General features: G+C 70.9%; 56 protein-coding genes and 4 pseudogenes (1 of these 60 only partly in view). 31 read left to right on the top strand and 29 right to left on the bottom strand.

All coding sequences use genetic code 11. From position 1 onward, the window contains the following. The 3 genes in view from IH26_RS0127575 to IH26_RS0127565 are tightly spaced (at most 30 nt apart) and all read left to right on the top strand, a layout consistent with a single transcriptional unit that may run on beyond the window. Positions 1-799: the 3' portion of an ABC transporter permease gene (locus tag IH26_RS0127575; RefSeq protein WP_030439148.1), read on the top strand. Its footprint begins 50 nt before the window's first position; only the last 799 of its 849 coding nucleotides appear in the window; its start codon lies off the left edge, out of view; the stop codon is at positions 797-799. A gap of 30 nt (positions 800-829) precedes the next feature. Further along, positions 830-2,092 (top strand): sensor histidine kinase, encoded by a 1,263-nt coding sequence (locus tag IH26_RS0127570; protein ID WP_030439147.1) that lies wholly within the window; start codon positions 830-832, stop codon positions 2,090-2,092. Then, positions 2,089-2,751 (top strand): response regulator, encoded by a 663-nt coding sequence (locus tag IH26_RS0127565; protein WP_030439146.1) that lies wholly within the window; start codon positions 2,089-2,091, stop codon positions 2,749-2,751. The genes IH26_RS0127570 and IH26_RS0127565 overlap by 4 nt, the downstream gene beginning before the upstream one ends. A gap of 309 nt (positions 2,752-3,060) precedes the next feature. Here IH26_RS0127565 and IH26_RS0127555 read toward each other — a convergent pair whose 3' ends face one another. The 5 genes from IH26_RS0127555 to IH26_RS0127535 form a co-directional block, all read right to left on the bottom strand. Then, the gene (locus IH26_RS0127555; protein WP_030439145.1) at positions 3,061-3,957 is read right to left on the bottom strand and encodes an NAD(+)/NADH kinase; all 897 of its coding nucleotides are present in this window, start codon (positions 3,955-3,957) and stop codon (positions 3,061-3,063) included. Positions 3,958-3,959: 2 nt separating this feature from the next. Continuing rightward, entirely contained in the window at positions 3,960-6,698 is a 2,739-nt protein-coding gene (locus IH26_RS0127550) for an ATP-binding protein (protein WP_245665555.1), read from the bottom strand. Next, on the bottom strand, positions 6,665-6,868 hold the full coding sequence (locus IH26_RS0127545) for a hypothetical protein (RefSeq protein ID WP_030439143.1): 204 nt from the start codon (positions 6,866-6,868) through the stop codon (positions 6,665-6,667). Before IH26_RS0127545 ends, IH26_RS0127550 begins: the two co-directional genes overlap by 34 nt. A gap of 118 nt (positions 6,869-6,986) precedes the next feature. Continuing rightward, on the bottom strand, positions 6,987-7,847 hold the full coding sequence (locus IH26_RS0127540; protein WP_034216049.1) for an SCO6745 family protein: 861 nt from the start codon (positions 7,845-7,847) through the stop codon (positions 6,987-6,989). Positions 7,848-7,885: 38 nt separating this feature from the next. Next, positions 7,886-9,118 (bottom strand): carbohydrate-binding protein, encoded by a 1,233-nt coding sequence (locus tag IH26_RS0127535; protein WP_245665553.1) that lies wholly within the window; start codon positions 9,116-9,118, stop codon positions 7,886-7,888. Between the two features lie 116 nt (positions 9,119-9,234). Here IH26_RS0127535 and IH26_RS0127530 point away from each other — a divergent pair, with 116 nt between their 5' ends. Next, positions 9,235-9,522, top strand: coding sequence for a hypothetical protein (locus tag IH26_RS0127530; RefSeq protein ID WP_030439140.1), 288 nt, complete (start codon positions 9,235-9,237; stop codon positions 9,520-9,522). 42 nt (positions 9,523-9,564) lie between these two features. On the opposite strand, the gene IH26_RS0127525 is transcribed toward IH26_RS0127530, so the two are convergent. Both IH26_RS0127525 and IH26_RS0127520 read right to left on the bottom strand, forming a co-directional pair. After that, positions 9,565-10,446, bottom strand: coding sequence for an alpha/beta fold hydrolase (locus IH26_RS0127525; RefSeq protein ID WP_030439139.1), 882 nt, complete (start codon positions 10,444-10,446; stop codon positions 9,565-9,567). A 124-nt stretch (positions 10,447-10,570) separates the two neighbouring features. Further along, the gene (locus IH26_RS0127520; protein WP_030439138.1) at positions 10,571-11,041 is read right to left on the bottom strand and encodes a winged helix-turn-helix transcriptional regulator; all 471 of its coding nucleotides are present in this window, start codon (positions 11,039-11,041) and stop codon (positions 10,571-10,573) included. Between the two features lie 94 nt (positions 11,042-11,135). On the opposite strand from IH26_RS0127520, the gene IH26_RS0127515 reads away from it, so the two are divergent. The 7 genes from IH26_RS0127515 to IH26_RS0127485 all read left to right on the top strand — a co-directional run bounded on the left by IH26_RS0127515 (position 11,136) and on the right by IH26_RS0127485 (position 16,107). Continuing rightward, on the top strand, positions 11,136-12,530 hold the full coding sequence (locus IH26_RS0127515; protein ID WP_034216047.1) for an MFS transporter: 1,395 nt from the start codon (positions 11,136-11,138) through the stop codon (positions 12,528-12,530). Positions 12,531-12,733: 203 nt separating this feature from the next. After that, on the top strand, positions 12,734-13,036 hold the full coding sequence (locus tag IH26_RS62270; RefSeq protein ID WP_211268761.1) for a hypothetical protein: 303 nt from the start codon (positions 12,734-12,736) through the stop codon (positions 13,034-13,036). Positions 13,037-13,111: 75 nt separating this feature from the next. Continuing rightward, the gene (locus IH26_RS63990) at positions 13,112-13,246 is read left to right on the top strand and encodes a hypothetical protein (RefSeq protein WP_281179790.1); all 135 of its coding nucleotides are present in this window, start codon (positions 13,112-13,114) and stop codon (positions 13,244-13,246) included. 27 nt (positions 13,247-13,273) lie between these two features. Further along, positions 13,274-13,444, top strand: coding sequence for an SbtR family transcriptional regulator (locus IH26_RS60090; RefSeq protein WP_157437433.1), 171 nt, complete (start codon positions 13,274-13,276; stop codon positions 13,442-13,444). A gap of 198 nt (positions 13,445-13,642) precedes the next feature. After that, on the top strand, positions 13,643-14,434 hold the full coding sequence (locus tag IH26_RS0127495) for a pectate lyase (protein WP_030439136.1): 792 nt from the start codon (positions 13,643-13,645) through the stop codon (positions 14,432-14,434). A 113-nt stretch (positions 14,435-14,547) separates the two neighbouring features. Then, positions 14,548-15,741, top strand: coding sequence for a right-handed parallel beta-helix repeat-containing protein (locus IH26_RS0127490; protein ID WP_030439135.1), 1,194 nt, complete (start codon positions 14,548-14,550; stop codon positions 15,739-15,741). A 30-nt stretch (positions 15,742-15,771) separates the two neighbouring features. After that, positions 15,772-16,107 carry an antibiotic biosynthesis monooxygenase family protein gene (locus tag IH26_RS0127485; RefSeq protein WP_030439134.1) on the top strand — a complete coding sequence of 112 codons (336 nt, stop codon included), beginning with the start codon at positions 15,772-15,774 and terminating at the stop codon, positions 16,105-16,107. Between the two features lie 14 nt (positions 16,108-16,121). Here the strand turns inward: IH26_RS0127485 and IH26_RS0127480 are convergent, their stop codons facing one another. The 7 genes from IH26_RS0127480 to IH26_RS0127450 all read right to left on the bottom strand — a co-directional run bounded on the left by IH26_RS0127480 (position 16,122) and on the right by IH26_RS0127450 (position 23,945). Further along, complete coding sequence (locus IH26_RS0127480) at positions 16,122-17,123, bottom strand: NAD(P)H-dependent glycerol-3-phosphate dehydrogenase (protein ID WP_030439133.1); 1,002 nt, start codon at positions 17,121-17,123, stop codon at positions 16,122-16,124. A 255-nt stretch (positions 17,124-17,378) separates the two neighbouring features. Continuing rightward, positions 17,379-18,371: an ABC transporter ATP-binding protein gene (locus tag IH26_RS0127475; RefSeq protein ID WP_034216046.1), complete on the bottom strand. Its 993-nt coding sequence runs from the start codon at positions 18,369-18,371 to the stop codon at positions 17,379-17,381. After that, complete coding sequence (locus IH26_RS0127470; RefSeq protein WP_030439131.1) at positions 18,364-19,401, bottom strand: ABC transporter ATP-binding protein; 1,038 nt, start codon at positions 19,399-19,401, stop codon at positions 18,364-18,366. The genes IH26_RS0127475 and IH26_RS0127470 overlap by 8 nt, the downstream gene beginning before the upstream one ends. Further along, entirely contained in the window at positions 19,394-20,362 is a 969-nt protein-coding gene (locus IH26_RS0127465; protein WP_030439130.1) for an ABC transporter permease, read from the bottom strand. The genes IH26_RS0127470 and IH26_RS0127465 overlap by 8 nt, the downstream gene beginning before the upstream one ends. Further along, on the bottom strand, positions 20,362-21,342 hold the full coding sequence (locus IH26_RS0127460) for an ABC transporter permease (RefSeq protein WP_030439129.1): 981 nt from the start codon (positions 21,340-21,342) through the stop codon (positions 20,362-20,364). Before IH26_RS0127460 ends, IH26_RS0127465 begins: the two co-directional genes overlap by 1 nt. Continuing rightward, positions 21,330-23,030, bottom strand: a complete 1,701-nt coding sequence (locus IH26_RS0127455; protein ID WP_030439128.1) for an ABC transporter substrate-binding protein — start codon at positions 23,028-23,030, stop codon at positions 21,330-21,332. Before IH26_RS0127455 ends, IH26_RS0127460 begins: the two co-directional genes overlap by 13 nt. A 12-nt stretch (positions 23,031-23,042) precedes the next feature. Next, positions 23,043-23,945 carry a proline iminopeptidase-family hydrolase gene (locus IH26_RS0127450; protein WP_030439127.1) on the bottom strand — a complete coding sequence of 301 codons (903 nt, stop codon included), beginning with the start codon at positions 23,943-23,945 and terminating at the stop codon, positions 23,043-23,045. Between the two features lie 89 nt (positions 23,946-24,034). On the opposite strand from IH26_RS0127450, the gene IH26_RS0127445 reads away from it, so the two are divergent. From IH26_RS0127445 to IH26_RS0127435, 4 genes and pseudogenes are all read left to right on the top strand, one after another. After that, positions 24,035-24,865 carry a FadR/GntR family transcriptional regulator gene (locus tag IH26_RS0127445; protein WP_211268760.1) on the top strand — a complete coding sequence of 277 codons (831 nt, stop codon included), beginning with the start codon at positions 24,035-24,037 and terminating at the stop codon, positions 24,863-24,865. Positions 24,866-25,038: 173 nt separating this feature from the next. Further along, a pseudogene (locus IH26_RS64640) lies at positions 25,039-25,422 on the top strand (RICIN domain-containing protein); the annotation flags it as partial. A gap of 367 nt (positions 25,423-25,789) precedes the next feature. Then, positions 25,790-26,662, top strand: a complete 873-nt coding sequence (locus tag IH26_RS62260; protein WP_051808558.1) for a hypothetical protein — start codon at positions 25,790-25,792, stop codon at positions 26,660-26,662. Between the two features lie 92 nt (positions 26,663-26,754). After that, on the top strand, positions 26,755-27,093 hold the full coding sequence (locus tag IH26_RS0127435; protein ID WP_030439125.1) for a hypothetical protein: 339 nt from the start codon (positions 26,755-26,757) through the stop codon (positions 27,091-27,093). A 55-nt stretch (positions 27,094-27,148) separates the two neighbouring features. On the opposite strand, the pseudogene IH26_RS0127430 reads toward IH26_RS0127435, so the two are convergent. After that, positions 27,149-27,670 (bottom strand): annotated as a pseudogene (locus tag IH26_RS0127430) (aromatic-ring hydroxylase C-terminal domain-containing protein); the annotation flags it as partial. A gap of 15 nt (positions 27,671-27,685) precedes the next feature. Next, positions 27,686-27,828: pseudogene (locus tag IH26_RS64635) on the bottom strand (FAD-dependent monooxygenase); the annotation flags it as partial. A gap of 256 nt (positions 27,829-28,084) precedes the next feature. Between IH26_RS64635 and IH26_RS0127425 the strand changes: the two are divergent. After that, a complete protein-coding gene (locus IH26_RS0127425; RefSeq protein ID WP_030439123.1) occupies positions 28,085-28,633 on the top strand; it encodes a hypothetical protein in 549 nt (182 codons plus the stop codon). A 112-nt stretch (positions 28,634-28,745) separates the two neighbouring features. Here IH26_RS0127425 and IH26_RS60085 read toward each other — a convergent pair whose 3' ends face one another. Together IH26_RS60085 and IH26_RS0127415 are read right to left on the bottom strand one after the other, a co-directional pair. Next, complete coding sequence (locus IH26_RS60085; protein ID WP_157437431.1) at positions 28,746-29,750, bottom strand: hypothetical protein; 1,005 nt, start codon at positions 29,748-29,750, stop codon at positions 28,746-28,748. 13 nt (positions 29,751-29,763) lie between these two features. Beyond that, complete coding sequence (locus IH26_RS0127415) at positions 29,764-32,103, bottom strand: glycoside hydrolase domain-containing protein (RefSeq protein ID WP_245665596.1); 2,340 nt, start codon at positions 32,101-32,103, stop codon at positions 29,764-29,766. A 344-nt stretch (positions 32,104-32,447) separates the two neighbouring features. Here IH26_RS0127415 and IH26_RS0127410 point away from each other — a divergent pair, with 344 nt between their 5' ends. From IH26_RS0127410 to acs, 7 genes are all read left to right on the top strand, one after another. Further along, positions 32,448-33,617 (top strand): polysaccharide deacetylase family protein, encoded by a 1,170-nt coding sequence (locus IH26_RS0127410; protein ID WP_169789833.1) that lies wholly within the window; start codon positions 32,448-32,450, stop codon positions 33,615-33,617. Between the two features lie 137 nt (positions 33,618-33,754). Further along, positions 33,755-34,927, top strand: a complete 1,173-nt coding sequence (locus IH26_RS0127405) for a sensor histidine kinase (protein ID WP_030439119.1) — start codon at positions 33,755-33,757, stop codon at positions 34,925-34,927. Positions 34,928-34,943: 16 nt separating this feature from the next. After that, positions 34,944-35,654: a LytR/AlgR family response regulator transcription factor gene (locus IH26_RS0127400; protein WP_245665549.1), complete on the top strand. Its 711-nt coding sequence runs from the start codon at positions 34,944-34,946 to the stop codon at positions 35,652-35,654. Beyond that, positions 35,651-36,013 (top strand): hypothetical protein, encoded by a 363-nt coding sequence (locus IH26_RS0127395; protein WP_030439117.1) that lies wholly within the window; start codon positions 35,651-35,653, stop codon positions 36,011-36,013. The genes IH26_RS0127400 and IH26_RS0127395 overlap by 4 nt, the downstream gene beginning before the upstream one ends. Further along, a complete protein-coding gene (locus IH26_RS0127390) occupies positions 36,010-37,728 on the top strand; it encodes a sodium/solute symporter (protein ID WP_030439116.1) in 1,719 nt (572 codons plus the stop codon). Before IH26_RS0127395 ends, IH26_RS0127390 begins: the two co-directional genes overlap by 4 nt. 150 nt (positions 37,729-37,878) lie before the next feature. After that, complete coding sequence (locus IH26_RS0127385) at positions 37,879-38,508, top strand: acetate uptake transporter (protein WP_030439115.1); 630 nt, start codon at positions 37,879-37,881, stop codon at positions 38,506-38,508. A 1-nt stretch (position 38,509) separates the two neighbouring features. Then, a complete protein-coding gene (acs, locus tag IH26_RS0127380) occupies positions 38,510-40,465 on the top strand; it encodes an acetate--CoA ligase (RefSeq protein ID WP_030439114.1) in 1,956 nt (651 codons plus the stop codon). 353 nt (positions 40,466-40,818) lie between these two features. Here the strand turns inward: acs and IH26_RS0127375 are convergent, their stop codons facing one another. The 4 genes from IH26_RS0127375 to IH26_RS61470 all read right to left on the bottom strand — a co-directional run bounded on the left by IH26_RS0127375 (position 40,819) and on the right by IH26_RS61470 (position 42,708). Continuing rightward, a complete protein-coding gene (locus IH26_RS0127375; protein ID WP_030439113.1) occupies positions 40,819-41,241 on the bottom strand; it encodes a PIN domain-containing protein in 423 nt (140 codons plus the stop codon). Further along, a complete protein-coding gene (locus IH26_RS0127370) occupies positions 41,238-41,459 on the bottom strand; it encodes a type II toxin-antitoxin system VapB family antitoxin (protein ID WP_030439112.1) in 222 nt (73 codons plus the stop codon). Before IH26_RS0127370 ends, IH26_RS0127375 begins: the two co-directional genes overlap by 4 nt. A 598-nt stretch (positions 41,460-42,057) precedes the next feature. Beyond that, positions 42,058-42,513 carry a SitI3 family protein gene (locus IH26_RS0127365; RefSeq protein ID WP_030439111.1) on the bottom strand — a complete coding sequence of 152 codons (456 nt, stop codon included), beginning with the start codon at positions 42,511-42,513 and terminating at the stop codon, positions 42,058-42,060. Positions 42,514-42,519: 6 nt separating this feature from the next. Further along, positions 42,520-42,708, bottom strand: coding sequence for a CdiA C-terminal domain-containing protein (locus tag IH26_RS61470; RefSeq protein ID WP_169789838.1), 189 nt, complete (start codon positions 42,706-42,708; stop codon positions 42,520-42,522). 268 nt (positions 42,709-42,976) lie between these two features. Here IH26_RS61470 and IH26_RS64630 point away from each other — a divergent pair, with 268 nt between their 5' ends. From IH26_RS64630 to IH26_RS0127335, 6 genes and pseudogenes are all read left to right on the top strand, one after another. Beyond that, on the top strand, positions 42,977-43,267 hold the full coding sequence (locus IH26_RS64630; protein ID WP_425394405.1) for a DUF6444 domain-containing protein: 291 nt from the start codon (positions 42,977-42,979) through the stop codon (positions 43,265-43,267). Between the two features lie 22 nt (positions 43,268-43,289). Further along, on the top strand, positions 43,290-43,556 hold the full coding sequence (locus IH26_RS0127355; protein WP_030439110.1) for a type II toxin-antitoxin system Phd/YefM family antitoxin: 267 nt from the start codon (positions 43,290-43,292) through the stop codon (positions 43,554-43,556). Beyond that, positions 43,546-43,968: a type II toxin-antitoxin system VapC family toxin gene (locus IH26_RS0127350; protein ID WP_030439109.1), complete on the top strand. Its 423-nt coding sequence runs from the start codon at positions 43,546-43,548 to the stop codon at positions 43,966-43,968. Before IH26_RS0127355 ends, IH26_RS0127350 begins: the two co-directional genes overlap by 11 nt. Positions 43,969-44,319: 351 nt before the next feature. Further along, positions 44,320-45,156, top strand: a pseudogene (locus IH26_RS58325) (SDR family oxidoreductase); the annotation flags it as partial. 6 nt (positions 45,157-45,162) lie between these two features. Continuing rightward, the gene (locus IH26_RS60075; RefSeq protein ID WP_281179797.1) at positions 45,163-45,543 is read left to right on the top strand and encodes a nuclear transport factor 2 family protein; all 381 of its coding nucleotides are present in this window, start codon (positions 45,163-45,165) and stop codon (positions 45,541-45,543) included. Positions 45,544-45,620: 77 nt separating this feature from the next. Next, positions 45,621-46,064, top strand: a complete 444-nt coding sequence (locus IH26_RS0127335; protein ID WP_051808556.1) for a VOC family protein — start codon at positions 45,621-45,623, stop codon at positions 46,062-46,064. A 137-nt stretch (positions 46,065-46,201) separates the two neighbouring features. Here the strand turns inward: IH26_RS0127335 and IH26_RS0127330 are convergent, their stop codons facing one another. The 4 genes from IH26_RS0127330 to IH26_RS0127315 all read right to left on the bottom strand — a co-directional run bounded on the left by IH26_RS0127330 (position 46,202) and on the right by IH26_RS0127315 (position 51,153). After that, positions 46,202-47,434, bottom strand: coding sequence for a L,D-transpeptidase (locus IH26_RS0127330; protein WP_030439107.1), 1,233 nt, complete (start codon positions 47,432-47,434; stop codon positions 46,202-46,204). A 152-nt stretch (positions 47,435-47,586) separates the two neighbouring features. Continuing rightward, positions 47,587-49,140 (bottom strand): M4 family metallopeptidase, encoded by a 1,554-nt coding sequence (locus IH26_RS0127325; protein ID WP_030439106.1) that lies wholly within the window; start codon positions 49,138-49,140, stop codon positions 47,587-47,589. A gap of 58 nt (positions 49,141-49,198) precedes the next feature. Beyond that, entirely contained in the window at positions 49,199-50,416 is a 1,218-nt protein-coding gene (locus tag IH26_RS0127320) for a cytochrome P450 (RefSeq protein ID WP_034216043.1), read from the bottom strand. Between the two features lie 89 nt (positions 50,417-50,505). After that, positions 50,506-51,153, bottom strand: coding sequence for a TetR family transcriptional regulator (locus tag IH26_RS0127315; RefSeq protein WP_030439104.1), 648 nt, complete (start codon positions 51,151-51,153; stop codon positions 50,506-50,508). Positions 51,154-51,239: 86 nt separating this feature from the next. Between IH26_RS0127315 and IH26_RS60070 the strand changes: the two genes are divergently transcribed. Both IH26_RS60070 and IH26_RS0127305 read left to right on the top strand, forming a co-directional pair. Next, positions 51,240-51,395 (top strand): LPXTG cell wall anchor domain-containing protein, encoded by a 156-nt coding sequence (locus IH26_RS60070; protein ID WP_157437430.1) that lies wholly within the window; start codon positions 51,240-51,242, stop codon positions 51,393-51,395. A gap of 4 nt (positions 51,396-51,399) precedes the next feature. Next, the gene (locus IH26_RS0127305; RefSeq protein ID WP_051808555.1) at positions 51,400-51,666 is read left to right on the top strand and encodes a DUF4190 domain-containing protein; all 267 of its coding nucleotides are present in this window, start codon (positions 51,400-51,402) and stop codon (positions 51,664-51,666) included. Here the strand turns inward: IH26_RS0127305 and IH26_RS0127300 are convergent. The 3 genes from IH26_RS0127300 to IH26_RS0127290 are packed head-to-tail and all read right to left on the bottom strand — an operon-like array spanning position 51,663 to position 54,996. Next, positions 51,663-53,171 (bottom strand): class I adenylate-forming enzyme family protein, encoded by a 1,509-nt coding sequence (locus IH26_RS0127300; protein ID WP_030439102.1) that lies wholly within the window; start codon positions 53,169-53,171, stop codon positions 51,663-51,665. The two genes, IH26_RS0127305 and IH26_RS0127300, sit on opposite strands and share 4 nt — an antisense overlap. Next, complete coding sequence (locus IH26_RS0127295; RefSeq protein WP_030439101.1) at positions 53,168-54,511, bottom strand: cytochrome P450; 1,344 nt, start codon at positions 54,509-54,511, stop codon at positions 53,168-53,170. Before IH26_RS0127295 ends, IH26_RS0127300 begins: the two co-directional genes overlap by 4 nt. 44 nt (positions 54,512-54,555) lie before the next feature. Continuing rightward, positions 54,556-54,996 carry a hypothetical protein gene (locus tag IH26_RS0127290; protein WP_030439100.1) on the bottom strand — a complete coding sequence of 147 codons (441 nt, stop codon included), beginning with the start codon at positions 54,994-54,996 and terminating at the stop codon, positions 54,556-54,558. Between the last annotated feature and the right edge of the window lie 159 nt (positions 54,997-55,155).

The raw sequence follows: 55,155 nt of genomic DNA, 5'->3' as shown, positions 1-55,155 counted from the left end.
GGTCGATCCCCGCCTCAAAGTGACCGGCCGCCGGGTACTGCGCTCGGAGTGGGCCAAGCTCTGGTCGCTCCGCTCGACCTGGATCACGCTCGGCCTCGGGCTGCTGTTCCTGCTCGCCTTCGGCACGATCGCCGCGTTCCGCTACAAGTCGATGCTCAACTCGGGCCAGCCGATGGACCCCGACTTCGCCGACGCCACGACGTACACCCTCGCGCTCTTCGGGGTGCCCTTCTCGCTGATCGCCCTCGGCGTGCTCGGCGTGCTGACCGCCTCCGGCGAGTACACCACCGGCATGATCCGGTCCACCCTCGCGGCGGTCCCGCGCCGCCTGCCGGTGCTCTGGTCCAAGGCCGCCGTGTACGGGGTGCTGGCCTTCGTCACCGCGGCGGCCGGCGCGCTGATCGGCTTCCTGATCAGCAACGGGGTGCTGTCCGGCACCGCGATCTCGATGAGCCTCTCGGACGGCGGCGTGCTGCGCGGGCTGCTCGGCGTGGGGGTCTATCTGGGTCTGGTCGGCGTCATCGGCGTCGCGCTCGGCACCCTGCTGCGCTCGACCGCCGGCGGCATCTCCGCGCTGGTCGGCGCGTTCATGCTGGTGCCCTTGCTGATGTCGCTGCTGCCGAAGTCCTGGCGGACCGACATCACCCCGTACCTGCCGAGCAACGCCGGCGAGTCGATCTACAGCCTGCACCACGCGGCCGGGACGCTGAGCTCCGGCGCCGGGCTGCTGGTCCTGCTCGGCTGGACGGCGCTCGCGCTCGGCGGCGCCGCGTACCGGCTGATCCGCTCGGACGCCTGATCCGCGGGCGCCCTGCTGGAAGATGAACTCGTGAGCAGCGAGGAGAACGCGGCCGGCGTGCTGGTCGGACACCCCGTGGTGGCCCGGCTGCTGCACGCCGGCCGCCGCCTGCGGCAGTGGGACGCCGGCCACCGGTGGGCGCTGGACACGCTGGTGGTCCTGGTGATCTTCCAGTTGTTCGGCGCGGCGGACCTGTTCCGGCCCGACCATCCGGACGGGCCGATCGTGCTCACCCGGCTCCCGGCGGGGCAGATGTTCCTCCTGCAATTGGCGCTGATCGTGCCGCTCTGGTGGCGGCGCCGCGCGCCGCTCGCCGCCTGCTACGCCGTCCTGGTGGTCTTCGTGGCGCAGTGGACTGCGGGCATCATGCTCCGCGCGGATGTCGCCGTGCTGGTCGCGATCTACAGCCTGGTGCTGCACGGCCGGCTGCGCCGCCTGCCCTGGGTCGTGCCCGGGCTGGCCGTGGTGACGACCCTGGTCGTGGTGCGGCTGTCCGGCGTCGCGTCGATGTGGGACGTCCTGTTCGTCATCGGCAGCTTCGGCACCGCCGCCGTGGCGCTGGGCTTCGCGATCCGGCTCCGCCGCGCCCAGCTCGCCGCGCTGCGCGAGCGGGCCGTCCAGCTGGAGATCGAGCGGGACCAGCGCAGCCGGCTCGCGGCGGCCACCGAACGGGCCCGGGTGGCCCGCGAGATGCACGACATCCTCGGGCACAGCCTCTCGGTGATCATCACGCTGGCCGACGGCGGCGCGTACGCGTCGGACGCCGCCCCGGAACGCGCGAAGGAGGCGCTGCGGCTGATCGGGGACGCCGGCCGGGGCTCGCTCGCCGAGCTGCGCCGCATGCTGGGCGTCCTGCGCGAGCAGGCGGACGAGCCCACCCTCGCCCCGCAGCCGGGCATCGCCGACCTGGAGCCGCTGTGCCGGCGGATCCGCGCCGCCGGGCCGCAGGTCGAGTACCGGAGCACCGGCGCGGTCGACGACCTGGACCTGGGCGTCCAGCTCGCCGCCTACCGCATCGTGCAGGAGGCGCTGACCAACTCGCTCAAGCACGCCGGCCCGGACACCCGGATCCGCCTGGAGGTGGCGGTGGACGGCCCCCGGCTGCGGATCACGGTCCGCGACACCGGCCCACCGGGCGGCGAGCCTCCCGCGTCTCCGGCCGGGGAGGGCCACGGCGTGATCGGCATGCGCGAGCGCGCCGCCCTCTACGGTGGAACGGTCACCGCCGGGCCGCTGCCCGGCGGGGGCTGGTCCGTGGCCGCCGAGCTCGATCGGGAAGACCTACCCGCATGATCACCGTGCTGATCGTCGACGACCAACCGCTGCAGCGCCTCGGTTTCCGGATGCTGCTGGAGAGCAACCCGGACACCGAGGTGATCGGCGAGGCGCAGAACGGCGTCGAGGCCGTCCGCCAGGCCACCGAGCTGCGCCCGGACGTGGTGCTGATGGACGTGCGGATGCCCGGCCTGGACGGCATCGAGGCCACCCGGCGGATCGTGGCCGACGGCGGCCGGTCGCACATCCTCATGCTCACCACCTTCGACCTCGACGAGTACGTGCACGCCGCGCTGCGCGCCGGAGCCAGCGGTTTCCTGCTCAAGGACGCCCACCCGGAGGAGCTGCTGGCCGGCATCCGGGCGGTCGCCGCGGGCGACGCGGTGATCGCGCCGGCGCTGACCCGCCGCCTGCTCGACGAGTTCGCCCATCACCTCGGCGGGCGATCGGCCGCCGACCCGCGGCTGGGCACGCTGACCGAGCGGGAGCGGGAGATCCTGATCGCGATCGGCCGGGGCTGGACGAACGGCGAGATCGCGGAGCGGCTGGTCCTTTCCGAGTCGACGGTGAAGACCCACGTCGGGCGGGTGCTCGCCAAGATCGGGGCGCGGGACCGGATCCAGGCCGTCATCCTCGCCTATGACCTGGGTCTGACCCGGCCGCAGCAGCCCGGCTGAGTTCGAGCGTCTCAGTCGGCGAGCGTCTCAACACTCTCGATGGACTCGAAGATGTCCGCGTCGACCTCTTGCTGCCAGGCCGGCAGCGCTTTCCACGGCGCCACGCAGGACGGCTCGGGATCCTCGATCCGCCGAAAAATCTGGGGGCGGGAGGTCTTGGGCCGGGGCCGCCCGGCGGCCGGGGTCGGAGCCGGTGTTGCAGCCAGCGGCCCTGGCACGTCGGGGACTTGTCCGACTCGTACGGTCGAAGCTGCGGAAGAAATGCTCGGAGATTGGGCCGCGGTGGTTTGAAGTCGGCGATGGGATGGCTCAGTCGGGGTTGCGGCGTAGGGCGGCCGGGATCAGCTCCAGCAGCTGGTCTCGGCGTAGGGGGAGGTCCAGGAGGCTCAGCTTGATGCGGCTGCGGTTGGCGTGGTCGGTGGCGGAGAGGCGGACCACCTGGGCAGCGTCCGGGCGCATCGTGGTGGTCAGGCGGTCGCCGCGCTCCAGGTCGCCGGCGGGCGTGCCGTCCACCTCGACCGCGATCGGGGCGCTCTCCGCCGCTACCGTCAGCGTTACCCGGTCGCTCGCGCCCAGGACCACCGGGCGGCTGATGCCGGACATCGGGGCCACCGGGGTGACGACCATGGCGCGCGATGACGGGGACAACACGGGTCCGCCGGCCGCGTAGTTGTAGGCGGTCGAGCCGGTCGGGGTCGCCACGACGACCGCGTCTCCCCGGTAGTAGCCGTAGCGCTGGCCGTTGACGGTCAGGTCGACCGACACCGTTCCGGAGCGGCCCGCGCGGCCCAGCACCACGTCGTTGAAGCCGTACTTGACCGGCAGCTGTCCTACCTCCAGGCAGCTGTGGTGCTCGATGGTGAACTCGCCGGCCGCCACCTTCGCCAGCGCGCCGGGCAGCTCGGCCGGCGTCACCTCGACCAGGAAGCCGAGGTGGCCGTGGTTGACGCCGAGCACCGGCACCGGCCGCCCCACCGTCATCCGCAGCGCGCCGAGCATCGTGCCGTCGCCGCCCAGCGCGATGATCGCCCCCACCTCGGCGGCGAACCGCGCCTCGGGCAGCAGCTCGACGCCGTCGGGCACCCGGTCGCGGTCGGTGTCGCGGGCCAGCACCCGCAGCGACCCGGCGCGCGCGAAGGCGAGCACCGTGTCGACGGATTTGTCCACCAGCTTGGTGGGGTGCAGCACGAGGCCGATGGCGTCCATTGTCAGGGCCTGATCAGATCGAGGACCTCGGTGCGCGAGGCGACGCCCAGCTTACGCAGGATGTTGGAGACGTGCACGGCCGCCGTCTTCGGCGAGATGTAGAGCCGCCGGGCCAGCTCGGCGTTGGTCAGGCCGTCGCCGATCAGCACCGCCACCTCCCGCTCGCGCGGGGTCAGCGCGGCCGGCCCGGTCACCGCCGGCGGCGCGTCCGCCGGGGCCATGCCGAGCCGCGCGCGCACCTGGTCGAGCTGGGCCACCCGCCAGCCGCGCCACTCGGCGAGCAGCGGCCCGGCCGCCTCGACGTGGGCCGCCGCCTCCGCCCGCCGGTCGGCCGCGAGCAGGCAGCGGGCGGCGCCGACCCGGACCGTGCCGCGGATCGCCGGGCCGAGGATGTGCGCCTCCGTGATCGTCAGGTAGGCGGCCAGCGCCTCGGCGTGCCGGCCGTGTGCCTCGGCCAGCTGGGCGTCGACCAGGGTGCGGAAGGCGTCCCACACGTCGGCGTCCAGCAGCTCGGCCGCCATCCGGTCGAGCCGGGGCAGCGGCAGGCCGCCCTCCAGCGCGGCGGAGATCAGGTCGTGCGCCCGGTCGCCGCTGCGCCAGTCCTCCTCGGCCAGGGCCCGCAGCAGCTCGTCCAGGAGCGCCTCGGCGCGCGGCAGGTCGTGGCGGCGGCAGGCGAGGTGGAACGCGAGGCCCGGGATCGTGGTCGGCGGCGGGTTGTTCGGCACCGTCGCCAGGTCGGCGATGACCTGCTCGGCGCGGTCGAGCTCGCCGGCCTCCAGGTACGCGCCGGCCAGGAAGACCCCGTGGTAGTCGGCCCACCGGCCCCGCCGCCGCAGGCCGCGGTCCTGATCGCGGCCCTCCTCCAGGGTGGCGATCGCGGCGGGCAGGTCGCCGGCCCGCCACGCCAGCCGCGCCCGCCCCTGGAAGTAGGTGGCCACCGCGAGCGACTCGAAGCCGGCCCGCTCGGCGTCGACCCGCATCCGTTCCAGGGTCTCGGCGTGCTCGGCCGGCGAGCTGGGCGGCTCGCCCTGGACGAGGCTGTTGAGCGCGTGCGCGGCCAGCACCCACTCGCCCGCCTTCTCCGCCTCGGTGACCAGCGCGGACAGGATCTCCCGGCCCTCGGCGGCGCGCTGCGGGCGCTCGCTGAGCGTCGCGCCCTTCTCCAGCAGCGCGGCCAGCCGGATGGACGGCAGGTCGAACTCGTCGGCCAGGGCCAGCGCGCGGTCGGCCCAGAGCACCGCCGCCTCCGGGTCGTCGCGCAGGTACGACGACTGCGCGATCGCGGTCATCGCCCGGGCCTGGTCGGCGCCGGGCGGCAACTCGGCGATCAGGGTTTCGATGTCCTCGGTCAGCGCGCCCATCTCGTCCCAGAGCCGGGCCTCCCAGGAGACCCGGACCAGCAGGTACAGCGACTCGGCCCGGTCGGTGCTGGTGGCGGCCAGGTCACGCCACTTCCGGCCGTAGCGCAGCGCGTCGTCGAGCAGGCCGGCCAGCCAGGCCGCGCGGGCGGCGCCGTTCAGCAGCTCGGTGTCGTCGGGCGCCTCGTCGAGGCCCATCTCGGCCAGCTGCAGCGCCTGATAGGCCGACCCGATCGACAGGTAGAGCGCGGTGCCCCGGCGGGTCGCGTCGATCATGTCGTCGTACCGGCCGGCGCCGCGGGCGTGGTGCGCCACCATCGCGGGGTCGGAGGAGCCGCCGCGGAGCAGCGCATCGAGTGCGGCCTCGTGCAGCCGGCGCCGCTGCCGGGCGAGCATCTGATCGGCGATCGCCTCGCGGAGCAGGGCGTGCCGGAACGCGAACTCGTCGTCGCCCGATTCGACCAGCACGCCACGGGAGACCAAATCGCGCAGCACGGCGATCAGTTCCTCCTCGCCGGTGCCGGTCACGTCGGCGAGCAGGTCGAACGGGATGCGGTGGCCGAGTACGGCGGCCGCCTCGATCACCCGGTGGCTGACCGGCTCGAGATCTTCCACCTGGCCGCGCAGCACGTCGGCGAGGCTCCACGGCAGCGGCTGCTCGACCAGCGCCTCGGCGTCGTAGCCGGGCAGCGCGCGCAGCAGCTCCTCCAGGAAGAACGGGTTGCCGCCGGTGCGGTGGTGCAGCGCGGTCGCGGCCCGCAGCGAGGCCGGGGCGCCGGTCGCCGCCGCCAGCATCGCCGCCGTCTGCGCGGGGGTGAGGCGATCCAGCCGTACGTGGGTGACCGCGTGCCGCCGCTCCATCCGGGCCAGCAGCCCGGCCACCGGCTGCCGGGTGGTCACCTCGTCCGGCCGGTACGTGCCGATCAGCAGCCGCGGCCCGTGCTGGTCGGCGATCCGCTCGAACAGCGCCGCGCTCTCCGAATCGGCCCAGTGCAGGTCTTCGAAGACGATGACCGCGGGGGAGTCGCCGATCAGGTCGGCCACCACGGCCAGACCGGTGTGCAGCCGCTCGACCGGGCTGCGCCGCGCGTCCTCGAGGGCGGCGAGCTGCTCCTCGTCGACCTCGGGCCGGCCGTCGATCGCGTCCAGCAGCACCTCGTACGGCCGGGACAGCGAGCCGGGCTCGGCCTGCCCGACCAGCACCACCGTTTCCGCCGGCAGGGTCGCGAGCAGCTCGTGGACCAGCCGGGTCTTCCCGATGCCGGGCTCGCCCGCGATGATCGCCACCGCGGGCTCCCGCGACGAAGCGAGCCGCGCCAACCGGCGCAGCTCGCTCTCTCGCCCGATCATCACCGGGCTGGCACCGCCGCGGATGGTTCGCACGGGGCCAGACTACCGGCGGGCCGGCCGCGTACCGCCGCCACTTTCCCCGCCCTGCGGCCGCGGCGGGCCGCCCGGGCGTTGCTGAGCAGATGCTCCCGCTCGGCCTCGGCGACCAGCTCGCGGTGCCGCTCGTTCGCCAGGGTGAGCATGAGGTCCGGGTGAAGCAACATGGCCTGTCTCCTTCGTCGACCGCTGATCTACCAATCCTCGGTCGACCAGGCCTTTCGAACATCGGGAGCGGTTACCTATCTGGACCGCCGCGGGCGTACGCAGGGGCCGTAAGCATGCTTAGGCGGGGTCCTGTTTTGTGGCTTTTGCGCCACTGAGGCGGCGTAGCGGGATCGGGTTGTCGTCGGGTAGGACCGTCCAGACGCGCTCGGCCAGCGGCGCCAGCAGGTCGGCGCAGCGTTCGGTGTCGAGCCGCTCCCAGGGACTGGCCGCCAGCCGGTCGGTCAGCGCCTCGACCTCCGCATAGGCCACCCGGCCCGGGTCCGTGGCGGTACCGTCCGCGGTCAGCCAGCCGCGCTTCGCCAGCCGGGCCACCGCCGCGTCCCACTCCTCGTCGGTCCAGCCGCGGGCCGGCTGGGTCACCTCGCGCAGCCGCCCGCCGTCCACGCCGACCCGCCAGACCAGCGATTCGCAACCGTCCACCCCCGCGGTGAGCAGCGCCGCCACGTGCCCGTCGCCGCGGTGCTCGCGGAGCTGGGTGGCGGCGTGCCAGAGCCGGCCGACCGGATCCTCCGGCCAGGGCAGATCCGCGTACGCCCCGGCCAGCACCCGCCCCGGCAGGTCCACCCGCCGCGCCGCCGCCTCGAGCGCGTCGGCGGCCTCCGCCACGGCGAGCCCGTCGAGCAACTCGGTCAGCGCCGCCCGCGCGCCCGCCAGCCGGGCCTCGAGCGCGGCCGGCGGCGTGATCCGCGACCACACGCTGGGGAAGGCGCGGTCGACCATGGCCGGCGCGAAGCCGAAGAACGCGGCGGTGACCGGCCCCGGCCCGACCGGCCCGAGCGCCGCCGCCCGCCCGGCGAAGTAGCGCCGCCAGAAGCCGGTCAGCCCGGCCGCCTCGTAGGCCGCGGCGGCCGGCGGCGTGAAGTAGGTGACGGCGTGCAGGGGCTCGAACAGGGACCAGAGGCGGCGCGCGACAGTCATGGCCGTAGCCAAGTGCCGGCGCCGCCCCGGGTCAAGCGTCAGCCCCCGTACCCGGCGAAGATCTTGCTGAATTCGTACGGCTGCTGCGGGATGTTGGTGCACATGTAGAGCGCTCCGGTGCAGGCGTTCTTGTCCCGGCCCAACTCCCAGAAGCTCAGCATGCCCAGGTGCTTGCCCTGCGCGAAGCTGACCAACTGCCGGGCGTCGGCCTGGTCGAAGATGTGGCCGTCGTCGTTGGCGCCCAGCATCGGCGTCACGCCGACCATCTTCCAGACCTGAGCGTCCGTACGGCCGGAGTAGAGCGATTTCAGCTGGGCGAAGGTGGCGTTGGCCGCCGCCACGGCGAAGTCCCCGTAGTCCCCGCTGCGGTAGTAGTCCATCGCCATCACGTTGACCAGGTCCACATTGACGCCGGCGTCCCGGGCCGAGCGCACCACGTTGAGCCCGTCACTGGTCAGCCCCTCGGGCAGCACCGGCAGCGTGAACGACACCCGCAGGCCCGGGTTGGCCCGCTGCAGGCCGGCCAGCGCCTGCGAGCGCCGGGTCACCGAGGCGGTGTCCGCGGTCGCCGCGCCCTCGATGTCCAGGTCGATGTACTTCAGGGCGTACGCGCTGACCACCGCCTGGTATTCGGCCTGCAACGCGGACACGCTGCCGCACGCCTGGGCCAGTTCGATGCCGGTCGCACCGCCGAACGAGATCTTCACGTCGCCGCCGCGGGCGCGGATCGCGTCGATCTGGTCCTTGGCCCAGGCCTGCCGCGGGTCGTACGCGTTGAACCACATGGCCTTGCAGGCGGAGGCGGTGATGAACGCCAGGGTCACGTTCTTGAGGTTGCCGCTGCTCACCATGGTGGTGAGGCTGGGCGTCGGCCAGGCGCCCATGTCGACGTACGGCGCGTGCACGAGCCCGCCGGTGGCCGGCGGCTGGGTCGTCGGGGGAGTGGTGGGCGGGGTGGTCGGCTGAGTGGTCGGCGGCGTCGTGCCGTCGCACGCGCCGAGGTCCTCCCAGAGCGAGGCGGCCGCGACCGGATTCCACCCGGCCCCGACCGGCGGGGTGTGCGCGACCCGGGCCCGGTAGAGGCGCCCGTTGTAGGTCACCAGGGCGCCGACGGCGTAGGCGGTGCCCTCGGCCCAGGCGGGCGCCGAACAGGCCACCGCGGCCGCCGCCGCGCTCGGCGTGGCGGCGAAGACGGCGGGTGCGGTCACTATTCCGGCGGCGACGGTCACGGCGCCCGCGACCAACGCCACCCAGCGGTGCAGATGCTTCATCGCGACTCCTTCGGCCCAAACGATTTCATCGAGCCTGATGGATGCGCATAACAACTGTCAACAATGTTAAAAGTTTTCGTCGTCCGGCACGATCGGGGCCGCTATGCTCGGCCACTGTGACCGACCCCAACGAGGCTCGCGGACTGATGAACGTGCTGCTGTACGCGATCGACGGCGTCCCCGACCTGAGCGACGCCACGGCCGCCCGCCTGGTCGACAACATGATCGGTGGCCCGGTCTTCGCCTCCACCCCGGTCGAGGACTTCGCCGCGGCGCTGGACGCGACGATGCGATCGGGCGCGCTCCACCCGGAGGCCGCCGAGACGAGCCGGCGCTATTCCGAGGGCGAGCTGTTCGACTTCGTCACCCGGGTCTCGTCGCTGCTGGCCGCCCGCCGCCCGTAGCCGCCGAGCAATCTGACCCCAGGGCGTGGGGCGAGCGTCCGGTCAGGCGAGCGAGTTGAGCAGGTCGGCCGGCACGTCGGGCCGTTCCAGGGCGATGAAGTGGCCGGCCCCGGGCACCTCGGTGAACTGGGCTTCGGGCATCTGTCGCTGGTTGGCCTGCCGGTCCGTACGCCGGGACCAGTCTTTCTGCCCGTAGATGAGGTGGATCGGCGCGGTGACTTCGAGGTACTTCGGGCGGGCCGCAATGAGGCTGGGCAGGTTGCGGTATACGCCGCGGGCGACCGTCGCATAGCCCGGGCGGCGGCCGACCTTGAGCAGCTCGTCGAGGTAGTCGTCGCGCAGAGCCGTTCGATTGCCGAGGCCGCCGCTCAGGATGGCGCGCATGACCGGTCTCGGCTCCAGGCGGGCGAGCAGCGGGCCCACGCCGGGCGCGATGACGCCGGTGACGATGAACCGGGCGAGGAGGCTGGACCGGGCGATGCCGCCGGGGTAGTCGTAGGCGTTGACCGCGATGACCCGCCGGACCCGGTCGGGCAGGTCGGCCGCGGTGGTGAGCGACAGCGTGGCGCCCATCGACTCGCCGAGCAGGGTCACGTCGTGCAGATCGAGCTGGGTGAGCAGGCGTTTCACGGCGGCGCGCATCGCGGGTTCGTCGTAGGAGGCGCCGGGCACGATCGGGGAGTAGCCCATGCCGGGCAGGTCGAGCGCGTACACGGTGTAGTTGTTCTGGACCAGCGGGATGAGGTGGCGGAAGTGTTCGGCCTGGGTGCGCACGGTGTGCAGCAGGACCAGGGGTGCGCCGCTGCCGCCGGTCAGGTAGCGCAGCCGGCCCTGCGATTGGTCGCGTGACCCGGTCGGATCGAGGAGGCGGCTGCGGGTTCCGGGGATGCTGATTCCGGATTCGTTGTCGGTGGTTGTCGACATGGTCGTCTCCTCAAAAGGCCAACCTCATCGGCTCACGCTGCCGCCGGTGTGTTGTGATTCACAACAGACTGATGATCAGGCTAGACCGGTGGGTCGGGAATGACAACACACTGCCTGGGCCGGGTCAGGCGCCGGCGATCTCGGCGTGGATGCTGTCGTGGGTCGCCGGCTGGCCGCAGTGGTGGCAGACCAGGTCGATCTGGATCGGCTGGCCGCAGGTGTGCCGCCGGGTGAGGACCGGTTTGTCCATGGCCCACTTGTCGCCCCACTGCTGCAGCGTGAGCAGAACCGGGAACAGCTCGAGGCCGGCTTCGGTGAGGTGGTACTCGTAGCGGGGCGGGTGCTCGCTGTACTGCCGGCGCTCGACGATGCCGGCGGCCTCGAGCTTGCGCAGCCGGTCGGCCAGGATGTCGCGGGACACACCGGTATACCCGGCGATGCGGGCGAAGCGGTGCACGCCGTAGCCGATCTCGCGCAGCGTCAGCAGTGACCACTTCTCGCCGAGGACGTCCAGCGCCGCGGCGATCGAGCACGGACGGACCCCCAGGGGCAGGTCGGCCATGCGGACGGCGGGCCGGGACTCGGGATGCGTCATGTCGCGAGCCTAGCCCAGTGTGTTGCCACTTCCAACTCACTCGTCTACCGTGGCCGTCGGTAGGAAATGGCAACACAGTCGCGATGAGGTACGCATGACCCAGCAGCTGTCGGAAACCACCCCGCCGCGGGCATGGGGGCGGCACGCTGCCGTGGTGCTGGCGGTGACCAGCGCGGTGGTGTTCATGGTGTTCCTCGATGCCACGATCGTGAATGTCGCGTTCGAGACGATCAGCCGGGACCTGCACGCCGGCGCGGGCCGGCTGGCATGGGTGCTCAACGCGTACAGCCTCGCCTTCGCCGCGACGCTGATCCCCGCCGGCCGGCTCGCCGACCGGTACGGCCGACGCCGGGTGTTCCTACTCGGCGTGGCCGGTTTCACGCTCTTCAGCGCACTGTGCGGGTTCGCCCCGAACCCCGCCGTGCTGGTCGCCGGCCGGGGACTGCAAGGGTTGTTCGCGGCGCTCGTGATACCGACCGCGCTGGCCCTGTTGTTGCCCGAGGTCCCGCCGGCCCGCCGGCACGTCGCGGTGGCCACCCAGGCCGCGATGGGTGCCGCGGCCGCGGCGGTGGGCCCGACGATCGGCGCGCTGCTGATCGAGTACGGCAGCTGGCGGTGGGTGTTTCTGGTCAACGTGCCGATCGGCCTGCTGATCGGCGCCGTCGCTCCCTTGCTGCTGCGGGAGAGCCGCGATCCGGACGCCCGGGGCCTGCCCGATCCGGCCGGCGCCCTGCTGATCGCCGCCATCCCGGCGCTGCTCAGCTTCTCGGTCGTCGAGGGGCCGTCCTGGGGCTGGGCCGACCCGTGGGTGGTGGGCGGCTTCGCGCTCGCCGCGCTGCTGGTGCCGGTGCTCGGCCGGCGCAGCCGCACGGCGCGCTACCCGGCGCTGGACCTCGCGCTGTTCCGGGTCCGCCAGTACCGCCTGATCAACGCCGCCAGCCTGCTGTTCGCCGTCGCGTTCTACGGCTTGCTGCTGGCCAACATAATCTTCCTGCAGACCGTATGGCACTACTCCGTGCTGCGGGCCGCACTGGCCAGCGCGCCCGGGCCGCTGATGGTCATGCTGCTGGCCCGGTTCGCGGGCCGGCTGGCCGGGCGGGTCGGCTTCCGGCCCGTGCTGCTCGCCGGCGCGGCCTGCTGGGGCCTGGCCGCCGCCTGGTTCGCACTCACGATCGGCCCGACCGCCCAGTGGACCACGCACTGGCTGCCGCCGGCGCTGCTGACCGGCATCGCCATCGGGCTGACCCTGCCGGTGCAGTCGGGTGCCGCGGTCGCCTCGCTGCCGGCCGCCCGCTTCGGTCTCGGCTCCGCGATCAACGCCAGCTTCCGGCAACTGGGCGCCGTACTCGGCGTCAGCCTGTTCGTCGCCGCCGTCGGCGACACCCGCACCGCCACCACCACCGACTACCACCGCGTCTGGTGGATCCTCGGCGCCGTCGGCCTCACCAGCGGCCTGATCCTGCTGCTACCGCGGCCGCGACACCGATGACTTCCCGTCCAGGAGAGCCATGCCGATGATCAGCCACACCGAGTCCAGCATCAGCATCCCAGGAACCAGTAGCAGATGACCGCCGCACGCGACGCCGAGATGCCGCCGCCGGATCCCAGGCTTCCGGCCAAACTGGCCGCCCATCCGTCGGTCCAGGCCGTCCTTGCCGGCGCCGCGCCGCCCACGACGCGAGCGCATCGACGATGATCGACGCCGGCTGGCTGCGTGACCTGTGCCTCGCGGCCGGAGCGGACGACGCGGCCGCCGTCAGCCTGGACCACCCCGATCTGACCGGCGAACGCAAGCACCTGCTGGCCGCGCTGCCCGGCACCCGCAGCCTGATCGCGATGTTCCGGATGAACCGCGACAACTGCCGCTCCCCGGCCCGCAGCGTCGCCAACCAGGAATTCCACCAGACCGACGAGCACGCCAACCACACCGCCCGCGGCGTCACCCAGACGCTGTGGCAGAGCCTCAGCTCCCCACCGGGCTACAAATCCGGCTAATGCCTGGCCGTCTGCCCCGCCGGCGAGGACAACCTCGCCCCCTACCTCGACGACCGCAAGACCTTCATGAACACCGTGCTACGACCACTACAGGACAAAACCGAGACGCGGTACGTCCTCCCCGGCTCGCCCGCGCAGCAATACGCCCGGCGCCGCTTCCCGCACAAGCCCGTCAAGGAGGTCACCGGCGGCTGGCGAACTCCCACCTGACCCGAGCGTGGTGCCGGCTAACCACTGGTGCGGCGCGCTGTCGGCGCCGGGGTCGCGCCGTCCGAGGTGACGTCATCGGATCTGTTGACGCTGATCACCGGCATCGTCCTCGCCACCGAGCACCGGCGGGATCCCGCCGCGGAGGCGGACCGGCTGCTCGCGTTGGTGGTGCAGGGAATCAGCCCGCCCCGTGAGTGATAGCGGAAAGTAATTACTGCAAATTCGCGGCCTTTCCCCAGCGCGTATCCGCAGATCATCGCCATGATCTGCAAACGCGCTGGGGAAAACGCATTCCTGTGCCGCGGAGACTCTTGCGATCGTCGATGTTATTAAGTTAACGTTCGGGGCCCATGTAACGGTGCGTGTCCGTCCTCTCCGAAGAAAGGCCTCGCGATCATGCGCACGTCCAGAAAATTATGGTGTGCCCTGGGCACCGTCGCGGCGGTCGCCGCGACGATTGTCCTGTCGGTCACCGACGCGTCCGCCACGACCGTGCCGGGCAACACCGGCTCCATTCCGCTCAGCGCCACGAAGGTGATCAGTGGCGGCACCTTCGACGGCGGCATGAAGCGCTACTACGGCACCGGTGCCCTGGGCAGCGGCGGTCAGAACGAGGGTGAGGACCCGCTGTTCGACCTGCCGAACGGCGGCACGCTGAAGAACGTCATCCTGGGCAGCCCGGCCTCGGACGGCGTGCACTGCGAGGCCACCTGCACGCTGCAGAACGTCTGGTGGGAGGACGTCGGCGAGGACGCCGCCACCTTCAAGCCGAAGTCGAGCGGCATGACCATGACGATCCTCGGCGGTGGCGCGCTGCACGCCGCCGACAAGGTGTTCCAGCACAACGGCACCACGGGCGGCACGTTCGTCATCGACGGCTTCCAGGTCGAGGACTTCGGCAAGCTGTACCGCTCGTGCGGCAACTGCAAGTCGGGCCAGTCGAAGCGCAACGTGATCATCCGCAACGTCACCGCGACCTACAAGGGCGGCGTGCTGGCCGGCATCAACACCAACTACGGCGACACCGCGACGTTCAGCAACATCACGATCCTCAACGACGCCAACAAGAAGATCGTGATCTGCCAGAAGTACATCGGCAACAGCACCGGCGCCGAACCGCCCAAGAACGGTTCCGGCGCGGACGGCACCTACTGCAAGTACAGCAGCTCCGACATCCACTACAAATGAACCTTTTTCAACGTGGCCAGGGCGGCAGCGGCTGGCACCGATCAACGCAGCCGCCACCGCTGGCCCGAAGCCAGGTTGAAAAGGTTCATCAGCCGCCGCGCCCGGAGGGGACCATGAAATTCAAACCCATGCTTGCGTACGGGCTGAGCGCCGCCGCCGTCGTTGCGGCCGTCGCGACGGTCCCCTCCTCGGCCGATGCCGCCACGGTGACGCTGTATGTCGCCACCACGGGCAGCGACAGCAACGCCGGCACCCTCGCGGCGCCGCTGAAGACCATCCAGAAGGCGGTCGCCCTGGTCGCCGCAGGAGGCACGATCGCGGTGCGCGGCGGCACGTACGCCCTGACCTCGACCATCACGATCGCGAAGAGCGGCACCGCGGCCGCCCCGATCACGCTGACCGCCTACAACGGCGAGCGGCCGGTCCTCGACGCGGAGGCGCTGCCCTACACGCCGGGCGCGGTCGGCTCGACCATCCCGAGCGCCCAGCGCGGCGCGATCCACATGGAGGCCTCCTACTGGCGGATCGCCGGCCTGGAGATCGAGCACGGGCCGTACGCGATCTACTGCGACAACTGCAACGACAACACCTTCGACCGGCTCGTCACGCACGACAACTACGAGACCGGGTTCCAGCTGCAGGGCACCTCCGCCGGCAACCAGATCCTGAATCTGGACAGCTACAACAACCACGACCCGCGGAAGAACGGGGAGAGCGCGGACGGGCTCGGCATCAAGCAGGGCAGCGGCGCCGGCAACGTGGTCCGCGGCGTACGGCTCTGGAACAACTCCGACGACGGCTTCGACGCCTGGGAGTTCACCTCGGCGATCACCATCGACGGCAGTGTCGCGTACGGCAACGGGTACAACCGCTGGAACATCCCGGACTACTCCGGCGACGGCAACGGATTCAAGCTCGGCGGCAGCGGCGGCACCGGGCCGGCCGCCGCCCACCACCTGACCAACAGCATGGCGTGGGGCAACTCGGCGACCGGCTTCACCGACAACGGCAACACCGGCGCCATCACGGTCGACCGCTGCACCGCGTACCAGAACACCAGGACCGGTTTCGACTTCGACGGCGGCTCCACGACGAAGCTGACCGCGAACCTGGCGCTCGGCAACGGCAGCGCGGTCGCCCTCGGCTCCTCGACCGCCTCCGGGAACTCCTGGAACATCGGCGGGACCTGGAGCGTCCTCAGCACCAACGCCGCCACCATCACCGGGGCGCGCACCGCGACCGGCGCGATCGCCTCGTCGACCTACCTGGTGCCGGCGAACGGCGCCGCGGTGGGGGCGAAGATCTGAGCTGCCGGGCTGGTCAGCGACAATGATCCCATGAGCATTGTCAAGATCAACGCCATTACCGTGCCGGCCGACAGCGGCGACGAGCTCGCCCGCCGCTTCGCCGCCCGGGCCGGCGCCGTCGACGATCGGGACGGCTTCGAGGGCTTCGAGTTGCTGCGCCCCACCGACGAGCGGACCACCTGGCTCGTCGTCACCCGCTGGCGCGACGAGGAGGCCTTCCAGTCCTGGGTCTCCTCGCCCGCGTTCACGCACGGCCACCGCTCGGCCGCCGAGCGTGCGGGCGAGCCGGCCCCGCCACCGGTCGGCGTGCACAGCGAGGTCTGGTCGTACGTCCCCGCGGGCGGCTCCGGCACCGCCCCGGCCTGACCGGGCCGGCGTCCTCAGCCCGGTTCGGACTCGTGGCCGGCCGGGTGGGATCGCAGCAGGCCGGCATACGCCCGCTCGGCCGTGATGTCGCCGGTGACCACGCGGTGGATCGTCCGGGTGATGGGCATCGCCAGCCCGTGCTGGTCGGCCAGCCGGACCGCCGCGTGCACGGTCTTCACCCCCTCGGCGACCTGTCCCATCTCGCCGAGGATGTCGTCCAGCCGCCGCCCGCGGCCGAGCTGCTCGCCCACGTGCCGGTTGCGGCTGTGCGGGCTGATGCACGTCGCCACCAGATCACCCATCCCGGCCAGCCCGGCCAGCGTGCTCGGCTCGCCGCCCATGGCGACCGCCAGCGTGGTCAGCTCGGCCAGCCCGCGGGAGATCACCGCGGCCCGGGTGTTGTCCCCGACGCCCAGGCCCTGGGCGATGCCCGTGGCGATCGCCACCACGTTCTTCAGCGCCCCGCCGACCTCGCAGCCGATCACGTCGTGGTTGGTGTACACGCGCAGCAGCGCCCGCCGGAACACCTTCTGGATCGCCGTGGCGACGGTGAGATCCTCCGTCGCGATCACCGTGGCCGCCGCCATGCCCGCCATGATCTCCTTGGCCAGGTTGGGCCCGGTGAGCGCGGCCGCCGGGTGTCCCGGCAGCACTTCCTTGATCACCTCGGTCATCCGCAGCAGGGAGTCGCGTTCCAGCCCCTTGCTGAGGCTCACCACCGGGATCCACGGGTGCAGGTGCGGCCGGACGCTTTCCAGGGTGTCGCGGAACGCCCCGGTCGGCACGCCGACGACGAGCAGTTCCGCGTGGGCGGCCGCCTCGGCGAGATCCGCGGTGGCCCGGAGCCGATCCGGCAGCGGGAACCCTTCGAGATACCGCTCGTTGCTGTGCTTGGCGTTGATCTCGTCCGCCGTGGCCGGGCTACGCGCCCAGATCATCGACTCGTGATCCCGCCGGGTGAGGACGGACGCGACCGTGGTGCCCCACGACCCCGCGCCCAGCACGGCGATCCGCATGGTTCCCCTTTCCCCGGGCCCGATCACGTCCGGGCGCGAGTAGAGAATACGGTGGCGACACCCCCGGGCGGCAGATCAGCGCCGACCGGCGGTGAAGCGGCCCTCACGGTCCGCACCGCCTGCGGGCCAGGCTTCACCGCACCCGCGACCGGCGACCGCGAATTCCTCGACACGCTCACCGACATGGCCGGCCGCTACCTGTTCATGGGTAGCGCGCCGGCGGCTTCGGAGATCTCCCGGTTCGCGGGCGGGTGTTCAGGGCGAACCGGCGGTCAGCGGGAAGTGGCAGGCGACCCGCCGGCCGTCGGGCAGCTCGCGCAGGATCGGGCGTTCGGTGCGGCAGCGGTCCCGGGCGTACCGGCATCGCGGGTGGAACGCGCAGCCGGCCGGCTTGGCGATGGGGTTGGGGACGTCGCCGACCAGCTTGATCCGTTCCCGGATGGCAGCGGAACCGTCGTCGACCTGCGGGACCGCGGAGAGCAGCGCCTCGGTGTAAGGGTGGGCGGGTTCCGCGCAGAGCGCCTCGGCCTCGGCCAACTCGACGATCTCGCCCAGATACATGACCGCGATGCGGTCGGAGACGTGGCGGATCACGCCGAGGTCGTGGGCGATGAAGACGTACGTGAGGCCGAACTCGTCCTGGATGTCCGCGAAGAGGTTCAGGACCTGGGCCTGGATGGACACGTCCAGCGCCGAGACCGGCTCGTCGGCGACGATCAGCCGCGGACTCATGGCCAGGGCCCGGGCGATGCCGATACGCTGCCGCTGGCCGCCGGAGAACTCGTAGGGAAAGCGCTCGATATGGGCGGCGGACAGGCCGACCACGTCGAAGAGCTCGGCCACCCGGGCGCGGATCGCCGCCGCGCCGCCGTAGCGGTGGACGTGCAGCGGCTCGCCGACGATGTCTCCGGCCCGGCGGCGCGGGTTCAGCGACGCGTACGGGTCCTGGAAGACGAACTGGAGCTCGCGCCGGACCGGCCGCAGCGACCGACGGGAAGCCCGGGTGATGTCGCGGCCGTCGAACTCGACCGTGCCGGCGGTGAGGTCGGCGAGCCGGACCAGGCAGCGCCCGAGCGTCGATTTGCCGCAGCCGGACTCGCCGACCACGCCGAGCGTCTCGCCGGCGGCCACCTCGAGGGACACACCGTCGACGGCGCGTACCACCGGGCCCCGCCGGGCGGCGAAGGCGCCGGAACGGGCCGGGTAGTGCTTGACCACGCCGGTCGCCCGCAGAATCACGTCACCCACGGCTCTCCTCACGGCTCCTCTCGCGCAGAGCGGCCCGGCCTTCGGCCGGCAGCCAGCAGGCATCGACGTGCTCCGACGCCCCGTTCCGTGTGCCCCCGGTGGGCGCGTCCGCCAGTTCCGGCCGCACCTCGCAGGCCTGGTGCCGCAGCCGGCACCGGGGCGCGAAGCCGCACCCCGCCGGCAGGTCGAGCGGCCCGATCGGCGTTCCCGGGATCATCGGCAGCCGCCGGACCCTCGGGCCGGCCATCCGGGGCACCGAGTCGAGCAGACCCCACGTGTACGGGTGACGGGGCCGCCGGAAGACCTCCCGCTTCGGTCCCCGCTCCACCGCCCGCCCGCCGTACATGACCAGGACCCGGTCGGCGATCTCCGAGACCACCCCCATGTCGTGGGTGATGACCACGATGGCCGAGCCGTGCGTCTCCCGTAGCCGCCGCATCAGGTCCAGCACCTGCGCCTGGGTCGTGACGTCGAGCGCGGTCGTCGGCTCGTCCGCGATCAGCAGGGCCGGGTTGCAGGCGAGCGCCATGGCGATCACCGCACGCTGGCGCATCCCGCCGGAGAACTCGTGCGGGTAGTTGTCCACCCGGCGGCCCGGCTCGGGGATGCCCACCTCGGCCAGCAGCCGGACCGCCCGGTCCCGGGCCGCCTGCCGGCTGACCTTCTCGTGTGCCCGGATCTGCTCGGCGATGTGCCAGCCGACCCGGTAGACCGGGGTGAGCGCGGTCATCGGGTCCTGGAAGATCATCGCGATGTCGCGCCCCCGGACGTCGCGCAGCTCGCGGTCGGTGAGCTCGAGCAGGTTCCGTCCCCGGAACAGCACCCGCCCGGAGATCCGCGCGTTCGGGTCGCGGATCAGCTTGAGGATGCTCAGCATCGACACGGTCTTGCCGGAGCCCGACTCGCCGACGATGCCGAGCGTGTCCCCGGCGGCCAGGGCGAACGACAGGCCGTCGACGGCGGTGACCGTGCCCCGGCGGGTCCGGAAGGTCACCCGCAGGTCGTCGACCTCGAGCAGCGGCTCAGGCATGGCGCGCCCTCGGGTCGAGCCGGGCGTAGAGGACGTCGACTACCGCGTTGGCCAGCACCACGAAGAACGCCGCGTAGATGACCGTCGCCATGATCATCGGGAGGTCGACGGTCTGCAGTGCGTCGTAGGTGAGCTTGCCGACCCCAGGCAGCCCGAAGACCACCTCGGTGAGCAGCGCCGCGCCGCCGACAAGCGCGCCGAAGTCGAGGCCGAACAGCGACACGATCGGGATGAGCGAGCAGCGCAGCGCGTGCCGGATGAGGATCCGCCGCTCGGAGATGCCCTTCGCGCGTGCCGTCCGCACGTAGTCCTCGTTGAGGTTGGCGACCAGCTCGGACCGCAGCAGGCGAGCGTAGATCCCGGCGTACAGGACGGCCAGCGTGAGCCACGGGAAGAGCAGGTGCAGCGCCCACTGGCCCGGATCGTCGGTGAGGCTCACGTACCCGAGCGGCGGGACCCAGGAGAAGACCGAGCCGTGCAGCCGGCTCTGCGTGATCAGGTTGACCACCTCGCCGAGCCAGTAGACCGGCAGCGAGATGCCGACGACGCCCGCCAGCATGATGAGCGGGTCGGCCACGGTGCCACGCCGCCACGCCGCCACCGTGCCCATCAACACGGCGAACAGCACCCAGATGACCGCCGCCCCGAGCACCAGCGAGAGCGTGACGGGCGTGGCCTGGACGATCTGCGGGATCACCTTCGCGCCCCGGTTGACGAAGGACTCCAGGTCCCGGCTGATGAACAGGTGACGCATCATCAACGCGTACCGGATGGGAATCGGACGATCCAGGCCGAACGAGTGGCGCACCTGCGCGAGCGTCGCCGGGTCCGCGTTGCGGCCGGCGATGCGCGCGGCCGGGTCGACCCCCGGCGTGGCGAAGAAGATGAGGAAGACCAGCACGCTGATCGCGAAGAGCACGAGTACGGCCGAGGCCAGCCGGCGTACGGCGAACAGAAGCATCACCGGGCCCCCGGATCCAGCGCATCCCGGACACCGTCGCCGAGGACGTTGAGGGCGACCGCGGTGGCGGCGATGCACAGCCCGGGTGCGATCGTCACCGCCGGCCGGGTGTAGAGCAGGCCGAGACCATCGTTGATGATCGTGCCCCAGCTCGCGTCCGGCGGCTGCACGCCGACCGAGAGGAACGAGAGCGCCGACTCGGTGAGCATGTCGAGCGCCATCATGATCGGCACGAAGACGATCGCCGTGGGCAGGATGTTCGGCAGCACGTCGCGGCGCATGACGCGGACGTCCGAAGCGCCCGTGCCGATCGCCGCCTGGATGTAATCCCGGTTGCGCAGCGCCACCACCTGCCCGCGGACCGGCCGCGCGACGTACGGCACGTAGACCACGGCGATGATGAGGATGGGCACCCAGAGGCTGCCCGCCGAGATCGTGATCGGCCCGAGGCGCAGCCCGCTGGTCAGCAGGATCACCGAGAGGCAGATCGCGAGCAGGTAGACCGGGATCGACCACACCACGTCCAGCGTCCGCGACAGCAGCGCGTCGACCGGACCGCCCGCGTACCCGGCCAGGACGCCGACCGCGGTGGCGATCAGGCAGCACAACAGGGCGGAGATCAGGCCGATGAACAGGCTGTTGCGCCCGCCGTAGAGCAGCCGCGCCAGCACGTCGCGGCCCTGGTTGTCCGCGCCCAGGAAATAGTGGCCCGGGTCCCAGGTCGGGCCGATCGGGGTGACCCCCAGTCCGAGCCCGGTGCTGCTCGGGGCGAGCACCTGGACGGTCCGGCCGTCCACCACCGTCGTGCCGGACACGTTGGAGCGGAACGGGTCGGTGTGCGCGACGTGCTCGGCGTACAGCGGGGCGGCCAGGCAGGCCAGCGCGATGACGACGAACACCGCGACGCCGGCCATGGCCGCCCGGTTGCGGGCGAGGTGGCCCGCGGCTATCCGCCACGGGCCGGCGCTCACTGCACCCACAGCTGCGAGACCAACATGTAGAACTGCTTGCTGAACTGGTAGTTGCCGACCCGCTTCGAGGTGAAGTCCACCAGCTTCGGGTTGATCAGCGGTACGACCGGCGCCTTCGCCATGATGGCCTGGTCGATCTGGCCCCACAGCTTGTCGGCGGCCTGCGGATCGGTCCGCGCCAGCGTCAGTGCCTGCTGGATCTGGCCGTCGATCCCCTTGTCGCAGAAGCCGGAGATGTTGATGCTCGAGTCGCTGCCGGGGTGGAACGAGGCGCAGGACAGCAGCACGTTGATGAAGTCCGAGGCCGCCGGGTAGTCCTGATACCACGAGGTCAGCGACAGCTGAACCTTGTTCTTGGTGTTCTGGATGTAGGTGAACTGGATGTCGGCGGACAGCGGCTTCAGCGTTGCCTGGTAACCGATCTCGTTCAGCACGCTCTGCAGGTATTCGCCCATCGCCTTGTTCACCGTGTCGTCCTGCACGACGACGCCGACCTCCTGCCCGGCCGTGCCGGACTGCTGCACGAGCTGCTTGGCCTTCGCGAGGTCGGGCGCCGACCAGGTGGCGCCGCCGCCCGCGGTGTAGGCGCACGAGTCCACGTGCCCGGGTAAGCCGGGCGGCAGGATCGTGCAGGCCGGCTGGGCGAGGTTGGTTCCGCCGTACAGCCGGACCACCGCGGCCCGGTCGACCGCCCAGCTGATCGCCTGGCGGGCGGCCTCGTTGTTGAACGGGGCGAGGTTGGTGTTGAGTGCGAGATACCAGAACGCGGTCAGCGGGTTGACATGCACCTGGCTCGCGTACGTGGTGCCCAACTCGTTCAGGCGGTCCGCCGGGGGCGGGTCGAAGACCCAGTCGGCCTGCCCGTTCTGGACCGCCGTGACCTCCGCCTCGACCGTCAGGCCGAACGATTCGTCGATCTCGTCGGGGTATGCCTGCGGCTCCGCGTCGTGCGACCACTCGCTGAAGTTGGGGTTCCGGACCATCTTCAGCTCGCGGTTCGGGTCGTACGAGGCGACCATGTACGGCCCGGTGGTGGGCAGCGGGGTCGTCCCGGCGTCCTTGGCCGGCGAGCCCTTCGGCAGGATCGAGGCGTGCGGCACCGCGAGCTTGTAGAGGAACTCGGAGTCCGGCGCGGTCAGGTGGATCGTCACCGTGCCGGCCGTCGCGTCGCCCACCACACCCTTGGCCAGTGAGCAGGTCGCGGGCTTGGTGAGGCAGGCGTCGGCGCCCACGATGCCGTTGTAGAACGTGCCCGCGGTGGGGCTGGAGACCTTGAAGATGCGCTCGAACGACGCCACGACGTCGTCGGTCGTGAGCGCGGCCCCGGTGGAGAACTTGATGCCCTGACGGAGCTTGAACACGTACGTCTTGCCGCCGTCGCTGACCTGCGGCGCCGCCTCGGCCAGGTCGGGCACGGGGGTGAAGGACGCCTGTCCGTCCACCTTCTTGAAGGCCATCAGGCCGTCGTACATGGCCTGGTAGAGCTGCCAGTACTGCAGCGTGTAGTTGACCTGCGGGTCCAGTGAGCCGGCCGCGCTCTTGGCGAGCAGCTTGAGCGTGCCGCCCTTGTGCTGCGACTGGAAGCCCGCCGTCGAGCCGGAGGCGCTGGTGGCCGGCGTGCTCGACGAGCCGGAGCAGCCGGCGAGGATCAGGGAGGTCGTTATCAACGCGATTCCGGGAAGGGCCTTACGTGCCATCGACGGCTCCGGTCACTCGTGTTCGTCCAGGAAGGCGCCGACGAGGCGTAGGTAGTCCCGCTCCTCCTCGACGTGCGGCATGTGGCTGGACTCTTCGAAGATCGTCCAGCGCACGTCGGGGACGCGGTCGGCGTACGGCTGGACCGTCGCCTCCGTGGCCTCGTCGTAGCGGCCCGACACGAGCAGGGTGGGCGCCGTGATCCGGTCGAGCCGGTCGATCACGGTCCAGTCCTTGAGGGTGCCGACCACGTGGAACTCGTTGGGGCCGTTCATGGTGTGGTAAACGGTCGGATCCGCGTCGATCAGCGCGAACGTCTCGGCGACCTCGGGCGGGTTGGGCACGATCCGGCACACGTGCCGGGCGTTGAAGACCTCCTCGGCGGCCCGGTAGTCGGGGTGGTCGGTGGTGCCGGCCCTCTCGTGTGCCAGCAGCGTCTCCTGGACGTCGGCGGGCAGGCCGGCCCGCAGCCGGGCCGCCTCAGACAGCCAGAGCTCCATCGAGGCCGGCGAGTTCGCGATCACGAGGGCGCGCAGGCCCGCCGGACGGCGCACCGCGTGCTCGGCCGCGAGCATGCCGCCCCACGACTGGCCGAGCAGGTGATACCTTTCCGCGATGCCGAGCGCGGCGAGGAGGTTGTCCAGTTCGTCGAGGAAGAGCTGGACGGTCCAGAAATCGGCTCCCCGGTCCGGCAGGTGGGTCGAGTTGCCGATGCCGAGCTGGTCGTAGTGCACGACCGCGCGTCCCTGGGCGGCGATGCCGGCGATGCGCAGCGTGTAGTTGTGCGCCGCGCCCGGCCCCCCGTGCAGGACCACGAGCGGCGTCCGGGCCGAGTCGAGATCGCCGGTGACGCGGTACCACGTCTGCCAACCGCGGAAGTCGACGGTGCCGGCGTGAGTGGGTTCGGGAATGGACAACGCGCCTCCCTGATCTCCGTGCTCGGTATCCTGGATGGTGTAAAGGTCCGACCACAAGACCTTTTCAGTGTATGTTCGAGAGAGGTAACGTGGCGGAAATCGACGAATTCGCGCGGGTGCTCGGCCAGGTGCTCGATGGCCAGTCCGGTTCCGCGTTACGCCCCGTCCGGCTGCCGACCGCGGCGTCCGAGGTCGCCGACCGCCTGATCACCGCCATCGCGATGGGGGAGTACCTGCCGGGCGAGCGCCTCCCGCCGGAGCGCGACCTGGCCCAGATTCTCGACGTCGGCCGGTCCAGCGTGCGCGAGGCCATCGGCCGGCTCCAAGCGGTCGGCATCGTCGACATCCGCCGAGGGCGGCAGGGCGGCACGTTCGTCCGGGAGAGCTGGACCGGCGCGTCCGCCGAGGCGGTACGGCGGACCCTGCTGCCCCGGTGGGCCGAGATGGAGCAGCTGTTCGACCTGCGTTGCCTGGTCGAGGGCATGATCGCCCGAACGGCCGCCGAGCGGCGCGGCGCCGGCGACATCGAGCGCATGCGGGCGGCGCTCGACCGGTTCGCCTCGGCGCGCACCGCCTACGACGAGCATGCCGCCGACATCGCCTTCCATCAGGCCGTCGTGGAGGCGGCGCGCAACCCGCAGATCGCGGCGCTGAGCCGCGACCTGCTCACGCGGGTCAGCCTGGGCTTTCCCATCGAGCCGTACGACGGGGCGCGCGCCGTCCTGCGCCGGGCGCTGGGCGAGCACACCGCGCTCTGCGAGGCGATCGTGGCCGGCGAGGCCGAACGGGCCGGGGCCATCGCCCGGGGGCACTTCACGATCACCAACGAGGCCGTACGCGAGGTGCTCTCCCGCGCCGGCTCAGACCTCTCCGGTACTGACGGGACACCCGGGGGCGAATCGGGCGTACGCGTCGATTGAAGGTTGTCTTATCTTCTTCTTAGCCGGCGGGTGTTCCTGGCCGGGTTTGTGGATCATCGACGCCGGTTCTGTCGGGGACCGTCGGCCTTATCCCCACAAATCTGGAGAAGTCCTCCGTGAAGAAGCTCGCGCTCTCGCGACGCTGGTTGTTCGTGTCCGCGGCCGCCGTAGTCATGGCCGCCGGTGGAGGGGTCGCCGTCCTGACGGCCTCCGCCGCCACGATCACGCCGGCGTTGCCCAACACGATCGAGGCCGTGCACAGCGGCAAGTGCCTGTCCACCGCGGGCGCCGCCGAGCCGGTCACGCAGCAGCCCTGTGCCGCCGGGTCCACCGCCCGGCAGGCGTTCCGGCTCACCGCGGTCACCGGCGGCTACACGATCAGCCCGCTCAGCGGCGGCGGCTGCCTGGGCGTGTCCACCGACACGCCCATCCGGCTGGTCGCCACCTGCAACGGCGGCGCCGCGCAGAAGTTCGTCGCGACCCGGTCCGGCAACGGGTACGCGCTCAAGAACGTGCAGAACGGCCGCTGCGTCGACGTGACCGGCCGGTCCACCGCGAACGGCGCCGCCATCATCCACTGGACGTGCAACGGCCAGACGAACCAGCAGTGGCGGCTGAGCCTGCCCGCCGGCCCGACGACGTCGCCGAGCAACAGCACCGAACCGAGCACGGGTACGAGCAGCAGCGCCCCGACCCCGACGGCCACCACCACCGCGCCGGCGAGCCCGTCCGCCCCGGCCAGCTCGGCGCCGGCGACCGGTGCCTGCGCCCGCCCGGCCGGCTCCTCCTCGCAGGTCCGGGTCACCGACGTGAACGTCGGCACGGCGGTCACCGGTTACGGCGGCGAGGGCGACACCGAACCGCTGCCGATGGCGATCGCGGCCACCCCCGACGGCGGCTCGTGGCTGGCCTGGCTGGGCACCGATGCTGCTGCTGACCCGCAAGGGCGACTGCCACACCGGCCCGCTCTGCGGCGGCACCTCCAGCCCGTGCAACAAGATGTTCATGGTCCGCTTCGACAACAGCGGCCACACGGTCTGGGAGCAGCAGGTCACCAACCTCACCGACGCGCGGGGCGGCTACGACGACGGCGCCCGGTTCGTCTGGTGGTACCAGCATCACGGCCGGCTCGCGTACGACGGCACCAATTACGCGGCCTACTTCGGGGTGGCGATCACCGTGCAGAACGGCAACTGCGTGGACATCCACGAGGGCGACCGGATGCAGGTGGTGGACCCGACGGGCGCGTTGCTCGGCGGGCACGGCAGCTTCGACTTCGGCTGCAGCCACGCGTGGACGTCGCGGATCCTGTGGGACCCGAGGACGAGCAAGTTCGTGATGGTGTGCGCCACCGACAACGACTGCCGGATAGCGCAGCCCGACCCGTACCGGACGGTGGCGGCGGGCACGTGCGACGGCACCCTGTTCGGCGGTGACCTGGTGCTGGCCAAGTCGTCCGGCTACTGGACGGCGTGGAGCCAAAGCGGCAAGGCGCGCCTCGAGCACTTCACGACAGGCGCCTCGGACAAGACGGTCACGACGGCCGCGGCAACCAGCCATCCGCACCTGGTGACCTACGGCGACCGGATGCTGCTGGCCTGGAAGTCGGGCTCGTCGATGCTGGCCCAGGTCTACGACGCCGGGACCGGGCAGACGGTGGGCAGCCAGTTCACCATCGCCGTCCGCGACCACGACTACATGGCATTCAAGGCGTACGCGGACGGCAGCGCCGCCTACGCGGCCGCCGGCAGCACGAGCACCTCCATCAAGATCGCACGAGTCATGCCGCTCGCCTGACTCCGGACCGGCCGGCCCGGTGGGGGACGCTCATCCCTCATCGGGCCGGCCGATAAACGGATCATGGTTGGGGGCGTGACTAGCATCGGGGCATGAGGCACGGGGACGTCATGCGATCCTGGCGGCTCCCGGACGGGAGCCTGCTCGTCGAGGTCGTGTCCAGCTACGAACCGGGCTTCCACCACCTGCGGGACGACCGGCTCGTCCGCTCCTACCTTCCCCGCGTCGCCGACGACTGCGAGCTGATGTACATCTACGGCCACCGGGTCATCGAGGACCGCCTCGAGCACGTCACCCATGTCGAGGTGGGCTACCCGTACCGGCGTGACGTGGTCAGGGTCGGCGAAACGATATTCGATGGCCTGCTCGCACTGCCAGCGGGCGGCGTGACCAGGGAGCAGCTCGCCCGGGCGGGTGTTCCCGAGCCGTGACCCTACCGATCGCACCTCAGGGGCGTTCATCCCCCGTGGCTCGATTCCCGCGATGTCAGTGGGGAGCGCCGAACCAGCGGTGCAGGTGGTCGGTGAGCGTCCGCTGATCGTCACCGGTCCAGGCCACGTGCCCGTCCGGGCGTAGCAGGACGGCGGGCGCGTCGAGTTCCTCGCTCGGGTCGGTGACGAGGTCGACCCGGTCGGTCCAGCCGTCCACCGTGAGACTTCCGGTCTGGTCCAGCAGGAGTCCTCGGCCTTGGCGCATCAGCTCGTACCGGCGTCCCCGCTTGGTCGGCAGGTCCCGCAGCCGCCGGCCGAGCAACTCGGGCCCGGGGCCGAAGTCGTACCGGATGCCGATCGCCGTGATCCTCTCGGTGAGGAATCGGTTCACGTCGTCGAAGTCCATCAGTTGCGTGAACAGTCGCCGTACCGCTTGTGGCCCCGGTTCGGTGGAAATGAGGACGGCCTGCGCGCGGGTGAGGTCCAGCACGTCGGCCGCCACCGGGCGACGCTCGACCTCGTAGCTGTCCAGCAGGTCGTCCGGGGCCCAGCCGGCAACCGCGGCCGCCAGTGGCCACGCTGGTCCAGCACCTCGACGCTGCGCACATGCAGGCCGAGTGAACGGACGAGCTGCTTCGGTTGCGCGTCCTGCTCCACCACGAGCACGTCCACGCCCTTGAGGCGTAGCTCGGCCGCGAGCATCATCCCGGTGGGACCGCCGCCGGCGACAACCACGTCAACCACGAGTCCTCCCCCATTCACGAAATGGCAGCGGATCAGGCCCGGGCGCGCCGAGTCGCAGCCGGCCCGCGAGCCTGCCTGAGCCCGTCCGCCGCGAGTACCGCGAACGGTTGACGCGGCCAGCCGCCGTACCGCGACGGTTTACCCGTGATCTCCAACAGCGGCTGGATGTCCCGGGGCCGCGGCGCCCATAACGTTACCGACGCCCTCGCCGGAGGGCGCATATCTGTGGGCAACGGAGAGGCATGAAATGGGACGGATCCGCATGGCCCTGGGCGCCGCCGCGCTGATTTTTGTCGCGACTGTCGCCGTGGCATCGCCGGCCGTGGCGGCGGAGGACACCACGGGGCAGGCATCCGGCGCGTTCGTCGACGACTCGGTGGGAGCCGACGAGTCGGCGGACGGAATCATCGCCGAGGACCTGACCGTCGGCGTCCCCGCCGAGGCGGCTCCCACCGCGAGCCAATGCAACATCGTCTTCTACAACTCCTGGGGTGAGACCTGCTTCCAGAGGAACGGCGACAAGGTCTGGGTCATCGACAGCAGTCACAACCTCAAGACCGCGTACGCCTACTGGCAGAACTACCTGCGGACCTCGAACGGAACCTGGAAGCTGCAGCGCTCGGGCAGCTGCCGTACGACCGGGCAGGTCTTCCTCTGGCACACCTGCTCCTACAACTTCTACGAGGACACGACGGTGAACTCCAAGGGCGGGAAGGGCAGCGGGATCCGGCTCTGGATCTGCCAGGACGGCAGCGGCTGCAGCTCCAAGTACCTCTGGGTACGCAACAACAAGTAGCACTGCGGGCCGCCGTGCCGGGGCGACGAGCCCCGGCACGCTGCCGCACTGGTGGCGGCCGAGAACGATCAGGACACGATCATGCAGGTGGCGCACGGACCTCGGCGAACGCCTACTCCCAGATCGCGTCGTAGCGGGTCAGGGTTTCCCGGCCGGTGGTGCGCTGCGCGTCGTCGCCGGGCATGGTCAGCTCCACGGTCGGATGCTTGATCGTGGGCAGCGGGCCGTCCGGCGTCCGGGTGGTGGTGTGCAGGACGACGTCGAGGATGTCGCCGGCGCCGAGCCGGACGGTCGTGGTCCAGCGGGTCTCGTGGACGGCGGCGGTACGGGTGACGGCGATGCGCCGTACCCGGCCCGCGGGCTTGCCGTTGAGGGTCGCCGTGCCGGCGGTGACGGTGGTGACCAGCCGTGGGTCCACCGACACCGCGAACGACACCGGATGGGGCGCCTTCCCCGGTCCGGTGCCGCGCAGCCGCAGGCCGGCCGGGCGGTAGTAGCGGAACCGGTGGCCGTCGCCCCAGGCCTGCGCGGCCCAGCCGCCGGTCAGCTCGATGCCCCACGGCGTGCGGGCGCCGCCGGTCCCCGCCGATCGGCGCAGGTCATGGCGGGTACGAGTGCCGGCGACGAGGGTGGCCGCGGTGTCGCCCGGCCGCCGCACCAGGTCGTACGGGAAGCGCAGCGGATGTGCCGTGCCGGCCAGGACGACCAGTTGTGCGGCCGCCGGGATCGGCTCGCGCACGGTGACCCGGCAGGTGGTGACGCCGGTCTTCGGGTCGGTCGTGGTGGTGGCCGCCGCGTCCACCCGCCGTCCGCCGGGGCCGGCGATGACCGGGCCGGTGGCGGCGTAGAGCCGGGCGTCGTACGCGAACTCGATCTGCGCACCGGCCGGCACGCTCCCGCCGGTGTTGGCGATCCGGACGGCGAGTTGCTGCGGGCAGGTGGTTCGCGGGGCGGCGTCGGGTGTGCGCACGGCGAGAGGCCGGTCCCCGACCGGCGTGAGAGTCAGTCCGGTTTCCGCGGTAGCAGCGAGGGCCGGCGGCGAGACGGCCAGGACGGTCACGCCGGCCGAGAGGGACGCGGCGGCCAGCAGGCCGCGGCGGGACATCGACAGAGTCATGATCAATCCCCGTTCAGGAGGCGTACGAGACGACGGTGTCGGCGAAGGCCCGCACGATGTCGTCGCTGATGACCGGCGGGACGGCCTCGATCTGCAGGTAGCCGGTGTCGCCGGCCCAGTCCGTGGCCCAGAAGACGTCCCGGGCGGAGGTCAGCGCCGCGTCGGCGTCCGAGGAGACGATGTCGCGCCCGGCGGCGATCAGAGTGTCGTACGTGCCGCCGAACCGGACCTGGTAGAAGTCGGCGAACCGTTTCCGGGACGCCGTCGCCGAGGCGTAGTAGTAGGGGAACATGGTGGACAGCGGCCGGGTCGGCTCGTAGTTGTGCTGGGCGCCGAGGACCAGAGCGTCCACGTCGGCCAGGAAGTCGCCGATCGCGAAGAATCCGCTGTCGGAGTAGTCGGCGATGTAATTGCGCGCGTAGCTGTACGCGTTCGCGGCCGGCTGCCCGCTCTTCAGGAAGTCGCCGAGCGTACAGATCATGTCGCCGCCCCACCCGGCGAAGTCCACGATCCCGGCCACCTTGAGGTCACCGCTGACCCGGTAGTTCACCACCGAGCCGAAGGTCGCGCCGAAATGGGCCACGTCCAGGTCGCGGAAGTTCGCCGGGTCGCGCAGCGGCAACTCGTCCGGGCGGCCCGGGTAGCCCTTCACGAAGGCCACGAAGTCGGCGTCGAGCGGGCCGAACATGAGGTCGGCCCGGTTCCCGACGTACGCGGGCTGGCGTGACCGCAGGTACTGCGCGACCAGTTCCGGCGCCGACCGGTCCACGTGGCCCTGGTCGCGCCACTGCCCGGCCCGCGCCTCGATCCAGGTCAGGTAGGTGTAGAAGCCGTCGTTCACGTCTCTCGGCCGGGTCACGCTGGTCACGCCGACATCCCGCCCGGACACCAGGTCGTTGTCGATCTCCACCGATCCGGCCGTGCCGTCGGCGAGGGTGGTGTTGGCGATCTGATCGAACGCCCAGTTGTCCGGCAGCGGGAACCCGAGGTTGCCGCTGTAGCCGGTGGACATGCCGCTGACGAAGCTGCGGGTGGCCAGCCCGGCGGAGCTCACCCGGCTGCACACGTTGCGGCAGCCGTAGATGCCCACCGCGTACGGGTTGCCCTTCTCCACCACACCGGCCGCCACGCCCTGGAAATGCGGGATGATCGCGCTGGTGATCTCGTCGTCGACGGCGTCGAAGTCGACCGCGAAGTAGATCGTGGTACCGGCCGGGATGCCGAAGCCGGCCGCCGCCGTGCACGCCGCCCGGCCGGCCGCCAGCCCCTGGTCGTAGCTGAAGTACTCGACGCCGTCGCCGTCCTCCTGGTAGATCGGGAAGAACGCCATGCCCTGGTCGTTGATCAGCGCGATCTCCGAGTTGGTGAGCACCTTGTTGGTGCCGCCGGTGAGATAGCGGCCGACCGTGCGGTAGCCGTTGTTCCAGACCGTCGCGATGGTGGTGCTGTTCAGCGGGTGCATGCAGTCCATCGCGGTGCCCTTGCGGGTCGGGTCGCCGGTGGACAGCAGCAGCGACATCCAGGTCTGGTAGTCGCCCGCGCCGGTGACCGGCAGCATCGAGAACTCCTGGAAGCGGCGGACGTACCCGGCCAGGTCGGCGGTGAACGTACCGGCGTGCGCCCAGTCGCCCTGCCAGTTGTTGAACGTCATCGCCGCCTGGAACAGCCGGACGAACCCGGTCGATCCGGCGTCCACCGAGCCGGCCGAGACGGTCGCCGACGAGCGCAGGCCGGCCTGGGTGCCCGGGCCGACCGCGCCGGTGACCACGCCGTCGGCCATGCCCAGCTGGTACTGGATGCCGAAGACGAGCGCCTTCTGCACGTCCCGGGAGAAGTGGCCGTCGCACGGGCCGATCAGGAAGTCGGCGCGGCCCCAGTAGGTGGCGTTCAGCCAGCGCTGGATCTGCTGGATCGTGTCGTGGCCGCCCGCCGTCAACACGTACGCGTCCATCGTCAGCAGTGCCTTGAACACCTTCGGCGGGATGTCGGTGACGATCGCGGTGTCCCCGACGCCCATGTTCTGCATCATCCCGGCCAGGCCCACCTGGGTCGGGGTGGAGAAACTGCCGTCCAGGTCGCCGCCGAGGTACCCCTTGCAGTACAGTCCCGCCTCGACGATCGTGCGCATGTTCTGGTTCGTGGAGTTCAACCCCACGTTGCCGTACGCGGTCAGCTTGCCCAGCGTCGTCGGCCCGAAGTTGTCCGACAGCTCGGCGATGCCCAACTCGTGCTGGAGCCCGCGGGTCAGCGAGAACATCGTCGACCAGCCGGTCATCCCGGTCTCCGCGCAGGCCACGTACCCCGGCACGGCCGCGTACGTCGCGTTCACCCAGCGCTGCGCCTTCAGCACCATCTCGTCCACACTCGACCCCCGTCTCGCCCGTATGCAGAAGCGATGATGCCAACCGCCGACGCCGTCCGGCGCCACTTTCAGCCCTGGCCGAAAGTGCCTGCTCGAAGGGGTGGCACTCGGCACCGTTCGCTGACCGGGTGAATTCCGGCCAAGCGTGCCGGCGGATGGGCCGGACAGATGTCATCGTTCCCGACGTGCCCACTCGCCGAAGGTTGCTGTTCGCAGCGTTGGCCGTCACCGGCTTGCCGTCGCCCGGCCGCGCGCCGCGCGGGTCCGGGCCGCAGCTGCTGACCACGATGGGGCGTGTACAGGGGTGGCAGGCGAACGATTCGCTGGTGCACGCCATGAGCGACGACCGGCAGAGCGCCTTCTTCACCAGCAGGCCCGACGGGACGGCCGCGACCTTGACCCGTACGGCGATCCGGCCGGCCATCGACCTCACCGGCGGCCGGCACCTCCGGTTGCTGGTCATGGTGGAGAATGGCGACGCGCTGCAGGACCTGTCGCTCTACGTGAGCAGCGACGGGCTGCGGAGCGCGTACGCGTCGGCGCCGATCCAGAACTTGAACGGCGACCCGAGCGTGCGCTGGCTCAAGGACGGTGCCTGGACCTGGGTGACCGTCGGCCTGGGCGGCGCGGCCGTCCACGGGCCCTTCGACCCGGCCGCGGTCGATTCGCTGCGGCTGCGGCTGATCAGCCTGCCCGGCTACACCGCGACCGTACGCCTGCGAGCCGTCGAGATAGCGTCGCCACCGCCCTTCGCCGCGGGCGGGATCGTGTGTTTCAGCTACGACGACAGCTACCGCTCGCAGTACACGATCGCCAGGACCCATCTCGGCCGGCACGGATTTTCCGGTACGGCGTACACCATCACCAGCAACGTGCTGGCCGCCGAAGCGGGCGACCCCCGGTACCTGACCACGGCGATGCTGCGCCGGATGCGGAGCGACGGGTGGGAGATCGGGCTGCACACCGACACGATCGTCGACCACCGGCGAGCCTTCGCGGCCGGCCGTAACGCGGTGACCGGCATCCAGTACGGCACCGACCCGCTGAGCCCGGCCGAACTGGACCTCGACGTCACCCGCAACCTGGCCTGGCTGACCGGCAGCGGCCTGGTGGACGGGTTCGTGGGGCACTGCTACCCGCAGGGCCGCTTCGACGAGACCGTACGGCGGCGGCTCGCCACCAGGGTGGCCTACGTACGGGCGATGACCGAGGACACCAGCGGCATGGAGACGGTACCGCCGGCCGACCCGTACGCGATCCGCTCCTATGCTCTGAACAACCGCTCCACCGACGAGGGCCTGCGGGCGATCGTCGACGGCGTCGCCCGATACGGTGGGCTGGCCGTCTTCTGCGTGCACGACCTGGTGCCGGTCCCGGTCGAACCGACCCAGTGCGCGATCGCCACCCACCAGGCCCTGGTCGACCACGTCGCCGCGAAGCCGGGTCTTACGGTGCTGCCGCTCGGCACCGTCATCCGGCGGCTCGGCCCAGCGTTCGCCTCCTGATCGGCCTTCCGACTGATTCCGCGGGCTTTGGCAGAGGGCGAATTCAGGCCTCCGGCTCGCGGGTCCGGCCGGCGAAGGGGACACGGTGGCACGGCGGTGGACGAGCCGTCGGCCCGCTTCGGTGGTAGGCATGACGCATGGTGGTCCCGGTGCTGGCGACGCTGTGTGCCGTGCTGTTGGCCGCTCACCTGGTCACGCTGGTGCGGCGGCGCCCCGGTGGGCTGGGCACCCCCGCCGAGCGGGCCACGTTCGACACGCTGCACACGGCCAGCCTGGCGGCCAAGGGGCTGCGCGGCGGGCTGACCGCGGCCGGCGCCGGGCGGGCGATCAAGCATCTGCGGCCGCTGCTGGGGGCCTCGGCGCTGGCGTTGACCGGGCACGACGGGACGCTGGCGGTGGACGGGCACGGGCATGTGCACCCCGTGGACCCGCATGCGCACGGCAGCGTCGCGCTGGCCGCGGGGCGGACCGTGGTGCTCGGGCGGGCCGAGATGGGGTGTCCGGCCGGTTGTCCGGTGCAGACCGCCGTAGTCGCGCCGTTGATCGATGGGGGGACGCCGGTGGGTGCGCTGATCGCGTACGCCCGGCAGCCGTCGGCGATTCTGTTGCGGGCGGTCGAGGAGGTCGCCTCCTGGATCGGGGAGCAGTTGGAGCTGGGGTCGGCCGGGCTGCACGAGCGCATGCTGGCCGAGGCCGAGTTGCGGGCGTTGCGGGCGCAGATCAGCCCGCATTTCATCTACAACTCGCTGAACGCGGTGGCCACCTTCGTCCGCACCGATCCGGAGCGGGCCCGGGAGCTGGTGCTGGAGTTCGCCGACTTCACCCGGTACGCGTTGCGGCGCAGCGGGAACTTCGCCACGCTCGCCGACGAGCTGCGGAACACCGAGCGGTACCTGGTGCTGGAGCAGGCCCGCTTCGGCGACCGGCTGAAGGTGTCGCTGCGGGTGGCGCCCGAGGTGCTGCCGACCGCGGTGCCGTTCCTGGTGCTGCAGCCGCTGGTGGAGAACGCGGTGCGGCACGGGCTGGACGCCGGGGGCGAGGCGATCACGGTTTCCATCGTGGCCGCCGACGAGGGGGAGACGGCCCTGCTGACCGTCGAGGACGACGGGATCGGCGCCGACCCGGCGGTGATCCGGGCGGCCCTGGTGGGGGCGGGGCCACGCAAGACGGTGGGTCTGAGCAATGTTGACTCCCGATTGAGGCAGGTGTTTGGTGACGAACATGGACTCGTGGTCGAAACCGCCCCCGGGGCCGGAACAAAGGTCACACTCCGCATACCAAAGTTCGCCCCCGGGGTCGCCGCGCGGTGACGGGCTCCGGGCGCTGGTGCTCGACGACGAGTCGCACGCCCGGGACGAGATCTCCTTCCTGCTCGGCGGCGACCCGCGGGTGGCCTCGGTGCGGACCGCCGCGTCCAGCGCGACCGCCCTGAAGCTGCTCAGCACCGAGGCGTTCGACGTGCTGTTCTGCGACATCCGGATGCCGGGGCTGAACGGGCTGGAACTGGCCCGGCTGGTCGCCCAGTTCACCACGCCGCTGGCGATCGTGTTCGTGACCGCGTACGACGACCACGCGGTGGAGGCGTTCAGCCTGCAGGCCACCGATTACGTGATGAAGCCGGTCCGGGCCGAGCGGCTGCGCAAGGCGGTGCGCCGGGCCGGCGCGGTCCGCGACGGCCGGGCCGAGCCGGCCGGGCCGGACGAGGAGGACGAGGTGATCCCGGTCGAGCTGGGCGGCGTCACCCGGTTCGTCCGGCGCTCGCAGGTCCGGTGGGTGGAGGCGCACGGCGACTACGCCCGCCTGCACACCGACGACGGCGAGCAGCATCTGATCCGGACCACCCTCAGCGTGCTGGCCGAGCGCTGGTCGGCGGCCGGGTTCGTCCGGGTGCACCGCAGCGCGCTGGTCCGGCTGGCCCGGGTGGACGAGATGATCCGCTCGGTGGACGGGCACACCGTGCTGCGCCTGGGCGCGGACGAGCTGACCGTGAGCCGGCGGCACTATCGCGAGGTACGCGACCGGCTGGCCAGCCGGTGACCGAGCCACGCCGGGTTCGGGTGGTGCACCCGCGCACCGATGCGGCGTCGCGCGGGCCGCTCGTGCCCGCGGACGACGCCGTGACCGAAGTGGACGAGATCTACCTGCGGTCGCTGATCCGCGGCCAGGCCCGGCTCGCGCTGCTGATCGGCGGGCTGACCGCGACGCTGCTCGGCGGGATCGCGCTCCTCGGCGCGGTGTGGCCGGCCTTCGACCGGGCGCGGCTCGCCGGGCTGCCGGTGGCGTGGCTGGTCCTCGGCCTCGGCGTCTATCCGCTGCTGATCGCGCTGGCCTGGTTCGCCGTGCACGAGTCGGAGCGCAACGAGGAGGACTTCCGTACGCTGGCCGGCCGCCGATGAGCGCGGCCGTCGTCACCGTCCTGGTGGTGAGCGTGGTGACCATCGTGGCCGGCGCGCTGGGCCTGCGGCGGGCCCGCACCACCGGCGACTTCTACGTGGCCTCGCGGGCCGTGACGCCGCGCTGGAACGCGGCCGCGATCGGCGGCGAATACCTGTCGGCCGCGTCGTTCCTCGGCGTCGCCGGGCTCATTCTGGCGTACGGATACGACGCCCTGTGGTACCCGGTCTGCTACACCGCCGGCTACCTGATCCTGCTGGCCGTGGTGGCCGCCCCGCTCCGCCGCAGCGGCGCGTACACGTTGCCGGATTTCGCCCAGATCCGGCTGGAGTCGACCACCGTGCGCCGTGCCGCCGGCGCCCTCGTGGTGATCATCGGCTGGCTCTACATGGTGCCGCAACTGGCCGGGGCGAGCCTCACGCTGAGCACTCAGCTCGAGGCGCCGGGCTGGCTCGGCGGCCTGCTGGTGTGCCTGGTGGTGCTGATCGCGGTGACCGCCGGCGGCATGCGCTCGATCACCTTCGCGCAGGCCATCCAGTTCTGGATCAAGTTCGTGGCCCTGCTCATCCCGGCGCTGGTGCTGATCGGGGTCTGGCAGCATCGCACCACCGTCTACACCGGTCACCCCACCGCGCAGGGCACGGTCGTGGTGCCGATCGCGCAGGAGACGACGGTACGCCTGCCGGTCACCGAGACCCTGACGGTGCGCGGCTCGGTCGACGGCCGTCCCGTCGACGGCCCGGTCGAGCTGGCCGCCGGGTCGCACCGGCTGGGCGCGGGCACCACCGTGACGCTGCATCGCGACGACACCGTGCCGGTCGTCGCCCGGTTGCCGGACACCACCTTCACGTCGTGGCTGACGCCGCTGGGGTCGGGCATCCCGCACCCGCTTTACGCCAGCCTGTCGCTCATCCTGGGCGTCTGCCTCGGGACCATGGGGCTGCCGCACGTCCTGGTGCGTTTCTACACCAACACCGACGGGCGAGATTCACGGCGTACGACATTTGTGGTTATTGTCTTGCTTTCGGCCTTTTATCTCTTGCCGACCGTCCTCGGCACGCTGGGCCGCCGGTTCGTGCCGGACCTGCTGCTCACCGGCGAGACCGACGCCACCGTGCTCACCCTCCCGGAACGGATGCTCGGCGGCCCCGCCGGGGTGTGGCTGGGCGCGCTGGTCACCGCGGGCGCCTTCGCCGCCTTCCTGTCCACCGTCTCCGGCCTGGCGGTCTCGGTGGCCGGCGTGCTGGGCCAGGGCCTGGTGGGGGACCGGCTGCGCGCGCCGCGGCGGCTGCGGATCCGATCGTTCCGGCTGAGCGCGATTCTCGCGCTCGCCATACCGTACGGGTTGAGCCTGCGCACCGAGCGGCTCGGCCTGGCCGTAGTCGTGGCGCTCGCCTTCACGGTCGCCGCGTCCACCTTCTGCCCCCTGCTCGTACTTGGCATCTGGTGGGACCGGCTGACCGACGCGGGCGCGCTGGCCGGGATGGCGGTCGGCGGCACGCTCTCGCTGACCGCCGCGCTGGCGACGCTGACCGGCGAGGATCCGGCGGGCTGGCCGGGGGCGGTGCTCGGGCAGCCCGCGGTGTGGACGGTGCCGATCTCGTTCGCCGTCATGATCCTGGTGTCGCTGGCGTCGGCCGATCGGGTGCCGGCCGCGGCCCGGCGCATCATGATCCGGCTGCACACCCCCGAGGCGCCGGTTCCGGGCGGCCACTGATCGCGCCCGGGCGACCGGCGGGCGCACCCGTGCGGCCGCAGATCGACGGTCGCGCCCGGTCGGCGATCGGTTCCCGCGAGGGCTCTCGGCGGTGGCAGCATCCGGCTCATCGGGACGCGTCACGCGCGTCCCTCGATGAGAGGAGCCTCGATGGCGACCACCACCGACCCCATCGGCGACCGTTCCCTCGACGTCCCCCGCTTCGGCTTCGGCGCGGGAGTCGCCGACCCCGGGCCGCTCGGCCTGGCGGGCTTCGCCGGCACCACGTTCTTCCTGTCCACGGTCAACGCGGGCCTGCTGCCCGAGTCGGTCACCGCGGTCGTGCTCGGCCTGGCCCTGTTCTACGGCGGGCTGGCGCAGTTGCTGGCCGGCATGTGGGAGTTCGTCAAGGGCAACACCTTCGGCGCCGTGGCGTTCTCGTCCTTCGGCGGGTTCTGGCTGTCGTACTGGTTCCTGGTCGCGCACGTGGTCGGCGGGCTCAAGGCCCCGGCCGGCGACGTGACCAACGCGATCGGCGTCTTCCTGCTGATCTGGACCATCTTCACGGCGTACATGACGGTCGCCGCGACCCGGGTCTCGCTGGCCGTGCTGGCCGTCTTCGTCGCGCTGACACTGACCTTCCTCTTCCTCACGCTGGGCGCCTTCAGCAGCTCGGGGATGACCAAGGTGGGTGGCTGGCTCGGCCTGATCACCGCGGTGCTGGCCTGGTACGCGTCGTTCGCGGCGGTCACCAACGCGACCTTCAAGCGCATCGTCCTCCCCGTGTTCCCGCGGGTCTGACATGAGCGAGACACTGTCCAACCTGCTCCACGAGGAGCGGCGGTTCCCGCCGCCCGAGGAGTTCGCCGCCGCCGCGAACGTGACCGCGACGGCGTACGAGGAGGCGGCCGCCGACCGGCTCGGCTTCTGGGCGGCCCAGGCCCGGCGGCTGAGCTGGGCGGCGCCGTGGTCGGAGGTGCTCGACTGGTCGGGCGCGCCGGTGGCCCGCTGGTTCGTCGGCGGCCGGCTCAACGTCGCGTACAACTGCGTCGACCGGCACGTCGAGGCCGGCCACGGCGACCAGGTGGCCTACCACTGGGAGGGCGAGCCGGGCGACACCCGGGCCATCACGTACGCGGAGCTGAAGGATCTGGTCTGTCAGGCCGCGAACGCGCTGACCGAACTCGGCGTGCGGGCCGGCGACCGGGTGGCGATCTACCTGCCGATGATCCCGGAGACGGTGGTGGCCATGCTGGCCTGTGCCCGGCTGGGCGCACCGCACACCGTGGTCTTCGGTGGCTTCTCGGCCACCGCGCTCTCCGACCGGATCCTCGACTGCGACGCCCGGGTGGTCATCACCGCCGACGGCGGCTACCGGCGCGGCGCGGTGTCGGCGCTCAAGCCGGCCGTGGACGAGGCGCTGGAACGCTGCCCGGACGTGCGCTCGGTGCTGGTGGTGCGGCGCGGCGGCAACGAGGTCGCGTGGACCGAGGGCCGGGACGTGTGGTGGCACGACCTGGTCGGCCGGCAGTCCACCGAGCACACCGCCGAGCCGTTCGACGCCGAGCATCCGCTGTTCGTCATGTACACCTCGGGCACCACCGGCAAACCGAAGGGGATCCTGCACACGAGCGGGGGCTACCTGACCCAGGCGGCGTACACCCATCATGCGATCTTCGATCTGAAACCGGATCAGGATCTGTACTGGTGCGGTGCCGACATCGGCTGGATCACCGGGCACAGCTACATCGTCTACGGCCCGCTGGCCAACCGGGCAACTTCGTTCCTGTACGAGGGGACGCCGAACACGCCGACCGAGCACCGCTGGTGGGAGATGATCGAGCGGTATCGGATCACCATCCTGTACACCGCGCCGACCACGATCCGGACCTTCATGAAGTGGGGCGCCGAGGTGCCGTCGGCGCACGACCTGTCGTCGCTGCGGCTGCTCGGCTCGGTCGGCGAGCCGATCAACCCCGAGGCGTGGATGTGGTACCGATCGGTGATCGGCGGCGACCACTGCCCGGTGGTGGACACCTGGTGGCAGACCGAGACCGGCGCCATCATGATCAGTCCGCTGCCCGGGGTGACCGCGACCAAGCCCGGCTCGGCGATGACCGCGATGCCGGGAGTCGGGGCCGACGTGGTCGATCAGGACGGTGAACCCGTGCCCAACGGGGGCGGCGGGATGCTCGTCCTGACCGCGCCGTGGCCGGCGATGACCCGGGGCATCTGGGGTGACCCGGAACGGTTCCGGGAGACGTACTGGGCGCGCTTCGCGAAGCAGGGCTTCTACTTCGCGGGCGACGGCGCGAAGAAGGACGACGACGGCGACCTGTGGCTGCTCGGCCGCATCGACGACGTCATGAACATCTCCGGCCACCGGATCTCGACCACCGAGGTGGAGTCGGCCCTGGTCTCCCACCCCACGGTGGCCGAGGCGGCGGTGGTCGGCGCCACCGACCCGACGACCGGTCAGGCCATCGTGGCGTTCGTCATCCTCCGCACCACGGAACCGATGGACGACCTGGCGGCGACGCTGCGCGACCACGTGGCCAAGGAGATCGGGGCGATCGCCAAGCCGCGCCAGATCCTGGTCGTTCCGGAACTGCCGAAGACCCGCTCCGGGAAGATCATGCGCCGGCTGCTCCGGGACGTCGCGGAGAACCGGAAGCTGGGCGATGTGACCACGCTGACCGACTCGTCGGTGATGGACCTGATCCGGGACAAGCTGCCCACCGCGCCGGCGGAGGGCTGACGAGAGTACGACGGCGGGGTCGCGGTCTGCGTTCTGCGGGCCGCGATCCCGCCCCGCGCTCGGCGCAGCACGGCCCGGCCGGAGCCGCTCGTCATGTCCGCGCCGAGGGCCGAGTCCCGCTATTCGCCGGGATGCCTCGGTGTTCGCGCCCCCCCAGCAACGGCTGCAGATGCCCGCCCGGCCGCCGCGCAGCCCCCGCAACCCGCCCGCATTCAGTGCTCCGCTCCCAGTGTGGATCTCTCCCCTGACAGATTCGGAAGATCAGCGCGGTTCGAGGCCCACCCATACGGATACCCAAACGTACGGGCGTGCGGACCCGGGCGCTGACGGATCGTCGGGTCCGCTCGGGGCGGTCACGTGGACTGGGGAAGCGAGTGGACTCGTCGCTCAGCCAGGTCTGGAAGGTGCCGTGCGGCCGTCGCGAAATCGTTGTCGTCGTGCAGGATCACGAGTCCGCGGATGGCGGCGCAAGCGCAGATCAGCAGATCTACGCATGACAACGCTCGGTGCGCTCCGGCGCGCATCAGGCGGTATTGCGCGGACTCCACCCATTGCCACGCCGGCTTCGGTACCGGGACGTCGGGATAGAGGTCGACGAACATGGAGGTCATCTGCTCGTATTCGTCGAGGTTGCGGGCCGAGCCGCGAAACTCGGTACGTTGCGGCTGACATGACCCGATCGCGTGATCAGAGATCACGTCGGCCCAGCCAGCCCGCACGTCAGAATCGCGTAGCAGTCGCCACAATGACGACGAGTCGGCCAGATAGCGGATCACGCAGCGGGCGCCTTGCCTGCTGCGTGCATGTCCTGCCATCCTTCGTAGTCCCACGTCTGAGCCGCGGCGGCATAGTGATCGAGCGCCGCGATACGGCGGTGCCGAGCCGCGTACTCCCGCAGGGCGAGGTTCACCGTCTCCTTCTTGCTTCGCGCGCCGGAGAGCCGCATCGCCTCGGCGAGCGCGTCATCATCAAGATCGATTTGAGTGATGGCCACAGCGGGCCTCCTTGTTGGTGATGTACAGAGCTCTCATACATCTCCACCATAGCAAGCGGTGCACCTGCTCGGCGGGCGAACCCCGTCCGGCCGAGCTGAGCACCACGCCGCATCCCGGCACAGGGCAGGCGCAGGCCCATAAGAACCAAAATGCGTCGTTTGCTCCTGCTGCGGCGAACAGTCCGTTACCGCTGACCGCATCGGTAAGCGGTTTCGCACGACACCCGCTCTCGGAGTGGTCCGCTTCTCCCACGGCGATGAACGACGGTCCATGCTCCGCGACCTCCTCGAACCTCACCAGGCGCACGAGGCCCCACCCGGCGATCCTCCGAGGGTCGGCCGACCGCGGTTCTCCGCATCGTCCTCATCCGCCGGCTAGGCGGGCGTCGACGCCGTTCATCACGCTGGGTGGGCGGACGCGACAGCCCGGCAATGCACTGATTTGCTTGATGAGCGCGCGCCCGATCGTGTCGATAGACGCGGGTCTCTGCCCGTCACATTGATTGATCGCAGGTTGTCCAGTGCCGAGCCCATCCCGATCAGCTGCCCGTCGGCGCTGGGGTCAACCACCTGCTAGCGGCGCTGGTGCGACCGCTGCTCAGAGCAGAGGCTGCGGAAGCATCTGGCTCGGAAACTGCGTGAGCAGCGGCGCCACCTCAGGGTTCTCCGTCCAGTCCGCCCACTCCGCATCGAGGGTAACGGTGCCGTCGGTGTATTGCAGGACGGCGGTCTCACCGTTGAAGAGCAGCACGCCGTGGCCCCCGAACCGCGCGGCGAACGCGATAAGCGTGTGGACCATAAGGGCCTCGGCGTGCGACGTCGTCGGCTCGTCGGAGTGGGCGGAGAGACGGAACGTCGCGGTGAAGCGGTGGTCGAAGCCGAACAGAGCCACCGCGGGATTCACTTCGTCCCCAGACACCTGTCGGGCCGAGATATACATGCCGTCGAGAAACACCGTGCCGTCGGCGTGCTGTTCCCCCGCGGTGGCAGTGGCGATGAACTCGCGAAGGGATGCGGTGTCGGTGTCGCCGTACCACGTGTATTCGATGGCCATTTCTCGTCACTCACTGAACGGGAAGAAGGGAATGACCTTACCGTCCCTGACCACCAGGATCTCCTTGAGGTCGGCGATCGGCTTGCGGCGCAACATGTCGGCAATTTGGTCCATGGTGGCGGGAGTGTCGTCCATGTTCAGGACGATCCGGTCAGCCTGGCCCTCGGAAACCTTCTCACTGAGCTTTCCGCGGATATTGTCGAGGTTGCCGGTCTGGGGGCGTAGTTGTCGAAGTACTCACCCTCGATCTTGTAGTCGGGTTCCTTGCCGTTGGGCTTCGGCGGCGGATTCTGCTCGACGTCATAGCCGTGCTGCGCGAACGTGTCGGCAGACTCGTTCTCCCGGCAAAGGGGTTGTTCTTTCGTGTCTGGATAGGTCGGCCGGGCGGCGGCAGCGTCCGTTGTGGAGGTTGGTAGGTTGATCAACTGTGTCCGCGCCGCAGCCATCGCCGTCGTATGACGAACTGCTCGCGCGGGTTGCGGAGTTGACCGGCCTGTTGGAGAAGGCTCTGGCGCGGGTGGCCGAGCTTGAGGCCCGGTTGAAGCAGTCGTCGTCGAACTCCTCTCGGCCTCCGTCGTCGGACGGGTTGGCCAAGCCGTCGCCGAAGTCGTTGCGGCCGCGGCCGGGTCAGGGTCCGGGGCGGCCGAAAGGCCAGGACGGGGTCACGCTGGATCGCTTCGCGGATCCCGAGGTGGTCCGGCACTCAACCAGCCATACCCTACCCCCGGCTATTCGACCCTGTAGCACGACGTAGCACATCGCGTTATGCTGCCCGTATGGCTGATCCGTCACGCGAGATCACACAGCGCGAGCTTCGTAACGACTCGGGTGCCATCATGCGTGGGGTCGAGCGAGGCGAGTCCTACACGATCACGCGCAACGGAACGCCGATCGGTCGTCTCATCCCGCTACGGCGGCGCACGTATGTCCCCCGTGAGCAAGTGACGGCCGCCTTTGCCACCTCGGCGACAGTCGATCCTGATCGGTTGCGCGCCGACCTCGACGCCGCCGCCGAACAGGACCCGTTCGACCGTGACTGGTGACGCCACCCGCGGCCTGATTGACACGAAAATCGTCGTTCACCTGCCTGCTCTCGACCCTGCTCTACTGCCTGACGAGTTGGTCGTCAGCGCGATCACGCTGGCCGAGTTGTCCGCCGGTCCACATCACACTGACGATCCCGTCGAACGGGCTCGGCGAACCAGCGTGCTGCAGCACACCGAGGCGACCTTTGATCCACTGCCGTTCGACGCCGAGGCGGCTCGCACCTACGGCATGGTGTGCGCGGCGGTCCTCGCCGCCGGCCGAACGCCGCGCCGCCGTGTCGCGGGCCTGATGATCGCCGCCATTGCCGTCGCGAACCGGCTACCGCTCTACACCACCAATCCCGGGGACTTCGTCGGACTGGACCAGTTGGTCACCGTCGTGGCTGTACCGCGCCCGGTCAGCTGGTAACGACAAGCCTTCGGCACGCGGTGCGCAACTGTTCGGCAGGGCTCGAATTTTGGAGCCCGGTGATGGCGACTTCGAGCGGTACTGGTCGGTGGTTCGGTGGCAATCCGAGCATGTGGAGCGGTCCCGCCGCCTTGGTGACCCGCCGCTTGGGCCGGTCGGCGTTGTTCCTGCCGACCGCATTGTCTACACCGAGCACTGGCTCCGGCGAGAGGGTTACGCACCCCGGCAGTTCTGGCGCAAGGCGCAACCAACGAAGTAATGACCAACGATCGTTCTGAGCATCGTGTCGGCCGTCACCAGGTCGGCGTAGCGCTTGACTTAAACCTTGGTTCACTGTCGAGCATGGCCGTCATGACGGACATCAAGCAGGCCCTGGTGGCCGGGGCGACCGGCAACATCGGTCGGCACGTGGTGCGGTTGCTGCTCGATCGAGGTGTGGCGGTGCGCGGGCTGGCCCGCGATGTGAGCGGCCTGCCCGAGGGCGTCGACCGGGTCGGCGCGGACGTGCGGGACCTCGACGCGCTCCGGGCCGCCGTGCGGGACGTCGACGCGGTGCTTCTGGTATGGCCCTTCCTGACGGCCGACGGTATCGACGAGGTCGCGGCCGTGATCGGCCGGCCGGGGCGGCGGGTCGTGTACGTCTCGGCGATGAGTGTGCGCGACGACGCCCCGCCCGAGCGCAACGGCGTGTGGGGCCAGGTCGAGGATGCGATCCGGGGTAGCGGCGCCGACTGGACGTTCCTGCGGGCGAGCGGCTTTGCGACCAACACCCTGCAGTGGGCGCCGGCGATCCGGTCCGGGCGTCCGGTCCGGATCCCGTACCTGCGGGCGGCCCGGTCGCTCATCGACGAGCGGGACATCGCCGACGTCGCGGTCCTGGCCATGACATCGCCCGGTCATGCCGGGCGTGCCTACGCCCTGACCGGGCCGGCCGCTGTCACGCAGGCCGAGCAGGTACGGCTGATCGGGGCGGCGGCCGGTCTACCGGTGTCGGCCGAGGAGATCGGACACGACGAGGCCCGGGCGGAGATGCTGAGCTGAGCGGAGCCGGGCTTCGCCGACGGTGCCCTGGCGTATTGGGCCTCGCTGGTCGCCACGCCGGAGCCGGTGACGGACACGGTGCGGCGGTTGACCGGATCGCCGGCCCGGCCGTTCGCGTCGTGGGCCCGCGACCACGTTGCCGATTTCCGTCCGCTGCCGGTCGAGGAGGTCGCCCGGCGCTACGTCGAGGCGCACCGCGCCGGGCGGATGGACCGCGCGCTGACGCTCATCGACCCCGGCCTGGTCCGCATCGCGCCCGCCGAGACCAGCGGCGAGCGCGTGGAGGTGCGCGGCCTGCCCGACATCATGGCCAACGCCGAGCGGCTGACCGCCGACCTGGAAATCCACGCCGTGACCGTCGACGGCCCGTTCGTCGGCGGCGATCGCTTCGTCGTCCGGTTCACCTTCGACCAGACCCACCGCCCGACCGGGCGGCGCGCCGAGGCGACGAAACTGTCCCTGTACACCGTGGCCGGCGGCGCGATCGTCCGTGAGGAGGTCAGCTACTTCGATCCTCCGGCCGAGCCGCGCTGAACGGCCCGGCTCCGGCTGAAAAGAGCCACCCCGGCCAGGTCCTGCACATCGCTCGCGGTTTCCGGCATTGTGGAGGCATGACTGACGTGCCGAATGATCGTGTTGTCCCGCCGGGCACCGCCCCGACGGTCATCTCGGTGATGCTCATCGTTCCGGATGCCGAGGCCGCGATCGCCTGGTACAAATCGGCGCTGGGGGCGACCGAGCTGTGGAATCTGGGTGGCGTGGCCGGCCTCGAGATCGCCGGCGCCGCCTTCTTCCTCCACGAGGTGAACCCGGACAACCCGGCGGAGACCAGCCCCGGCCAGGCGGGCGTCACGAGCGTCCGCGTCGAGATGTTCACCGACGACCCGGACGGTGTCGTCGATCGCGCGATCGCGGCCGGCGCCACGGCGGGGGCGGCGATCGAGGACCACCGCACGCCCTGGGGCACGCACCGGCAGGGCGGCTTCACCGATCCCTTCGGCCACCGCTGGTCCGTCGGCGATCGGTCGCCGCTGAGGCCGCACTCCATCGAGTGATTTCGGGGCGGGCGGGCGGTGGCCGCGCCGGGCGGTCCGAGGGCTTGGGCGATCCGAGGGCTTGGGCGATCCGAGGGCTTGGGCGATCCGAGGGCTTGGGCGATCCGAGGGCTTGGGCGATCCGAGGGCTTGGGCGGTCAGTCGCCGTACTTGTCGTACGGGATCGTCCAGTCGGCGACGCCGTTCCAGACTTCCATCTCGCGGGGGCTGCGCCGGATGTCGACCACGTCGCCGATCAGGAAGTTCGCATACACCCACTTCGCGTCGGACACGCTCAGGTTGACGCAGCCGTGCGACAGGTTCGCCCGGCCCAGCGAATGGTTCCAGGGGGCCGCGTGCAGGAACTCGCCGGAGTACGTGATCCGGGTGCAGTACTCGATGTCCTCGGGGGCGTAGTAGTTCGGGTTGTTCGGGTCGGTGATGCCATAGCTCGCGGAGCTCATGGTGTGCATCCGCTCCTTGGAGAGCACCACATGTGGCCCGCCGGTCGTCCAGTAGCTGATGTGCTGGCCCTGCGAGCCGGTCGCCGAGCCGCCCTTGCCGAGGCTGCACTTCATCGTGCGGACGAGTTTGCCATCGATGTAGACCTTCGTCTGGTGGGCCTTGTAGTCGGTGATCGCGATCAGCTGGCGCCCGATGGTGAAGTGGGTCGACGTGTTCTTCTCGCCGTACACCCCGCTGCCCAGTTTGACGCCGAGCAGGTTGACCTTCACCGTGACCGCCGTGCCGCCGGTCCAGTACTTCTCCGGGCGCCAGTGCACCGTCCGGCCGTCCGCCCAGTAGAACTTGCCCTCGACGGCGGGCGTCGTGGTGATCTCGATGGCCTTCTCCGCCGCCGCCTTGTTGACGGCCCGGCTGAACGCGATGATCACCGGCTGGCCCGCGCCGTACGCTTGGCCCTTCTTGAGGGCGCTCATGGCGTTCGCCCGGAAGGTCGTCTCGACCACGTGCTGCGGCTTGACCGTGGCGAAGCTGGAGACCTTCACCGTCGCCGCGCCCGAGCCGTCGATCGCCGTGGCGACGACCTTGTAATTCTTGCCGTACGCCAGGGCGCCGGTCGATTGCCAGCTCCCGTCGGCCTGCACCGACCCGGCGACCTTCGTCCCGCCCGTGCTGACCTCGACGGAGCGCAGCGTGCCGTTCTCGGCGGTGACGACGATCGGGTCGGCGGGGGACACCGAGGCCGCCCCGCTCGCCGGGGTCACGCTCAGCTTGAGCGGCGGGGGTGGGGCGCTCGCCTTCTCCTCCCGGCCCGCGGCCGACGCGGCGGTGGTGCCGGCGCTCGCCGAGATCGACGCGGAACCGCCGATGGTGGTCGCCGCGGCGGCAGCACTCAGTGCCCCGATGATGACCTTGCGTCGCTGAATCATGGCTCTCGCATTCGAGGGGGCTGCACAGGAGAAGACGTGGCTGAGGCGGGATAGGTTACCTGCCAAGCCTGTCTATTTCCGGTGAGTTCGCCAGACCGTGACCCAGCGTGCGGTTCCGGGCCGCGCTCGGCACGGCCCGGAACCGGGTGGAATCAGCCGTTACAGGTGGGTTCGCCGTTCTGGGCGGGGACCGAGACCGCGTCCCACGCCGCCTTGACCGTGTCGAACTGGGTGCAGCTGCCCGGGAACAGGGTCTTCGCCGACTGCAGCGTCAGCACCCGGTACTGCGGGTACGACGAGTTCGAGTTCTTCAGCAGCATCGCGCCGTACATGATCTTCATGGCGTTCTCGATGCCGAGGCCGGTCACCGTGCTGTTGTTGCAGGTCGGGCTGGCGCCCTGGCCGTTGCCCGAGGTGCCCTGCGAGACCAGGAAGAACCAGTGGTTGCCCGGGCCCGCGGCCGCGTGCACCTCTTCCCGCGCGGTCTGGTTGGAGAAGCAGTTGTCGTCGCCGAGCGAGGACGGGTTGCGCATGTCCCGGATCGGCCCGGTGCCCAGCAGGTTGACCTCCTCGCCGACGGTGAAGTCCGGCGGGTCGAGCGGGCTGTTGATGAACGCCTCGGTGGAGGCGCCGAAGGTGTCCGCGACGAACTCCGAGGTGTTGCCGCCGGAGATGCCGCCGGGCGTGGTGGCGTCGACCGAGTGACCGAGCTCGTGCCCGACGACGTCGGCCGAGCCGAGGAACTCGCCCTTGACGTTGAAGCCGATCTGCACCTGGGTGCCGTCGAAGAACGCGTTCTGGTCCTGCAGGCCGACCCGCAGCGGGAAGGAGCCGCCCTGGCCGTCCTGGCCGTTGCGGTTCAGCCACTGGGCCAGCATCTTGATCTGCTGCTGCGCCATGAAGAAGGCGTCCACGCAGCCGGTCTCCCGGTTGGTGCCGTCACCGTCGCCGAACTGGTTGTTCTGGCTGGTGAACGTCTTGTTGTTCGCCGCGTCCTGGCACACCAGCGTCGGGACCTGCGGATCCTTCATCGAGAACCGCTGGCCGTTCTGGGTGGTCTCGAACTGGACGTTGCCGTAGATGGCGCCCTGCCCGGTGGCGGTCGCCTCGGTGATGTGCTCGGTCTTGCGCAGCACGTCGCCGTTCTGGGCGTCGACGAGCACAGTCAGCCGGCTCAGGCCCTTGGCGCTCGTGCCGTCCACGGTCGCCGACCAGGCCAGCCGGGCGGGGCTGGTCAGCGCGTCGACCACGAGCTTGCTGTCCTCCACCCCGGTCACGGTCTTGAGCTGCTTCTTCGCGATCCGGGTGGCCTTCGCGGCGGTCAGTGCCGGGTCCATCGACAGGTCCCCGATCTCGGCGGCCTGCGCCACCGAGGTGTACATCGCCTCTCCGGTGGCGTTCGTCTGCACGACGAAGTCACCGCCCTCGACCGGCACACCCTTGTAGGTCCGGGTGTACGGGACGAAGTTGAGGTTGTGATAGCTGACCACCGCCTGTTGTTGATAGGCGTCCCACTTGCTGGCGCGCAGCCCTTGCGGGCGGCTGGCGACAACTCGCTGGGCGGTCGTCCTGGCCAGCTTGACCGAATCGACCGGAGCAGAGGTGGGGGTCTGCTCCGCCGAGGCCGAGTGGGATAGGACGGCCATCGTCAGCGAGCCGGCCGTGGCCGTCGCCAGCACGATGATCAGGGGGATGCGTTTCTTCACGGGGGTGCTCCTTTTCAGGGGACAGCACCCATCGATACGGAAGATGCGCGTAACCGGATCAAAAGGCGACCGGCAAGGTCTCGAGCCGGTGGCCGATCGGGAGCGTCGGCTGCCAGTCCGGCGCCCGATAGGCAGGCCGGAGACGGGGAAAGCGGTCCAGCAGGATCCGCAGGCATTCATCGGTTTCCATCCGGGCGAGCGCCGCGCCGAGGCAGTAGTAGGTGCCCATGCCGAAGCTGAGGACCCGGCTGCGTTCGCGCCCGATGTCGAAGACGTCGGGGTCGGGGAAGACCTCCGGGTCGCGGTTCGCGGCCATCAGCGCGAGGTAGATGTGCTTCCCGGCCGGCACCGGGTGCCCGGCCAGCTCTACGGGCTCCATGGTGACCCGGCCGATGACGCCGGCCGGGCCGTCGCAGCGCAGCATCTCCTCGACGGCGAGCGGCGACAGGCCCGGGTTCTGCCGGAGCCGGAGCAGCTGATCGGGGTGCTCGAAGAGCAGCACGAGGCCGTTGGTGATCAGGTTCGCGGTGGTCTCGTGGCCGGCGAAGAGCAGCAGCACGCAGTTGGCGACCGCCTCGTCCTCGGTGACGATCCCCTCGGCCTCGGCGGCCATGAACGTGCTCAGCACGTCGTCGCGGGGCGCACGGCGCCGGTCGGCCGCGATGAGCCGCAGGTAGTCGTGCATCTCGATCATGCTGCGCTGAGCCTCGCGCAGTTGCTGGAGGTCGCCGTTGCCGAAGACCCCGCGGATGTCGCGCGACCACGCCTGCAGTTGCTCGCGGTCGCTCACCGGCATCCCGAGCATCTCGGCGATCACGTTCGAGGGCAGCGGGTACGCCAGGTCGCGTACGACATCCATCTGGCCCTTGGCCGCGACGGCGTCGAGCAGCTCGTGGGTGAACTCGCGCACCCGCGGCCGCAGCCGGTCGACCATCGCCGGGGTGAAGTAGCGCTTGAGCAGCCGCTGGAAGCGGACGTGGTCGGCCGGGACGGTGTGCCCCATCCACATCTCGATGGATCGGCGGACCAGGGCCAGCTCCTCCTGCTCGGCGGGCGTCAGGCGCTGCAGCACCCGGGACATGTTGGCGGTCTCCATGCGCTTGTCCCGCAGCGCCGCCGTGACGTCCGCGTGCCGGGTCAGCAGGTAGGCGTCGAGCCGGGGCAGCCACGCGAGGGGACTCTCGGCGCGGATCCGGTGCAGGAACGCGTTCGGATCCGCCATCGCCTCGGGCGTGAACGGGTCGTAATTCCGTACGGTCGCGACTTGGTTGCTCATGGTGGTTGATTCTGTCCGCACGCAGTGATCAATTTCTATGCCAAAAACTGTCAGAAAGCCCACCCGGCCACCCCTCGGGCCCGTCCCGGTCAGGGCTCGGTGGGCCACTGGCGCGCGCCGAGCAGGATCAGCCGCAGTTGGCGGCCGGCGGCGTCGATCACCCGGGCCGCGGCCTCGGGCGCGTCCGGCGGCGCGTCGAGCAGCGCCGCGGCGGTCCAGACCATGTGATTGACGATCAGGTTGCTGATCATGCGCAGGTCGGCGACGATCCAGCGGTCGAAGCGCGGGCCGCCGACCATCTTGTCCGCCGCCAGGTCGACGGCCAGGTCGGCGGCGAACAGGTCGAGCTGCTCGGCGATCGCGGCGCGGACGGCGGACACGCCGCCGTGCCGCTCGCGGGCGATGAAGCGGAAATGCGCCCGGTCGTCGTGCACCTGCCGGGCGAGGATGTCGATCGACCGGCTGATCACCTCGTCGCTGGGGCTGAGCCCGTCGCGGACCGTGCGGATGGTCGCGCGCAGGCTGCCGAGGCACTGGTCGACGAGGGCGACGCCGAGGCTGTCGACATCGGGGAAGTGCCGGTAGAAGGCCGCCGGCGTGATGCCCGCCGCTCGGGTGATCTCGCGGAGGCCGATGCTGCTCAGGCTCCGGTGCTCCATCAGGGCCAGCGCCGCGTCGAGCAGCGTCTGCCGGGTCCGCGCCTTCTGTTCGGGCCGGGTGAGCGGGCGGTGGTTCATGTCACTCAGTAAACACCTGTTCTCCGAATCGGTGGGGGCCTATGGTGAGTTCAGTAAACAACTGTCAACTGAAAGGGGTGCGAACCATGCTGGCACTGATGGCCGCGATGGTGCTGATCGCGCTGATCGTGGGCCCGACCCTGCTGACCGGGCAGCCGCTGCTCCTGGTGATCGGCATCGTCCTGGCGGGCGCCGTGCTGATCCTGTCCCGGCGCCGCTCGGCGCTGACCGGGCGCCGGTGACGCCATGGACATCCGCAAGCGCGCCGCCGCTCTCGACGACCGGGCCGTGGCCTCGCTGACGCTGGGCGTGGCCGGGCTGTTCTTCTTCAACCTCCTCTTCGGGCCGGCCGCCATCGTGCTCGGCGCGTTCGCCGTGCACCGGCGCCGCGAGCACACGCCGAGCCGCACCGCCGGCCTGGCCGGGATCGCGCTGGGCGTGGCCGACCTGGTCGTGCTGGCCGTCCTGATGGCGGTCCAGATCCGCCAGGGCTCCCTGACCTGGCACGTCTAGGCCGTGCCGCCCGGCCGGACCAGGTCGCGTACGGCCCTGCGATTGATCTTCCCGACGCTGGTCAGCGGGACCGCCGCCAGCACGGTGACTTCGCGGGGATACTTGTACTTCGCCATCCGGGCCCGGGCGAACTCGACGAGCTCCGCGCCGGTCGCCTGCCGGCCCGGCGCGAGCTGCACGACGGCGACGACTTCCTCGCCGTGCTCGGGGTCCGGCCGGCCGACACACGCGGCCAGCTGGACCGCCGGGTGCTCGAGCAGCACGTCCTCGACATCGCGCGGGAAGACGTTGAAGCCGCCCCGGATGATGAGGTCCTTCAGCCGGTCCACGATGTAGAGGAAGCCGTCCTCGTCGAGGTGTCCGATGTCGCCGGTGTGCAGCCAGCCGTCCTGGACGGTCCGCGCGGTCAGCTCCGGGTCGTGCCAGTAGCCGAGCATCACGCCCGGTCCGCGGGCGCAGATCTCGCCGTCCTCGCCCGGCGGCACCGCGTCGCCGGCGAGGTCGCGAATGGACACCTCGACGAGCGGGGCCGGCTTGCCGACGCTGCCGGCCCGGCGGTCGGTCATCGTCTCGGCCGAGATCACGCCGCTGGCCTCGGTGCAGCCGTAGCCCTGCAGGACGGCCACGCCGAAGCTCCGCTCGGCCGCCGTCCGGACCGCCGGCGGGAGGGTCGCGCCGCCCGCGCCGAAGTACTCCAGCGAGGACAGGTCGCGGTCGCCGCGCGGCTGGGCGAGCAGCAGTTGCAGCATCGCCGGGACCACCGGGCTGGTCTCCAGCCGGTGCTCGGCGACCAGGTCCAGCCAGCCGACCGGGTCGAACCAGCGCTGGAGCACCGAGACGCGCCGGTCGTCGGAGTGCCACTCGGCGATCGCCACGACGAGGCCGTACGCGTGGGACAGCGGCAACGGAAGCAGCGCCCGGGTCGCGGTCGTCGTGCGCACGGCCAGGTCGAGGCCGCGGCCGGCCTCCCACAGCCCGCGATGGCTGAGCATCACGCCCTTGGCCCGCCCGGTGGTGCCCCCGGTGTAGAGAAGGGCCGCGAGATCGCCGTCGGCGCGCGGCTCGATCCCGGCCGGCGGGCCGTCCTCGAGCCGGGCGAAGTCGTCGCCGATGACGTACGCCCGGATGTCCAGCCCGGCGGCGGCCGCCGAGAACAGGGCGACGAGCTCCGGGCTGATGATCGCCGCGACGGCTCCGGAGTCGGTGAGGATGTGCCGTAGCTCCGGTTCGCTCTGCAGGAAGATCACCGGCGTCACCACCGCGCCGGCCCGCCAGATCGCCCGGTAGGAGATGAACACCTCGGGCGCGTTCATCGTCATCACGACCACCCGGTCGCCCGGCCGGACCCCGTGCCCGCGCAGCCCGCCGGCCACCCGGGCCGACCGCTCGTGGATCTCGGCCGTGGTCAGCCACTTGCCCTCGAAGAACAGCGACTCGTAGTCGCCCAGGCGGTCGACGGACGTCTCGGCGAGGACGGCGAGGTGGTGCGCACCGAGGTCGCTCATCGCGGAGCCAGGACGATCGGCTGGCCGTCCTTCGGGAACGGCAGCGAGTGGTTGTCCATCCGGGGGACGTAGCCGGGGTCGACGCTCCAGCGGTACCCGCGCAGCAGCCGGTGCATGATCGCCTTGACCTCCAGGCCGGCGAAGTGCAGCCCGATGCACTTGTGCACGCCGCCGCCGAACGGCTCCCAGGCGAACCGGTGGCAGCGGTCCTCGCGCCGCTCGGGCCCGAAGCGCTCGGGGTCGAAGACCGCCGGGTTCGTCCAGTACTCCGGCATCAGGTGGGTGAACTGGAGACCGAGCATGCAGAACGTGTCGGCGGGGATGCGGACGCCCCGTACGGCGGTGTCCTTGACGGTGTACCGGACCAGGATCGGCACCGGCGCCCGCAGGCGCAGCGCCTCCCGCATCACCAGGTCGAGCGAGACCAGCGACTCCAGCTCGGCCCGCTCCGGCATCGGCCCCAGCGCCAGCGCCTCGGCCCGGCAGCGTTCCTGCCACTCCGGATACTGGCCGAGGTACTGCAGGATCGCCGAGGTGGTGATCGTCGACGTGTCGTGCGCGGCCATCATCAGGAAGATCATGTGGTTGACGACGTCGTCGTCGGAGAAGCGGGCGCCGTCGTCCGTCTCGATGTGGCACAGCACCGAGAAGATGTCCTCGGTCGCCTCCGCCCGCTTGGCCGGCAGGTAACCGCGGAGGAAGCTTTCCAAAACCTTCCGGCCACGGTACGCGCGGCCCCAGCGGGTGAACGGCACCCCCGCCCGGACGATCCCCGCGGCGGCCTGCACGCAGGCGACGAAGGCCCGGTTGACCCGTTCCATCTCGGCCCGGCCGGTGTCCCGCGCGCCGCCCATGAACAGGTCCGCCGCGATGTCCAGGGTCAACTGCTTGAGCCGCCAGTAGGCCGGGAACTCCCGCCCGGCCTGCCAGCTCGCCATGCCCCGCTCGATGGCCGGGTGCAGCCGCCGGGTGTAGGCCTCCAGCCGGGGCCGGGTGAACGCCTCCTGCATGATCCGCCGGTGGTCGTGGTGCTCGTCGAAGTCGATGAGCATGAGTCCACCGTGGAAGAACGGGCCGACCAGTTGCGACCAGGCCGGCCCGTTGGCGAACGCCTTGTCCCGGTTCTGCAGCGCCTCGCCGCAGGCGTCCGGGCCGAGCAGCATCGCCGCCTTCTTGCCGAGCAGGTACGACGGGGCCACCGGCCCGTAGCGCTCCCACTGGCGCCGGTAGAGCCCGACCGGGTCGCGCTGGTAGGCGAAGAGCTGGCCGACCCAGGGCACGCCCCGGTCGTCGCGGCGCAGCTCAGGGAGGGGACGCGTGTGCAGAGTCTCGGCCGGCATGGCTCACCTCGCTTCCCCCAGCGTGATTCCGGAGGGAACTCCTGTCAACGAGAACAGGCGGCGGTCAGTTCCTTGACGGCGGCGTCCAGCTTGGCCGTGCTGTGCTTGCCGTTGCCGGGCTTGTTGTACTCATCGGACAGGTCCGCCATGGTCTGCTGCACCTTGGTCGCGGCCGCGGCGACCGCCTCGTTCACGCCGATGGAGTGCTCGGAGATCGCGGCCGCGCCGGCGCTCCACTGGGCACTGACCGCGATGTGCCCGGCCGGCGGGCCGATCTTCTGATCCTTGGCGACCAGCGCGGCGTTGTCCTTGATGTCCTTCTGAAGGGCGGTGCAGGCCTTCGCGGTGGCGGCGTCGGCGGTGGCGGCCGCGGCACTGGTGGGTGCCGCGGCCGCCGAGGTCGCCGATGCCGCCGGTCCGGGTTGCGGGTCGCATCCCGCGATCGCGAGCACCGCCGTGATCAGGGCCAGCTTGGTTCGTTGCATGAAGTTTTCCCCCGTGATCCTCATATCGGGGACGCACGGTACCAGCCGCCCTCAATCGGATCAGGAGGCCAGGGTGATCGCGATCGAGGTGGCGCCGGGGTCGGCGGTGACGGTGTGGGTGGTGGTGTTGTAGCTGCCGCCGGTGACTGATGTGACGCC

This window comes from Actinoplanes subtropicus, assembly GCF_000721705.1.
In the GTDB taxonomy this organism is placed as follows: Bacteria; Actinomycetota; Actinomycetes; order Mycobacteriales; family Micromonosporaceae; genus Actinoplanes; species Actinoplanes subtropicus.
The sequence above is the reverse complement of the archived record's forward strand: the minus strand, read 5'-3'. Positions and strand labels throughout refer to the sequence as shown.

Excerpts from the sequence above, each read along its gene's own strand:
- IH26_RS0127565 (WP_030439146.1), top strand. The coding sequence starts at position 2,089 with ATGATCACCGTGCTGATCGTCGACGACCAACCGCTGCAGCGCCTCGGT.
- IH26_RS0127555 (WP_030439145.1), bottom strand. The coding sequence starts at position 3,957 with ATGGACGCCATCGGCCTCGTGCTGCACCCCACCAAGCTGGTGGACAAA.
- IH26_RS0127545 (WP_030439143.1), bottom strand. The coding sequence starts at position 6,868 with ATGTTGCTTCACCCGGACCTCATGCTCACCCTGGCGAACGAGCGGCAC.
- IH26_RS0127540 (WP_034216049.1), bottom strand. The coding sequence starts at position 7,847 with ATGACTGTCGCGCGCCGCCTCTGGTCCCTGTTCGAGCCCCTGCACGCC.
- IH26_RS0127535 (WP_245665553.1), bottom strand. The coding sequence starts at position 9,118 with ATGAAGCATCTGCACCGCTGGGTGGCGTTGGTCGCGGGCGCCGTGACC.
- IH26_RS0127525 (WP_030439139.1), bottom strand. The coding sequence starts at position 10,446 with ATGTCGACAACCACCGACAACGAATCCGGAATCAGCATCCCCGGAACC.
- IH26_RS0127520 (WP_030439138.1), bottom strand. The coding sequence starts at position 11,041 with ATGACGCATCCCGAGTCCCGGCCCGCCGTCCGCATGGCCGACCTGCCC.
- IH26_RS0127515 (WP_034216047.1), top strand. The coding sequence starts at position 11,136 with ATGACCCAGCAGCTGTCGGAAACCACCCCGCCGCGGGCATGGGGGCGG.
- IH26_RS62270 (WP_211268761.1), top strand. The coding sequence starts at position 12,734 with ATGATCGACGCCGGCTGGCTGCGTGACCTGTGCCTCGCGGCCGGAGCG.
- IH26_RS0127495 (WP_030439136.1), top strand. The coding sequence starts at position 13,643 with ATGCGCACGTCCAGAAAATTATGGTGTGCCCTGGGCACCGTCGCGGCG.
- IH26_RS0127490 (WP_030439135.1), top strand. The coding sequence starts at position 14,548 with ATGAAATTCAAACCCATGCTTGCGTACGGGCTGAGCGCCGCCGCCGTC.
- IH26_RS0127485 (WP_030439134.1), top strand. The coding sequence starts at position 15,772 with ATGAGCATTGTCAAGATCAACGCCATTACCGTGCCGGCCGACAGCGGC.
- IH26_RS0127480 (WP_030439133.1), bottom strand. The coding sequence starts at position 17,123 with ATGCGGATCGCCGTGCTGGGCGCGGGGTCGTGGGGCACCACGGTCGCG.
- IH26_RS0127470 (WP_030439131.1), bottom strand. The coding sequence starts at position 19,401 with ATGCCTGAGCCGCTGCTCGAGGTCGACGACCTGCGGGTGACCTTCCGG.
- IH26_RS0127465 (WP_030439130.1), bottom strand. The coding sequence starts at position 20,362 with ATGCTTCTGTTCGCCGTACGCCGGCTGGCCTCGGCCGTACTCGTGCTC.
- IH26_RS0127455 (WP_030439128.1), bottom strand. The coding sequence starts at position 23,030 with ATGGCACGTAAGGCCCTTCCCGGAATCGCGTTGATAACGACCTCCCTG.
- IH26_RS62260 (WP_051808558.1), top strand. The coding sequence starts at position 25,790 with ATGCTGCTGCTGACCCGCAAGGGCGACTGCCACACCGGCCCGCTCTGC.
- IH26_RS0127435 (WP_030439125.1), top strand. The coding sequence starts at position 26,755 with ATGAGGCACGGGGACGTCATGCGATCCTGGCGGCTCCCGGACGGGAGC.
- IH26_RS0127425 (WP_030439123.1), top strand. The coding sequence starts at position 28,085 with ATGGGACGGATCCGCATGGCCCTGGGCGCCGCCGCGCTGATTTTTGTC.
- IH26_RS60085 (WP_157437431.1), bottom strand. The coding sequence starts at position 29,750 with ATGACTCTGTCGATGTCCCGCCGCGGCCTGCTGGCCGCCGCGTCCCTC.
- IH26_RS0127415 (WP_245665596.1), bottom strand. The coding sequence starts at position 32,103 with ATGGTGCTGAAGGCGCAGCGCTGGGTGAACGCGACGTACGCGGCCGTG.
- IH26_RS0127410 (WP_169789833.1), top strand. The coding sequence starts at position 32,448 with ATGAGCGACGACCGGCAGAGCGCCTTCTTCACCAGCAGGCCCGACGGG.
- IH26_RS0127405 (WP_030439119.1), top strand. The coding sequence starts at position 33,755 with ATGGTGGTCCCGGTGCTGGCGACGCTGTGTGCCGTGCTGTTGGCCGCT.
- IH26_RS0127390 (WP_030439116.1), top strand. The coding sequence starts at position 36,010 with ATGAGCGCGGCCGTCGTCACCGTCCTGGTGGTGAGCGTGGTGACCATC.
- IH26_RS0127385 (WP_030439115.1), top strand. The coding sequence starts at position 37,879 with ATGGCGACCACCACCGACCCCATCGGCGACCGTTCCCTCGACGTCCCC.
- acs (WP_030439114.1), top strand. The coding sequence starts at position 38,510 with ATGAGCGAGACACTGTCCAACCTGCTCCACGAGGAGCGGCGGTTCCCG.
- IH26_RS0127365 (WP_030439111.1), bottom strand. The coding sequence starts at position 42,513 with ATGGCCATCGAATACACGTGGTACGGCGACACCGACACCGCATCCCTT.
- IH26_RS0127355 (WP_030439110.1), top strand. The coding sequence starts at position 43,290 with ATGGCTGATCCGTCACGCGAGATCACACAGCGCGAGCTTCGTAACGAC.
- IH26_RS0127335 (WP_051808556.1), top strand. The coding sequence starts at position 45,621 with ATGACTGACGTGCCGAATGATCGTGTTGTCCCGCCGGGCACCGCCCCG.
- IH26_RS0127330 (WP_030439107.1), bottom strand. The coding sequence starts at position 47,434 with ATGATTCAGCGACGCAAGGTCATCATCGGGGCACTGAGTGCTGCCGCC.
- IH26_RS0127320 (WP_034216043.1), bottom strand. The coding sequence starts at position 50,416 with ATGAGCAACCAAGTCGCGACCGTACGGAATTACGACCCGTTCACGCCC.
- IH26_RS0127315 (WP_030439104.1), bottom strand. The coding sequence starts at position 51,153 with ATGAACCACCGCCCGCTCACCCGGCCCGAACAGAAGGCGCGGACCCGG.
- IH26_RS60070 (WP_157437430.1), top strand. The coding sequence starts at position 51,240 with ATGCTGGCACTGATGGCCGCGATGGTGCTGATCGCGCTGATCGTGGGC.
- IH26_RS0127305 (WP_051808555.1), top strand. The coding sequence starts at position 51,400 with ATGGACATCCGCAAGCGCGCCGCCGCTCTCGACGACCGGGCCGTGGCC.
- IH26_RS0127300 (WP_030439102.1), bottom strand. The coding sequence starts at position 53,171 with ATGAGCGACCTCGGTGCGCACCACCTCGCCGTCCTCGCCGAGACGTCC.
- IH26_RS0127295 (WP_030439101.1), bottom strand. The coding sequence starts at position 54,511 with ATGCCGGCCGAGACTCTGCACACGCGTCCCCTCCCTGAGCTGCGCCGC.
- IH26_RS0127290 (WP_030439100.1), bottom strand. The coding sequence starts at position 54,996 with ATGCAACGAACCAAGCTGGCCCTGATCACGGCGGTGCTCGCGATCGCG.